Origin of the sequence: Halomonas sp. QHL1 (assembly GCF_001882345.1) — a bacterium.
GTDB lineage: Bacteria > Pseudomonadota > Gammaproteobacteria > Pseudomonadales > Halomonadaceae > Vreelandella.
Map to the genome: position 1 here is coordinate 3,809,229 of NZ_MINL01000001.1, position 56,122 is coordinate 3,865,350.

The 56,122-nt window shown below is 54.7% G+C and carries 52 protein-coding genes, 1 pseudogene and 1 riboswitch (1 of these 54 running past the window's edge); of the genes and pseudogenes, 29 read left to right on the top strand and 24 right to left on the bottom strand.

The genetic code is table 11. The features are described from left to right. The 5 genes from QHL1GM_RS17415 to QHL1GM_RS17435 all read right to left on the bottom strand — a co-directional run. Nucleotides 1-389, bottom strand: partial view of a phosphopentomutase gene (locus tag QHL1GM_RS17415; RefSeq protein WP_071695602.1) — the 5' end (the start) only. 856 nt of this gene lie to the left of the window's left edge; only the first 389 of its 1,245 coding nucleotides appear in the window; it begins with the start codon at nt 387-389; the stop codon falls past the left edge of the window. After that, nucleotides 386-1,741 (bottom strand): thymidine phosphorylase, encoded by a 1,356-nt coding sequence (gene deoA, locus QHL1GM_RS17420; protein ID WP_071695603.1) that lies wholly within the window; start codon nt 1,739-1,741, stop codon nt 386-388. Before deoA ends, QHL1GM_RS17415 begins: the two co-directional genes overlap by 4 nt. Then, nucleotides 1,741-2,535, bottom strand: a complete 795-nt coding sequence (gene deoC / locus QHL1GM_RS17425; protein ID WP_071695604.1) for a deoxyribose-phosphate aldolase — start codon at nt 2,533-2,535, stop codon at nt 1,741-1,743. Before deoC ends, deoA begins: the two co-directional genes overlap by 1 nt. Nucleotides 2,536-2,620: 85 nt before the next feature. Then, nucleotides 2,621-3,904, bottom strand: coding sequence for a NupC/NupG family nucleoside CNT transporter (locus QHL1GM_RS17430; RefSeq protein ID WP_071695605.1), 1,284 nt, complete (start codon nt 3,902-3,904; stop codon nt 2,621-2,623). A 36-nt stretch (nt 3,905-3,940) separates the two neighbouring features. Further along, entirely contained in the window at nt 3,941-4,789 is an 849-nt protein-coding gene (locus QHL1GM_RS17435; RefSeq protein ID WP_083571052.1) for an outer membrane protein OmpK, read from the bottom strand. A gap of 327 nt (nt 4,790-5,116) precedes the next feature. On the opposite strand from QHL1GM_RS17435, the gene QHL1GM_RS17440 reads away from it, so the two are divergent. The 6 genes from QHL1GM_RS17440 to cyoE all read left to right on the top strand — a co-directional run bounded on the left by QHL1GM_RS17440 (nt 5,117) and on the right by cyoE (nt 11,125). After that, complete coding sequence (locus QHL1GM_RS17440; protein WP_071695607.1) at nt 5,117-5,899, top strand: DeoR/GlpR family DNA-binding transcription regulator; 783 nt, start codon at nt 5,117-5,119, stop codon at nt 5,897-5,899. A 331-nt stretch (nt 5,900-6,230) separates the two neighbouring features. After that, entirely contained in the window at nt 6,231-7,256 is a 1,026-nt protein-coding gene (gene cyoA, locus QHL1GM_RS17445) for a ubiquinol oxidase subunit II (protein WP_071695608.1), read from the top strand. Between the two features lie 3 nt (nt 7,257-7,259). Then, nucleotides 7,260-9,302, top strand: a complete 2,043-nt coding sequence (gene cyoB, locus QHL1GM_RS17450) for a cytochrome o ubiquinol oxidase subunit I (protein WP_071695609.1) — start codon at nt 7,260-7,262, stop codon at nt 9,300-9,302. Continuing rightward, nucleotides 9,302-9,913 (top strand): cytochrome o ubiquinol oxidase subunit III, encoded by a 612-nt coding sequence (gene cyoC / locus QHL1GM_RS17455; RefSeq protein WP_071695610.1) that lies wholly within the window; start codon nt 9,302-9,304, stop codon nt 9,911-9,913. Before cyoB ends, cyoC begins: the two co-directional genes overlap by 1 nt. Nucleotide 9,914: 1 nt before the next feature. Then, entirely contained in the window at nt 9,915-10,244 is a 330-nt protein-coding gene (gene cyoD / locus QHL1GM_RS17460; RefSeq protein ID WP_071695611.1) for a cytochrome o ubiquinol oxidase subunit IV, read from the top strand. Beyond that, nucleotides 10,202-11,125, top strand: coding sequence for a heme o synthase (cyoE, locus tag QHL1GM_RS17465; RefSeq protein ID WP_071695612.1), 924 nt, complete (start codon nt 10,202-10,204; stop codon nt 11,123-11,125). The genes cyoD and cyoE overlap by 43 nt, the downstream gene beginning before the upstream one ends. Nucleotides 11,126-11,207: 82 nt before the next feature. On the opposite strand, the gene pta is transcribed toward cyoE, so the two are convergent. Beyond that, the gene (gene pta, locus QHL1GM_RS17470) at nt 11,208-13,388 is read right to left on the bottom strand and encodes a phosphate acetyltransferase (protein ID WP_071695613.1); all 2,181 of its coding nucleotides are present in this window, start codon (nt 13,386-13,388) and stop codon (nt 11,208-11,210) included. Further along, entirely contained in the window at nt 13,385-14,569 is a 1,185-nt protein-coding gene (locus QHL1GM_RS17475; RefSeq protein ID WP_071695614.1) for an acetate/propionate family kinase, read from the bottom strand. Before QHL1GM_RS17475 ends, pta begins: the two co-directional genes overlap by 4 nt. Nucleotides 14,570-14,757: 188 nt before the next feature. Between QHL1GM_RS17475 and QHL1GM_RS17480 the strand changes: the two genes are divergently transcribed. The 6 genes from QHL1GM_RS17480 to QHL1GM_RS17505 all read left to right on the top strand — a co-directional run bounded on the left by QHL1GM_RS17480 (nt 14,758) and on the right by QHL1GM_RS17505 (nt 20,301). Beyond that, on the top strand, nt 14,758-15,678 hold the full coding sequence (locus QHL1GM_RS17480) for an EamA family transporter (RefSeq protein WP_071695615.1): 921 nt from the start codon (nt 14,758-14,760) through the stop codon (nt 15,676-15,678). A 77-nt stretch (nt 15,679-15,755) separates the two neighbouring features. Then, nucleotides 15,756-16,265: a porin family protein gene (locus QHL1GM_RS17485; RefSeq protein WP_071695616.1), complete on the top strand. Its 510-nt coding sequence runs from the start codon at nt 15,756-15,758 to the stop codon at nt 16,263-16,265. A gap of 234 nt (nt 16,266-16,499) precedes the next feature. Continuing rightward, a complete protein-coding gene (locus QHL1GM_RS17490) occupies nt 16,500-17,561 on the top strand; it encodes an HlyD family secretion protein (protein WP_071695617.1) in 1,062 nt (353 codons plus the stop codon). A gap of 34 nt (nt 17,562-17,595) precedes the next feature. Next, nucleotides 17,596-18,660 carry a DUF2955 domain-containing protein gene (locus QHL1GM_RS17495; protein WP_071696041.1) on the top strand — a complete coding sequence of 355 codons (1,065 nt, stop codon included), beginning with the start codon at nt 17,596-17,598 and terminating at the stop codon, nt 18,658-18,660. 138 nt (nt 18,661-18,798) lie between these two features. Further along, nucleotides 18,799-18,984, top strand: coding sequence for a CsbD family protein (locus QHL1GM_RS17500; protein WP_071695618.1), 186 nt, complete (start codon nt 18,799-18,801; stop codon nt 18,982-18,984). A gap of 237 nt (nt 18,985-19,221) precedes the next feature. Continuing rightward, nucleotides 19,222-20,301, top strand: coding sequence for an NAD(P)-dependent alcohol dehydrogenase (locus QHL1GM_RS17505; protein WP_071695619.1), 1,080 nt, complete (start codon nt 19,222-19,224; stop codon nt 20,299-20,301). Nucleotides 20,302-20,420: 119 nt separating this feature from the next. On the opposite strand, the gene QHL1GM_RS17510 is transcribed toward QHL1GM_RS17505, so the two are convergent. The 3 genes from QHL1GM_RS17510 to tenA form a co-directional block, all read right to left on the bottom strand. Further along, complete coding sequence (locus tag QHL1GM_RS17510; protein ID WP_071695620.1) at nt 20,421-22,133, bottom strand: hypothetical protein; 1,713 nt, start codon at nt 22,131-22,133, stop codon at nt 20,421-20,423. Nucleotides 22,134-22,287: 154 nt separating this feature from the next. Continuing rightward, nucleotides 22,288-24,177, bottom strand: coding sequence for a phosphomethylpyrimidine synthase ThiC (gene thiC / locus QHL1GM_RS17515; protein ID WP_071695621.1), 1,890 nt, complete (start codon nt 24,175-24,177; stop codon nt 22,288-22,290). A 27-nt stretch (nt 24,178-24,204) separates the two neighbouring features. Then, complete coding sequence (tenA, locus tag QHL1GM_RS17520; protein WP_071695622.1) at nt 24,205-24,888, bottom strand: thiaminase II; 684 nt, start codon at nt 24,886-24,888, stop codon at nt 24,205-24,207. 79 nt (nt 24,889-24,967) lie between these two features. After that, nucleotides 24,968-25,122: riboswitch (TPP riboswitch) on the bottom strand. Nucleotides 25,123-25,362: 240 nt separating this feature from the next. Here tenA and QHL1GM_RS17525 point away from each other — a divergent pair. Together QHL1GM_RS17525 and QHL1GM_RS17530 are read left to right on the top strand one after the other, a co-directional pair. Then, entirely contained in the window at nt 25,363-26,292 is a 930-nt protein-coding gene (locus QHL1GM_RS17525; protein ID WP_071695623.1) for an STM4504/CBY_0614 family protein, read from the top strand. Between the two features lie 78 nt (nt 26,293-26,370). Then, nucleotides 26,371-26,781 (top strand): hypothetical protein, encoded by a 411-nt coding sequence (locus QHL1GM_RS17530; RefSeq protein ID WP_071695624.1) that lies wholly within the window; start codon nt 26,371-26,373, stop codon nt 26,779-26,781. 243 nt (nt 26,782-27,024) lie between these two features. On the opposite strand, the pseudogene QHL1GM_RS19765 reads toward QHL1GM_RS17530, so the two are convergent. Beyond that, nucleotides 27,025-27,176: pseudogene (locus QHL1GM_RS19765) on the bottom strand (Txe/YoeB family addiction module toxin); the annotation flags it as partial. Between the two features lie 350 nt (nt 27,177-27,526). Here QHL1GM_RS19765 and QHL1GM_RS17540 point away from each other — a divergent pair. After that, nucleotides 27,527-28,132 (top strand): outer membrane beta-barrel protein, encoded by a 606-nt coding sequence (locus tag QHL1GM_RS17540; protein WP_071695625.1) that lies wholly within the window; start codon nt 27,527-27,529, stop codon nt 28,130-28,132. Nucleotides 28,133-28,250: 118 nt separating this feature from the next. Here the strand turns inward: QHL1GM_RS17540 and QHL1GM_RS17545 are convergent, their stop codons facing one another. From QHL1GM_RS17545 to QHL1GM_RS17560, 4 genes are read right to left on the bottom strand one after another with little or no spacing between them, the layout of a single operon-like run. Further along, on the bottom strand, nt 28,251-28,922 hold the full coding sequence (locus tag QHL1GM_RS17545) for a DUF6064 family protein (protein ID WP_071695626.1): 672 nt from the start codon (nt 28,920-28,922) through the stop codon (nt 28,251-28,253). Further along, a complete protein-coding gene (locus QHL1GM_RS17550; RefSeq protein WP_071695627.1) occupies nt 28,919-29,878 on the bottom strand; it encodes an aldo/keto reductase in 960 nt (319 codons plus the stop codon). Before QHL1GM_RS17550 ends, QHL1GM_RS17545 begins: the two co-directional genes overlap by 4 nt. Further along, a complete protein-coding gene (locus QHL1GM_RS17555) occupies nt 29,875-30,288 on the bottom strand; it encodes a hypothetical protein (protein ID WP_071695628.1) in 414 nt (137 codons plus the stop codon). Before QHL1GM_RS17555 ends, QHL1GM_RS17550 begins: the two co-directional genes overlap by 4 nt. Nucleotides 30,289-30,339: 51 nt before the next feature. Then, a complete protein-coding gene (locus QHL1GM_RS17560) occupies nt 30,340-31,161 on the bottom strand; it encodes an aldo/keto reductase (RefSeq protein ID WP_071695629.1) in 822 nt (273 codons plus the stop codon). 277 nt (nt 31,162-31,438) lie between these two features. Between QHL1GM_RS17560 and QHL1GM_RS17565 the strand changes: the two genes are divergently transcribed. The 3 genes from QHL1GM_RS17565 to QHL1GM_RS19435 all read left to right on the top strand — a co-directional run bounded on the left by QHL1GM_RS17565 (nt 31,439) and on the right by QHL1GM_RS19435 (nt 32,724). Continuing rightward, nucleotides 31,439-31,843: an ester cyclase gene (locus tag QHL1GM_RS17565; RefSeq protein ID WP_071695630.1), complete on the top strand. Its 405-nt coding sequence runs from the start codon at nt 31,439-31,441 to the stop codon at nt 31,841-31,843. A gap of 138 nt (nt 31,844-31,981) precedes the next feature. Further along, nucleotides 31,982-32,386 carry a VOC family protein gene (locus QHL1GM_RS17570; RefSeq protein WP_071695631.1) on the top strand — a complete coding sequence of 135 codons (405 nt, stop codon included), beginning with the start codon at nt 31,982-31,984 and terminating at the stop codon, nt 32,384-32,386. 167 nt (nt 32,387-32,553) lie between these two features. Beyond that, complete coding sequence (locus QHL1GM_RS19435) at nt 32,554-32,724, top strand: hypothetical protein (RefSeq protein ID WP_175540398.1); 171 nt, start codon at nt 32,554-32,556, stop codon at nt 32,722-32,724. Between the two features lie 49 nt (nt 32,725-32,773). On the opposite strand, the gene modF is transcribed toward QHL1GM_RS19435, so the two are convergent. After that, on the bottom strand, nt 32,774-34,291 hold the full coding sequence (gene modF, locus QHL1GM_RS17575; RefSeq protein WP_071695632.1) for a molybdate ABC transporter ATP-binding protein ModF: 1,518 nt from the start codon (nt 34,289-34,291) through the stop codon (nt 32,774-32,776). A 104-nt stretch (nt 34,292-34,395) separates the two neighbouring features. After that, nucleotides 34,396-35,868, bottom strand: coding sequence for a ketol-acid reductoisomerase (ilvC, locus tag QHL1GM_RS17580; protein WP_071695633.1), 1,473 nt, complete (start codon nt 35,866-35,868; stop codon nt 34,396-34,398). Nucleotides 35,869-36,096: 228 nt separating this feature from the next. On the opposite strand from ilvC, the gene ilvY reads away from it, so the two are divergent. Next, the gene (gene ilvY, locus QHL1GM_RS17585) at nt 36,097-36,975 is read left to right on the top strand and encodes an HTH-type transcriptional activator IlvY (protein WP_071695634.1); all 879 of its coding nucleotides are present in this window, start codon (nt 36,097-36,099) and stop codon (nt 36,973-36,975) included. 69 nt (nt 36,976-37,044) lie between these two features. Here the strand turns inward: ilvY and QHL1GM_RS19580 are convergent, their stop codons facing one another. Beyond that, nucleotides 37,045-37,176 carry a putative transporter small subunit gene (locus tag QHL1GM_RS19580; protein ID WP_217648552.1) on the bottom strand — a complete coding sequence of 44 codons (132 nt, stop codon included), beginning with the start codon at nt 37,174-37,176 and terminating at the stop codon, nt 37,045-37,047. A gap of 58 nt (nt 37,177-37,234) precedes the next feature. Continuing rightward, entirely contained in the window at nt 37,235-38,887 is a 1,653-nt protein-coding gene (locus QHL1GM_RS17590; protein ID WP_071695635.1) for a sodium:solute symporter family protein, read from the bottom strand. Nucleotides 38,888-39,357: 470 nt separating this feature from the next. Here QHL1GM_RS17590 and QHL1GM_RS17595 point away from each other — a divergent pair, with 470 nt between their 5' ends. Beyond that, entirely contained in the window at nt 39,358-40,122 is a 765-nt protein-coding gene (locus tag QHL1GM_RS17595; protein WP_071695636.1) for an SDR family oxidoreductase, read from the top strand. 234 nt (nt 40,123-40,356) lie between these two features. On the opposite strand, the gene QHL1GM_RS17600 is transcribed toward QHL1GM_RS17595, so the two are convergent. Further along, nucleotides 40,357-41,256: a LysR family transcriptional regulator gene (locus tag QHL1GM_RS17600; RefSeq protein WP_071695637.1), complete on the bottom strand. Its 900-nt coding sequence runs from the start codon at nt 41,254-41,256 to the stop codon at nt 40,357-40,359. A gap of 133 nt (nt 41,257-41,389) precedes the next feature. Here QHL1GM_RS17600 and wrbA point away from each other — a divergent pair, with 133 nt between their 5' ends. From wrbA to QHL1GM_RS17625, 5 genes are all read left to right on the top strand, one after another. Further along, nucleotides 41,390-42,028, top strand: coding sequence for an NAD(P)H:quinone oxidoreductase (gene wrbA, locus QHL1GM_RS17605; protein WP_071695638.1), 639 nt, complete (start codon nt 41,390-41,392; stop codon nt 42,026-42,028). Beyond that, entirely contained in the window at nt 42,025-43,239 is a 1,215-nt protein-coding gene (locus QHL1GM_RS17610; protein WP_071695639.1) for a CynX/NimT family MFS transporter, read from the top strand. Before wrbA ends, QHL1GM_RS17610 begins: the two co-directional genes overlap by 4 nt. Nucleotides 43,240-43,498: 259 nt before the next feature. Continuing rightward, entirely contained in the window at nt 43,499-43,834 is a 336-nt protein-coding gene (locus QHL1GM_RS17615) for a carboxymuconolactone decarboxylase family protein (RefSeq protein ID WP_254795329.1), read from the top strand. 188 nt (nt 43,835-44,022) lie between these two features. Then, a complete protein-coding gene (locus QHL1GM_RS17620; protein ID WP_071696042.1) occupies nt 44,023-44,451 on the top strand; it encodes a RidA family protein in 429 nt (142 codons plus the stop codon). A 15-nt stretch (nt 44,452-44,466) separates the two neighbouring features. Further along, nucleotides 44,467-45,354 carry a sigma-70 family RNA polymerase sigma factor gene (locus QHL1GM_RS17625; RefSeq protein ID WP_071695640.1) on the top strand — a complete coding sequence of 296 codons (888 nt, stop codon included), beginning with the start codon at nt 44,467-44,469 and terminating at the stop codon, nt 45,352-45,354. A gap of 116 nt (nt 45,355-45,470) precedes the next feature. On the opposite strand, the gene QHL1GM_RS17630 is transcribed toward QHL1GM_RS17625, so the two are convergent. Next, nucleotides 45,471-46,037: a manganese efflux pump MntP family protein gene (locus QHL1GM_RS17630; protein WP_071695641.1), complete on the bottom strand. Its 567-nt coding sequence runs from the start codon at nt 46,035-46,037 to the stop codon at nt 45,471-45,473. Nucleotides 46,038-46,535: 498 nt separating this feature from the next. On the opposite strand from QHL1GM_RS17630, the gene QHL1GM_RS17635 reads away from it, so the two are divergent. Then, complete coding sequence (locus QHL1GM_RS17635; RefSeq protein WP_254795330.1) at nt 46,536-47,915, top strand: GGDEF domain-containing protein; 1,380 nt, start codon at nt 46,536-46,538, stop codon at nt 47,913-47,915. Nucleotides 47,916-47,931: 16 nt separating this feature from the next. On the opposite strand, the gene QHL1GM_RS17640 is transcribed toward QHL1GM_RS17635, so the two are convergent. After that, nucleotides 47,932-48,891 (bottom strand): AraC family transcriptional regulator, encoded by a 960-nt coding sequence (locus QHL1GM_RS17640; protein ID WP_071695643.1) that lies wholly within the window; start codon nt 48,889-48,891, stop codon nt 47,932-47,934. Nucleotides 48,892-49,334: 443 nt separating this feature from the next. Here QHL1GM_RS17640 and QHL1GM_RS17645 point away from each other — a divergent pair, with 443 nt between their 5' ends. Both QHL1GM_RS17645 and QHL1GM_RS17650 read left to right on the top strand, forming a co-directional pair. After that, nucleotides 49,335-50,537, top strand: coding sequence for an efflux RND transporter periplasmic adaptor subunit (locus QHL1GM_RS17645; protein ID WP_083571053.1), 1,203 nt, complete (start codon nt 49,335-49,337; stop codon nt 50,535-50,537). A 6-nt stretch (nt 50,538-50,543) separates the two neighbouring features. Then, nucleotides 50,544-53,747, top strand: coding sequence for an efflux RND transporter permease subunit (locus QHL1GM_RS17650; protein WP_071695644.1), 3,204 nt, complete (start codon nt 50,544-50,546; stop codon nt 53,745-53,747). 21 nt (nt 53,748-53,768) lie between these two features. Here QHL1GM_RS17650 and QHL1GM_RS17655 read toward each other — a convergent pair whose 3' ends face one another. Further along, entirely contained in the window at nt 53,769-54,446 is a 678-nt protein-coding gene (locus QHL1GM_RS17655; RefSeq protein WP_071695645.1) for a phosphoribosyltransferase, read from the bottom strand. Nucleotides 54,447-54,687: 241 nt separating this feature from the next. On the opposite strand from QHL1GM_RS17655, the gene QHL1GM_RS17660 reads away from it, so the two are divergent. Continuing rightward, the gene (locus QHL1GM_RS17660; RefSeq protein WP_071695646.1) at nt 54,688-55,158 is read left to right on the top strand and encodes a GFA family protein; all 471 of its coding nucleotides are present in this window, start codon (nt 54,688-54,690) and stop codon (nt 55,156-55,158) included. On the opposite strand, the gene QHL1GM_RS17665 is transcribed toward QHL1GM_RS17660, so the two are convergent. Further along, nucleotides 55,155-55,892 carry a CDP-alcohol phosphatidyltransferase family protein gene (locus QHL1GM_RS17665; protein WP_071695647.1) on the bottom strand — a complete coding sequence of 246 codons (738 nt, stop codon included), beginning with the start codon at nt 55,890-55,892 and terminating at the stop codon, nt 55,155-55,157. The genes QHL1GM_RS17660 and QHL1GM_RS17665 overlap by 4 nt on opposite strands. Nucleotides 55,893-56,122 lie beyond the last annotated feature (230 nt).

Below are 56,122 nucleotides of genomic sequence, written 5' to 3' on the forward strand. Positions count from 1 at the left end.
AGCAGCTCAAGAGGGAAGCTGTCGGTTTTATCCAGAAAGTAGCCCCAGTCAAAACGTACCGGCACACCGGCAATTTCCCAGTGGCCGGAGGGGGTATCTTTGCCGCTGGAAATCTCTCTGGCGTGGGCGTAAGCCCCTTCCAGACTTTCCGGCAGCGTGACGCCTTCGGCAACGCTGCCCGTGGCATCGCGGTGGGCGTGAAATAGCCCCAGCTTGGCCATGTTGGGCAGCTTGAGTGGCCCAGAACGATTGGCGTTATCCGCCTCGCCACGGGCGCAAGCGGCGGCTATATGACCCAAGGTGTCGGAGCCTTCATCGCCGAAGGTCGCGGCATCCGGGGCGGCGCCAATACCAAATGAATCGAGTACTAATACAATCGCGCGGCTCATAAGGCTTCTCCACGGAAAGTGTCTTGTAGCAAGGTGTCGGCGTTGGCCGCGCCTTCGCCAACCGTAAACGCCGCACGCAGTTGCTCGGCGGCACGGTCGGCGGCGGCGTCATTGCGGGCGTGCACCATGGCGATGGGGCGCTGGCTATCCACGCTTTCACCGATTTCGACGATGTCGGTGAAACCGACGCTATGATCGACGCTGGCGTCGTTGCGCAGGCGGCCACCGCCCAGCTCCACAACGCTCATACCTACGGCGCGGGTATCAATACGCTGGACCACACCTGATTGCTCGGCATATACCGGCTTAATCACTTCAGCTTTGACCAGGTAGTGCTCCGAGCGCTCCATAAAGTCGCTGGGGCCACCAAGTTCACGCACCATGCGGGCAAACACTTCAGCGGCCGCACCAGAGGTCAGCGCCTTCTCAAGCTGAGTCAGCGCTTCTTCACGTGAGCCAGCGAGTTTACCGGCAATCAGCATCTCCACTGCCAGCTCGCGGGTGACTTGCATCACGCGGCTGTTGGGGCGGTCACCACGCAGCAGGGCCAGGGTCTCGACGATTTCCACGGCGTTACCGGCGCAGGGGGCCAGCGGTTGGCTCATATCTGTAAGCAGAGCAGTCGTGGGCGTACCCGCTTGGGTCGCCACATTGGCGATGCTTTTAGCCAGTTCGCGGGATTTTTCAGGGGTGGGCATAAAGGCGCCGCTGCCGACCTTAACGTCCATTACCAGCGCATCCAGGCCTGAGGCCAGCTTTTTACCCAGGATAGAGGCGGTAATCAGCGGAATCGATTCCACGGTAGCGGTTACATCACGCACGCCGTAGATACGCTTGTCGGCGGGGGCGAGATCACCCGTTTGGCCAATAATCGCTACGCCGGTGGATTTCACCACCTCGCGGAAACGCTCTGGTGCGGGGTAGGGGTCATAGCCGGGGATCGATTCGAGCTTATCCAGGGTGCCGCCGGTGTGGCCCAGGCCACGACCAGAAATCATGGGTACAAAGGCGCCGCAGGCGGCGACCCAGGGGCCGAGCACCAGCGAGACCAAATCGCCTACGCCGCCGGTAGAGTGCTTATCGACAATCGGGCCGGGCAGGTTGAGGTCGCTCCACTGCATCACGTGGCCGGAGTCACGGGTAGCGGTGGTCAGCGCAACAACTTCTTCACGGCTCATGCCGTTGAGGAAGACTGCCATGGTGAAGGCGCCGATCTGTGCGTCGCTGATGCGATCATCGGCAATGCCCTGCACAAACGCTTTAATCTCTTCCGCGGGCAGCGGCTGGTTATCACGCTTTAGGCGAATCAGTTCCTGTGGGAGCAGGGAGTGTTTAGTCGCGTTGGCAGACATTAGTAACCTCCGTCAGTGGTGGCCGCGTTGGTGTTGCCGGTCAACGTAGCCAGCAGATTACCCAGCAGGCTAGAGGCACCAAAGCGGAAGTGCGCGGGGGTTACCCAGCCTTGGCCCATAATATCGTTGGCAAGGGCCAGATATTCCGCCGCGTCTTCAGCAGTTTTGACGCCACCTGCTGCTTTAAAACCAACGTCTTTACCACTGGCCTTGATGGCCTTGAGCATGATCTCGGCGGCTTCCAGCGTAGCGTTAACGGCTACTTTACCGGTGGATGTTTTAATAAAATCAGCGCCGCCTTCAATGGCGAGTTCGCTGGCGCGTTTGATCAGCGCAGGCTCTTTGAGTTCGCCGGACTCAATGATCACTTTGAGCAGCGCTTGGCCCGCGCAGGCGGCTTTGCACATTTCAACCAGCTCGAGGCCAGTCTCTTCATCGCCTGCCATTAGAGCGCGGTAGGGGAATACCACATCGACTTCATGGGCACCGGAGGCAACGGCGTCACGGGTTTCCCGAGCAGCGCCCATGATGTCGTCACCACCGTTGGGGAAATTGGTGACCGTGGCGATTTTCACCTGGTCATTGAGAGTGTGAGCAGTCAGCGCACGCTGGGCCGTGACAATAAACTGCGGATAGACGCAAACGGCAGCAGGGGTACCAAAGGGCGTTTTTACCTGCTGACACAGCGCTTCAATGGTGCTGTCGGTGTCGCTATCGTTCAGGCTCGTCAGATCCATGAGGGTGAGTGCTTGGCGGGCGGCTTGGACAATATGGGGGGAGGTTGTCGCAGTCATGGAGTTCTCACAAATCAGTAAAAGATAAAAACGGGCACTGCGGATAAAGCCGCAGTGCCCGTCACCTTCAGTAAACCCCGCTGCTTTAAGCAGTGGCGTTACTTAGGGCAATAAAGAAGCCAGCAATCGAAGCCGACATCAAGTTGGACAGTGTACCGGCCAATACGGCTTTGACACCAAAACGAGCAATCTCTTTACGACGGGTAGGTGCAATGCTGCCCAGGCCGCCAAGCAGAATCGCAATGGAGGATAGGTTAGCAAAGCCACACAGCGCGAAAGAGAGAATCGCCATGGTGTGCGGTGTCATCATCTGACCCGTCGCAGCCACCACCTGTTCCCCATCAATGTAAGGCGCTAGGTTGATGTAGGCGACAAATTCGTTGACCACTAATTTTTGGCCAATGAAGGAGCCAGCCAGAGTAGCCTCTTCCCAGGGTACACCCAATAGGAAGGCCAGCGGGGCAAACAGCCAGCCCAAGATCAGCTCCAGGCTCAGCGAGTCAAAGCCCACCCAGCCGCCAACGCCGCCTAGAATGCCATTGACCAGCGCAATTAGGGCGATAAAGGCCAGCAGCATGGCGCCCACGTTGGCGGCCAGCATTAGACCCGACGTAGCGCCCGATGCCGCGGCGTCCAGCACGTTGGCGGGCTTATCTTCCTGGGCCTCAATCTCTTCTTCCACTTTGGTAACGCTGTCGCTGTCGGTAACGTCTTGGGTTTCCGGCATGATCAGCTTGGCGAACAGCAACCCGCCCGGCGCCGCCATAAAGGAGGCGGCTACCAGGTACTCCATGGGAATACCCAGTGCGGCGTAACCCGCCAACACGGAGCCCGCGACGGATGCCAGACCACCACACATTACCGCAAACAGTTGCGACGGGGTCATGCGGGCGATAAACGGACGCACCACCAGCGGCGCTTCGGTTTGGCCGACGAAAATATTCGCCGTTGCGGAAAGTGATTCGGTCCGTGAGGTGCCCAGGGCTTTTTGCAGGGCACCACCTAAGATGCGAATCACCCACTGCATAATGCCGATGTAGTAGAGCACGGCGATCAGCGAGGAGAAGAAGATAATCACCGGCAGTACTTTAATCGCAAACACAAAGCCGACGTTATCCACATCCGCTAAGCCGCCGAACAGAAAGCCGATCCCGTCGTTGGCATACACCAAAATTTGGCTAACGCCGGAGGAGATGGCCTGAAGCACCGCCTGACCGAAGGGCACATAAAGTACAAAGGCACCGATACCGGCTTGGATAGCAAAAGCGCCCAGCACGGTACGTAGCCGGATAGACTTACGGTCGTAAGAGAATATCAGGGCGATGGCCACTAGAGTGACCATACCCACCAAGCTCATAAGGAGTGTCATATGGGGATCCTTCGAGTCCGCGCGTAAGTAACGCGTTTAAAGTAAGTTGAGCTTGACGGAGTAGATCATCGCATTCTGATAATCGTCGGGGGTGCCCAACTTGTTTTCAGAGTAGCGATACTGAATGCCGGTGGTGATCAAATCACTCGGATGCCACCACAGGCTCAGTGCACCGTTGGTGCCCACACTGCCTGCTTTCGCCTCGGGAGGCTGGTAGTTCTGGGTCAGGTACTCGTCATCACGGCCAAACGTTTGCTCATGCCAGTTGGTGACGCTGAAGTTCTGGTTGAGCGCCGAGAAATCATACCCCGCGACCCAGCCAGCCATAAAGCCGTTCATGCCGGTGTAGCCGTTACTTTGAACCCGCGCAGCGCCAATAAAGGGTTTAAACCATAGGCCGTTATCAAAAGTAGTGCGGTAGCCTAGACCCAGAATCTGATCCTGTTCGCGGCTTTCAAAACCGTAATCTCGGAAGTCATACAGGTGGGCATAAATCGACAGCGGGCTGTCGCCCAGATAAATGTGCGAAGTTATTTTGCCCGCAGTGCGGAAGTTGTCTTTACCACCGCTGGACTCATCGAACTGATCATTGGTGGGGTTCTCGAAATCAAAGAAGCCGTAAAATTCGCCCCAACTAAAGCCAGCGCCGCCTTCGATTTCGAGAAACATAAAGTCGCTTTTCGGCGCGTTAGACGAGGTGCGCGCTTCGGTGCCGTTTGACCAATCCAGGTAGTTAACCGAGACGTTGGCGAATGACCAAATCGGATCAAGAGGAGAGGATTGTGTGTCATCTGCCATTAGCGGCGTAGTGAGCATTGCCCCTAAAACGCCAGCGCCAAGCGCTATTTTAGACGAAGGGGTGCGAGAGTGTGTACGAGCAGTCATGAGAGCCTCAACAAGGGTTATCGCGGAGCCATATGAGTTTGGCTATCCGGGGTTATAGTCGTGCGGGCTGGCGTTAATGTTAAAATTATAACATTTAGTGTTATTTTTCTAACGTTGATTTGCAATAGTTGTCACATCAACGCTATTTAAATGTCATATGGCTATCACATGTTCAAATATGGTCGCTGGGCTCGTCAAAAGCCGTTTTGGCAGTGGTAATAAAGAAGTGGAAAGATAGCAGTGGAAATTCCGTCGTCGCTCGCGCAGCATAGAAATGAAAGCTGTCTATCAATACGATAAGAGAGGGTTTGCAAGGAGATGCCCACCATGAATGGCCGTAGCGCGCTGCGCCTTGCCAAACTTCAGGAAGCGCTTGCTAGTGGCGGCACCCTTCATCTGCGTGATGCCGCAGAGCTGTGCGATGTTTCTGAGATGACCATCCGCCGCGATTTGACTACCCAGCCCACCGCTATTAGCCTGCTGGGTGGGCGCCTAGTGATGGCAAATTACCCTGGCGTAACGCCTATTTATGACTTAACCGAACAGCAAGCCAGCCACTATCAGGCAAAATATCGCCTATGTCAGCGTGCGATAGCCTATATAGAAGAGGGTGATACGCTGTTTATTGACTGCGGCTCGACGCTGATGCCACTGCTGAGCCAGTTAAGTCATTTTCATGAGCTGACGGTCGTGACCTATGCGCTTAATGTTGCCAATGCCGTTGCCGCTCTCCCCAATGTGCGCTTAGTGCTACTGGGTGGGCTGTTTTATGCCGCCTCACAGTCGTTTGGTAGCGATAATATGGCCGCTGCTATCGAGCGGTTGGGCATTAATAAAGCGCTGATCTCCGCCGCTGGGGTAGATTTAGAGCGTGGAGTAAGCTGCTTTCACTTTCACGAAGTGGCGCCTAAACAGGCCGCCATTGCCACCGCTATGCAACGCCTGTTGGTGGTAGATGCCAGCAAGTTCGGCGTAGTACGGCCTGCCTACTTCGCCGCACTGGACGATTTTGATGTGGTGGTTACTGACGAAGAGGGCGCCCCGCAACTGCTTAAGAGCAATAGTCGCGTTGTACCAGAGATAGTTATCCCCTCAGTCACAGTGGCGTAAACGATTTTCCCATTATCCATATCAGTCAATACCTTGGGTGCGGCAATGCGCCACTTCTTTCATGATCTCGATCAATAGAAAATACTTTAGTCTTAGTTGATCCAACACTTTTGTGATTGGGCCAGCTGGGCTCGTCGCCAATTCCCATACGGCGACGCATATTTTTCCCGGAGCAATGACGCTCACTGCGATACGCACTGTTTTTAGCTGTGTGCTTACGAGCATGTTTTGGGAAAAGTATGAGGTGGTAGTTAGCCTGCTATGTTTTTAGCTGGCGTGGCTGGCTAGTTTCTAATCAACCTGTTTTTTTAAACCTGGACGAGATCACCCCATGCAACGACGCTCACTTTGGCGCAGGCGAGGCACCCTGGTGCTCCTTGCGCTGTGTCTGTTTCTAGCAGGCTGTAGTTCAGCGCTGCTAGACCCAAAAGGCCAGGTTGGCGCTGAGCAGCGCACGCTGATCCTGACCTCCTTTGGCCTAATGTTGATTGTGGTTATTCCTGTGATTGCCATGACGCTGCTGTTTGGTTGGCGCTATCGGCGCAGTAACAGCGTGGCTAAATACCTGCCCGACTGGGCGCACTCCAATGTGATTGAGGCAGTCGTTTGGCTCGTGCCCTGCGCGATTATTGCCGTGCTCGCCCTGTTGACCTGGAAAACCTCCCATAGCCTGGATCCCCATAAACCGCTGGAAAGCGACGTGGCACCAATCGAAATACAGGCTGTGGCGCTGGATTGGAAGTGGCTGTTTATCTACCCCGAGCAGGGTGTGGCCAGCGTTAATGAAGTGGCCTTTCCCGTCGATACCCCCGTGCGCTTTCGAGTGAGCTCCGGCTCGGTAATGAATGCCTTTTTTATCCCTCACCTTGGCAGCCAGATTTACGCCATGGCGGGCATGGATAACGATGTCCATCTCATCGCCGATAAAATCGGTAGCTACCCTGGCCGCTCCACCAACTACAGTGGCGCGGGCTTCTCCGGCATGACCTTTGAGGCCCAAGTAACCACTCCCGCCGATTTTGACGCCTGGGTGGAAACAGTACGCGGTGCTCCACAAACGCTGACCTACCCCGAAGGTTATGAAGCGCTGGCGGAACCCAGCGAATCGAACCCAGTGGAGTACTTCTCGGCCGTTTCGCCGTCGCTGTATGAAAGCATCTTGAAAAGCTTCCATACGGGTAGCGATCACCAGATGGGCGGCGACCACCAGGTGAACAGCGATCATGCTGACTCACACGATGGCGAAAGCGCTCACGCTACCGATCATGCGGCCAAATCAGGCCATGTCGCCAACAACCATGCTAGTCAGGATCATGCCATGCGCAGTCACTCCTCTAGCGTAGAAGCGGGAGGTTAAGCCGTGTTTGGAAAACTCACGTTAGAGTCAATTCCCTACCACGAACCGATCATCATGGTCGTCGCGGCCTTTATCGCCATTGGTGGGATCGCGCTGTTTGGTTTGATAACTTATTACCGTAAGTGGGGCTGGCTGTGGAACGAGTGGTTTACCTCCGTTGACCATAAAAAGCTCGGCATCATGTACTTCATCGTCGCCCTGGTCATGCTACTTCGTGGCTTCTCCGATGCGATAATGATGCGTACCCAGTTGGCTATGGCCGCCGGGGACGCAGCGGGCTACTTACCCCCTGAACACTACGACCAGATCTTTACCGCCCACGGCGTGATTATGATCTTCTTTGTCGCCATGCCCATGGTCATCGGCTTGATGAACCTGGTGGTGCCGCTGCAAATTGGCGCCCGCGACGTTGCCTTCCCTTTCCTGAATAACTTAAGTTTTTGGCTGTTTGCTGTAGCGGCAATATTAGTCAATATCTCGCTGGTGGTGGGCGAATTCGCCAAAACCGGCTGGCTTGCCTACGCGCCTTTATCGGGGATCGAGTTCAGTCCCGGGGTGGGGGTCGATTACTGGATATGGGCGTTACAGATATCCGGGATAGGTACCACGCTCACCGGTATCAACTTCTTCGTAACCATTTTAAAGATGCGCACCAAAGGCATGACGATGTTCCGCATGCCAATCTTCACCTGGACCTCGCTGTGCGCGAACGTGCTGATCATCGCCTCCTTCCCGATTTTAACCGCGACGATCGCGCTGCTGACCCTGGATCGCTATTTGGGTATGCACTTCTTTACCAATGATTTTGGCGGCAACATGATGATGTACGTCAATCTCATCTGGGCCTGGGGCCACCCGGAAGTCTATATCCTGATTCTGCCCGCCTTTGGCGTGTTCTCTGAAGTTATTTCGACCTTTGCCCGTAAGCGCCTGTTCGGCTACGCCACCATGGTGTGGGCGACCATTGCGATCACCTTGCTGTCTTTCATTGTTTGGCTACACCACTTCTTCACCATGGGGGCAGGGGCCAACGTCAACGCCTTCTTCGGCATTATGACGATGATCATCGCTATTCCTACCGGGGTGAAAGTCTTCAACTGGCTGTTCACCATGTTCCGCGGCAGCCTGGAACTCACTTCGCCGGTACTGTGGACGCTGGGCTTTATTATTACCTTTACCCTGGGCGGTATGACCGGTGTCATGCTGGCGGTGCCCGCAGCCAACTTTGTGCTGCATAACAGCCTGTTCGTTATCGCCCACTTCCATAACGTGATTATTGGCGGCGTGGTGTTCGGCATGATGGCGGGCCTGACCTTCTGGTTCCCCAAAGCGTTCGGTTTCACGTTAAGCGAGAAGTGGGGCAAGCGTTCATTCTGGTGCTGGTTTATCGGCTTCTACGTCGCCTTTATGCCGCTTTATGTGCTGGCCTTCTTTGGTGCCGTGCGCCGCATGCAGTCCTACGCCAACCCCGAATGGCAGCCGTGGATGATTCTGGCCTGGGTAGGCGCGGTGATCATTATGATGGGTATTGTCTGCACCGTTATTCAGTTCTGGGTCAGCATCCGTGACCGCAAGCAAAATGTGGATGTTACTGGCGACCCCTGGGATGGCCGTACCCTGGAGTGGTCCACCTCATCTCCCGCGCCGTTCTACAACTTCGCACGCTTGCCCGAAGTGGGCGATATCGACAGCTTCTGGTCGCAAAAACAGCGCGGCAACGAGCAGCTTGAAGACGCGCCCTACACCGATATTCATATGCCGCGTAACACGGTTGCAGGGCCAGTGATTAGCCTATTCGCGTTAGTGATTGGTTTCGCGCTGGTATGGCATATCTGGTGGTTAGCGGGTGTCGGCGCTGTGGGCGTCTTCGTGAGCTTTATGGCTCGGGTGTTTAACGACGATATCGACTACTACGTTCCCGCCGCTGAAGTTGAGCGCATCGAACGTGAGCATCAACAACGCGTTAAAAATTCCGATCCTTACAAACCCTCTGCTGAGGTTGAAGGACGCGAAGGTAAGCAACGCTACGTGGAGGTGAAAGCGTAATGGCAACGGATACGTTACATCACGAAGGATCGGCCGATCATCACGAGCATCATGATGCCGCCGGCACGAAACTGTTTGGCTTTTGGGTCTACTTAATGAGCGATTTGGTGATCTTCGGGTCACTCTTCGCTACCTACGCCGTGTTAATGAAGGGCACCGCAGGCGGGCCCACGGCGGCGGAAATTTTCGAGCTGCCCTTTGTGCTGGTCGAAACTTTCCTGCTGCTGTTCAGCAGCTTTACCTTCGGTATGGGCGTACTGGCGATGAACGCCGAGCGCCTTGGCCAGGTAAAAGCGTGGCTCGCCGTAACTTTCCTGCTGGGTGCAGCGTTCGTAGGTATGGAGATCTACGAATTTCAGCATCTGATTCATGAAGGCTATGGGCCGGATAAAAGCGCATTTTTGTCGTCGTTCTTCACCCTGGTGGGCACCCACGGCCTGCACGTGACCTTTGGTTTGATCTGGATTCTGGTGATGCTGGTTCAGCTCTCTACCAAAGGGTTGAACGCTATGACCCGGCCGAGGATTTTGTGCCTTAGTTTGTTTTGGCACTTCCTCGATATTGTATGGATCTGTGTCTTCTCATTCGTCTATCTGATGGGAGTGCTGTGAGATGAGTCATACTTCGTCTAGCTCCGCGAATGCCCATGGCAGCGTAAAGTCGTATGTGACAGGACTAGTGTTGTCGCTGATACTGACCATTATCCCTTTCGCGGTAGTGATGAGTGGCGCACTCAGCACATTGGCTACCGTCATCGTGGTAGTGTTGACCGCAGTGTTGCAGATATTGGTGCAACTGGTCATGTTTATGCATATGAATACCAAAGCCGACGAGGGTTGGAATTTGATGTCCTTCGTCTTCACACTGACGATTCTCGTCCTAGTGGTAGGAGGCTCGCTGTGGATCATGCAGCATCTGCATCTCAACATGATGATCGGCTGATTTCAGCGCCTAGCCGTTGGCGGGATCTGCTTGAGCTGACCAAACCGGGCATTATCGGGGGCAACCTGATTGCTACTCTAGGCGGCTATTTCCTGGCCGCCCAGGGGCAATTCGAGTGGCTCAGCTTTGTCTCTGTCATGGTGGGTATTGCGTTAATCATCGCGTCGGGCTGTGCGTGTAACAACGTCATTGACCGCGATATTGATGCATTGATGGCGCGTACGCGCCATCGCCCTCTGGTCAGAGGCAGCATTTCCATCACCCAAGCACTGGGCGTTTCGGCGCTATTGGGCGTGACCGGTGTGGTGTGTTTAGCGCTGGGCACCAACGGGTTAACCGTTGCTTTGGCGGTGATTGGCTGGGGCGTGTATGTGGGGCTGTATAGCCTTTATATGAAACGTCGCTCAGAGTACGGCACCTTGGTAGGCAGCCTTTCCGGCGCCATGCCGCCGGTGGTGGGCTACTGCGCAGTGACGGGGCAGTTCGACAGCGGCGCGATCATGCTGCTGGTGATCTTTTGCCTATGGCAGATGCCGCACTCCTACGCCATTGCGATCTTCCGCTACGCCGATTACCGCCGCGCCTCGATTCCCGTACTGCCGGTGGTGCGCGGGGTCAAAATGGCGAAACATCACATCCTTGGCTACATCGTGGCGTTTATTCCCGCCTCGCTGGCGCTAGGGTTAGCCAGCCAGGCGGGCACGGGGTATCTGTGTGTAGCGCTGACCATGGGCGGTTACTGGCTCTACTTGGCGCTGCGCGGCTACCGTTTAGACGACGACGTGCGCTGGGCCAAAAAGGTGTTTGGTGTCTCTATCCTTACCATTACCGCGATGAGTTTAGTCATGGTGTTGGAATCGATGGTGCCGATGTGGGTCTAGCCCTCACACCGTTAAGCCGTTAATAAAACGCCCAGAACAGTTATCTGTTCTGGGTGTTTTTTGTACAGGTGGCCGTTAGTGCTTAGACTTCCCGCTGGCTGGCCTGGATGGCGGTCAGTGCGATGGTGTAAACGATATCGTCTACCAGCGCGCCGCGGGAAAGGTCGTTCACTGGCTTGTTCAATCCTTGCAGCATGGGGCCAACGCTCACCACGCGGGCGCTACGCTGCACCGCTTTGTAGGTAGTGTTGCCGGTGTTGAGGTCGGGGAACACAAACACGGTGGCTTTTCCTGCCACTGGCGAGTCGGGGGCTTTCTGTTTACCCACGCTCTCGATGGCGGCGGCGTCGTACTGCAGCGGGCCGTCAATGGCCAAGTGCGGTGCGCGCTCTTTAGCAATACGGGTGGCTTCGCGGACTTTATCCACATCGGCGCCGGTACCGGAGTCGCCGGTTGAGTAGCTGATCATGGCGACGCGTGGCTCGATACCAAAAGCTTCAGCGGAGCGGGCGCTTTGCAGGGCGATCTCGGCGAGAGTTTCAGCATCCGGGTCGGGATTCACCGCGCAGTCGCCGTAGACCACCACCTGTTCGGGGAGCAGCATAAAGAAGATCGACGACACCTGGCTGTATTCCGGCGCGGTTTTAATCAGCTGAAACGCTGGTCGCACGGTGTTGGCGGTGGTGTGTATAGCGCCGGAAACCAGCCCGTCGACTTCATCCAGCTGCAGCATCATGGTGCCGAGCACCACGTTGTCTTGTAGCTGCGCTTCGGCGGTTAGTTCGTTGAGTTTGCCACGACGACGCTCGACCATCGGGCCAATATAGCGCGCGCGACTGCTTTCGGGATCAATGATCGTCAGCCCTTTGGGCAGCGTCAGCCCGCGGTTACGCGCTACGTTTTCGATATCGTCGCGCTTACCCAGCAGTACGCAGTCGGCAATGCCCCGGCGTTGGCAGATTATTGCCGCTTCAATGGTGCGCGGTTCATCACCTTCCGGCAGTACGACGCGCTTTTTAGCCAGTTGGGCAAGTTTAACCAACTGATGGCGAAACGCCGAAGGCGAAAGGCGGCGGGTATAGCCGCTGCTCAGGTGGGCTTTCAGCCACTCAAGATCTATATGGGCTGCGACGTAACGGGCCACCTGTTCAGCGCGCTCGAAATCGTCCATAGGGATTTCGCTGCTTAACTGGCTGAGGTGCTGCGCCGTGGTCAGGCTGTCGGTTTCAACTGCCAAGACAGGCAGACCCGTTTTGAGCGCAGGACGGCACATCTCAATCATGCTGTCGTTGGGCATAAAACCGTTGGTCAACAGTACGCCCGCTAGCTGAATACCGTTCATGGTGGCCAGTGCCGAGGCCAACACTACATCGTCGCGGTCACCGGAAGCTACTACCAGGCTGCCAGGAGTGAAAATGTGCAGCGCATTCGCAGCACTGCGGGCGCAAAGGCTTGTGGAAAGCACTCGGCGGCTAGAGGCTTCGCCTTCGTTCAACAATTTTGCATTCAGCGCCCGCGCCACATCCAGGGTGCGCGGGGCGCTGAGCGTTTTGCTGTAAGGCACCACGCCGATCAGGTGGAACTTATCGGTTGCCAGGGCCGGGGAGTACTGGCGCAGCTCAGCCAGTAGCGTCTCTTCAAGCTGCGGTTTGAAGGTGCCCGGCGCGGCAGAAAGATCGTCTTCCTGAGCGTAGGGCAGGTTCTTCATGCGCATTAAAATGCCGCCCAGGGTACGACTGGAGCTAACCCCACCAAAGCTGCGGGCGTGCATATCCAGCTGTTCGGCCAGCGCCTGGGGCTCGTTTAAGTCGCCGGTACCGACAAGAATAATCCGCGCATTCAGCGCGTTGGCGAGTTGGGCGTTGGTTTGAGTCGCGTAGGTAGTGTGCTGGGTGGGCACCACGCCCTCTACTACGACGAGGTCTAAGGTGCTGCCATCGCGGTGGGCCTGCTGGACAACCTGCTCATAGAGCTCAACGGCGTTTTCCATTAGCTCATCGGTTTGGTCGTCGCGCAGCAAGCGCTCCAGCCGTGCCTGGGAAATCGGCGAAGGAGGGCGCTGATTAAGTGCCCGTGAGACAAGTGCGGTAGAGCGATCCAGACCAGGGCCGTTTAGCTCGTTCTGCATAAACGGCTTTAAAAAACCGGCTTTCAGGCCGATGGTATCCAGCGCCTGAATTAATCCCAGGCAGGCGGAGGTAAGCCCGGCGCCCTGGCTGGTGGGTACCAACAGAATTACTTGTGGCTGATCGGGATGAGTCATACACGTGTCTCTAAGCAGTGGCGGGTTTCCATGGCAATGCGGCCCTCTTCATCGGTGGGGATTACCCACACTTGCGGGCCTTGATGACCAGCGCTATCCAGCGTGCCCTCTTTGCCCCGAATAGTCGCTTCGTTAGCGTCGTTATCCAGCGCAAAGCCGAAGTGGGGGAGCAGGGCGAGCACACGGCGGCGAACAACCGGCGAGTTTTCGCCGATGCCACCGGTAAAAATAACCCCGTCTAATTGGGGTAGAGCGCAGGAGAGCGCCGCTAGCGATTTGGCGATCCGGTAGCAGAATACCTCTACCGCCAGCTGTGCGGAGGCGTGCCCTTGTTCAGCGGCGTCTTCGATTTCACGCATGTCATTGGTTAAGCCTGAAAGCCCTAGTAGGCCGCTCTCTTTATTAAGCACGTTATCGATTTTGTCTAACGACCAGCCCAGTTGGCGGTGTAGATGGGCGTGCAGGCCGGGGTCAACATCGCCACTGCGGGTGCCCATCACCAAGCCTTCCAGCGGCGTAAGGCCCATACTGGTATCCTGGCTTTGATTATTCCACACCGCGCTGGTGGAGCAGCCATTGCCCAGGTGGGCGGTCAGCCAGCCGCCTGCTCCCCGGTCACTCAACTCGCTTGCACGCTGGCTAACAAAGGCGTGGCTGGTGCCATGAAAGCCATAGCGACGAATGCCATGTTCAGCATAGAGGCTTTCAGGCAGGGCGTAACGGTAAGCGCGGGGCAGCATGGTTTGATGGAAGGCGGTGTCAAACACTGCCACTTGAGGCAGCTCCGGAAAGACGTTTTGGGTCGCCGCAATACCCGCTAAATTCGCTGGGTTATGAAGGGGGGCTAGCGCTGCGGTGGTTTGGATAGCCGCGATGACGCTATCGTCGATGAGTGCGGCTTGGGTGAAATGCTCGCCGCCATGCACGATGCGATGGCCCACCGCCGCTGGCAGGCGGCCCTCCATGCGCTCAAGAATAGCGTTAAGTGCCTGGGTGTGGTCAGCACCTGGAAGAGGCTGAGTGAAACGTTCACCGGTGCTGCTTTTGCCCTTTAAACGCGCCTCCTCGCTACCCAAGCGTTCCGCTATGCCCTCAAGTCGCGGTGCCTGAGGATCTGAATCAATCAACGCGTATTTAATAGACGAAGAGCCACAGTTAATAACCAGCACCGGTGCGTTCATAAAAACCTTTTCGCTAGGAGGTTAGTGAGCAAAGGGGTAGACTTTAGTTTAACATGCTGCGATGCGGAAAAGCAGCGCCTGGAACTCATTAGCCTTATAAGTAAAAGCTAGGCATGCTAGGCCACTGTTAGCTATACGCCGATATTCACCTTACACCCTCTACTCCTTTGATGAGCCGTTCTGTTCTTATGTCAGCGTCCCCTTTGCCGAAACTACTGCCGCGCCATTTGGCCATTCTGCTAATGATGACCGTGGCCACCATGTTCGCCGCCAATCACGTCTCGGCGCGGCTGGCGTTTGATAATGGCACCGGACTTTTGCTGGCGGTATTAACCCGCTCGGGGGTTGCCTGCCTCATTTTAGTGGCGCTAGTCATCGTACAGAGAAAGCGACTGTGGCTGCCCGCAGGCTCCTGGCCGTGGCAACTCGGCGTGGGGCTACTGATCGCGATCCAAAGCGTCAGCCTCTACTCGGCGGTGGCTAGGCTGCCAGTGGTGATTGCGCTGCTATTGGTCAATACTTTTCCGATTCAACTGGCGCTGCTCAGTTGGGCGCTGGGTGGTCCGCGCCCAACGCTGCGTAGCTGTTTGATTATGGGCACTATTTTAATCGGCTTACTGGTGGTGCTGGATATCCCTTCGTGGCTTGCCAGTGCCGACGGCATGGGGCCGGGCTGGATAGCCGGCATTGGGTTTGGGCTATTGGCGGCCTTCGTATTTGCCTGCGCGCTGTGGGTAACAGAGCACCGCCTGGCCGGAGTCGGCAGCACACTGCGTAGCCTGCTGACCATGCAAACGGTGTTTATCGTGATGATCATTGGCGGTATCGCCGGTGTGGTGCCAGGCGGAATGAGCCTGCCTGATAACAGTACCGGCTGGCTGGGTCTGACGCTTCTCGGTCTACTGTATGGTTCGGCGTTTTCGACACTATTTATTTTTGTGCCGCGACTCGATATGGCGCGCAACGCGCCGGTGATGAACATCGAGCCGGTGGCCTCTCTGGTGCTTGGTTACTTTGTGTTGGGGCAAATGCTTAGCCCCGGCCAGTTGGTAGGTGGGGCAGTCGTCGTAGGCGGTATTGTTGTGCTCAGTTTGTCCAAGGGAAGGTAATCATTTGCGTTCTTCATCGTTATGGACCACAATGCAGTTGAGTAAGGAAACACTGTTTTTTAACTGAGGTACAACCTATGAAGATGTCCCTATTATCACTTACATCGGCGGCTCTCCTGGTTGGCGCAGGCGCATTTGCAACGTCTGCTCAAGCACAGCAATCCTTCACCTACCCACAAGGATATGTAGGCGGTGACGCAATGTTCTGGAGCCTGGATCCAGAAAGAGGCTCTTCCAATGATGACGTAGGCTTACGTCTACGCGGTGGTGCTCAATTTAATGACTACTTTGCGCTTGAAGGGCATTTAGGCACTGGCGGTTCCGATGGCGGCGCTGATCTAGACTATCTCGCTGGTGCTTACGCAAAAGGGATTTTTCCAGTGGCGCCAGAAGTACGGTTTTACGGTTTAGCGGGCTTCACAGAAGTTGAGGTCAGTGACAACCGGGAGAGCGGGTTCTCCTACGGCGGCGGTGCCGAAATGGACATAGCACCTAATTTGTCAGTAGGTGCAGATTACATGCGCTACCTTGATAAATCTGACTACACCTTTGATGCTGCCAGCGTTGGCCTAAGCTACCGGTTCTAAATAGGTAGCGTTAAAGCGAAGCAAATTACTCAGCCCCATGGCCTTTATGCCATGGGGTTTTTGTTTTTATAAACCTGCCAAGAGCGTTTATGTAAGAGTAGAAAGGCATATACATATTGTTAGCACGCTAATTAATTGTTAGACTAAAGTCTCCTATGATATTCCCTATACGATACGTGCCCGTTGAGAGGCGCAGGCCAGGTGGTTACCTGGTGGCTAACAAGTGAGCTCTGCATGACCCCCGATCAAACATTTGCCCGCTGGGTAAAGGTAGCCCTTGCTGCCTTTTTACTGCTTTTTATCTATTTTCTGGTGGCCGATAGCTTTATGCCCATTACACCGGAGGCGAGGGTGATGCGGCCGGTTACACGCATAGCGCCCGAGCTCAGTGGCCCAGTGAGCGAAGTGTTGGTGAGCAATCACCAGCATGTAGCCAAAGGCGATGTGCTGTTTCAGATCGACCCGGCGCCGTTTCGATTGGCCGTTGAGCAGGCGCAGCTTAATCGCGAGCAGGCCGAACGGGAGAATGCCCAGCTGGAAGCAGAGCTAACCTCTGCACAAGCGGAGCTGGAATCCGCAGAGGCCACGGCCGCCGAGCGGCAGGGTGAACTTCGCCGTGCCGAAACCCTAGTGGCGCAACAGAGCGTATCCCGTCAACAGTACGAACAGCAGGTGGCTGCTGAGCGCACCGCACAGGCCAGCGTAGCGGCAGCCAGGGCTAAAATTGTCAGCCTGGAAGTGCAGTTGGGTGATGCTGGTGAGACAAACCTGCGTTTGCGCCAAGCAGTCAATGCGCTCTCCCAGGCACAGTTGGATCTTGCCCATACTCAGGTGCGCGCCGCGCAAGCCGGGCGTGTTGCCAACCTGCAGCTAAGCGTAGGTGACTACGTTCAGGCGGGGCAGCCAGCGGTAGCGGTAGTAGCGGATGGGATAGATATCATTGCCGATTTTCGTGAAAAAAGCCTGCGCCATGTAGCTCCCAGCGATGTAGCAAAAGTGGTGTTTGACGCCTGGCCAGGTCAGGTATTTGATGCGCAAGTGCTTGCCATGGATGCCGGTGTTCGCGAAGGTCAGCTGGCTGCCGATGGTCAGCTTGCCGATATTCCCACCACCGACCGCTGGGTACGCGACGCCCAGCGTATGCGCGTACACTTAGCACTTACCCAGCCAATTGCAAATCTATTACCCAGCGGTGCCCGCGCCACGGTGCAGCTTCAGCCCGGTGATGCTGCCTTAGCGAAGCCATTTGTGTGGTTACAGGCGCATCTCATCAGTTGGCTGCACTATGTATATTAAGGGCCTGTTTACTAAAGGCATATTTACTAAAAGCATGAATAAAAAGGGTGTGTCGCCTGAGCTCACAGCTCGCCCGGTGTTAAGCCAAAACGGCTTGCGTCAGTGCCTGCGGGTAGCCGGGGGTGGCACGCTGGGGTTTGTGGTCAGCCAGCTGATGGGCTGGAACTACGGGGTTTTTTTTACCGTTTTCCCAATGTTCTTGCTGGGCATGGTGCCGATTCTTAACGGCCATATTATTCGCCAGTTTTTAGCCAACGTGTCGCTTAACGTGCTTGAAGTTAGCCTGGTGGTGGGGTTGCTCAAACATATGCCGGTAGTGATGACCCTCGTAGTGATGGGCATTTTTCTGTTCCGGTTTAACCTCATGGCGAAAGGCCCGCTGTTTCTGTTTGGCGCCAATGGCGTGCTGACGCTCAGTATTTTGCTTCACTTTGCCAGCTACCCCAATGTGGACTTGAGCGATTTACTCGCCTGTAATCTTGTCGCCAGTGGTCTGGCGGTGTTTATTGCCATGCTGATGCATACGTTGTTTCCCGACGTGGAAGCACGTAAGCCATCGCCCAGGGTTACCAAAACATCCTCGCAAATTCGCCATGAAACCTTAATCGGTGGATTAACCGCCACACTCTCGTTTGTGGTATTTCAGGTGTTCGATTTGCAGGGGTCGCTATCAGCACAGATGGCCACCATCCTGGTGCTGTTTACGCTGGGTTACTCAGGGGCGAAAGTATCAGCCGCCAAGCGAGCCGTAGGAACGCTGCTGGGGTGTAATTTAGCGCTCTTGATGCAGCTACTTCTGTATACCCAGAGCCACCATCTTCTGCTGGTGGTGTTGCTCTACTGGCTGGGGCTAATGCTTTTCGCTCGGGAGCACATTCATGAAGGTGGCGGTTCGGGGATTGGCTTCGGCGGGCTGACCACCCTGGGGATTCTGTTTGGCCAGTCGCTAGGCCCGCAGCAAGATCTAGTGTACAGCGCACTCTATCGGTTCTCTTCAATGAGTGTCGCACTGGTACTTACGCTACTAATGATGGCATGCCTGCACGTTGTGTTGAACCGCTGGGCGCCAACGCGTTTACCGCCAAGCAACCCGGCATAAATAAGCCTGCTATAAATAAATTGGCGCAACTTTTTTAATAAGGGCTACTCTGATGAGAGTGTCGACGTGTGATCAGCAGTGCTATTCGCACCTTTCATACACGGCGCTTTCCCTACTAACGGATTAGAGGTGTTCGTCATGACAACTGGTAAAGATGATAAAGCTAAAGGCGCAGGCAACAAAGCAGCAGGCAAAGTGAAAGAAGCCGCGGGCAAGGCGACTGGTAGCACCAAAACAGAAGCCAAAGGTAAGGCTCAGCAGGCGAAAGGCGAACTGCAAAAAGGCAAAGGCGATGCCAAGGATAGCCAAAAGAAACAGCGCTAATATTTACGTAACAGCGATTCTAACAGGGGGCTTCGGCCCCCTGTTTGCGCCCAAGGGCTTAACTAAAACCAATGGCTAGCCCCCCGTACTACTCCCACCACAACGTTTTTCTTGAAAATGGCTAGCCTCATCGCGGCGTCTTAACATCGCGAAGCCATGATCTAGCGCAATCATTCCCGCTGTCAGCTATGACTTAATGGTGAAGTGCCATGAATCCCCTCACTGAGGAAGCGACCCATGCCTACCATGATGAAAGCGGCGATCTTCGTTGAACCCGGCCGCATCGAAATAGACGACAAACCCATTCCCGAGATCGGCCCCAACGACGCACTGATGCGCGTGACCACGACGACGATCTGCGGCACCGATATCCATATCTTAAAAGGCGAATACCCGGTTGAGCGCGGCTTAACCATTGGCCACGAGCCGGTAGGCGTTATCGAAAAGCTGGGTGCCAACGTTAAGGGATACCAAGAGGGACAGCGGGTAATCGCGGGTGCGATCTGCCCCAGCTTCACCTCCTACGCCTGCCAGGATGACTGCTGCTCACAGGATGGCGGCCACCATAGCCACGGTTACAAACCGATGGGCGGCTGGCGCTTTGGGAATACCATCGACGGTGCCCAGGCCGAATACCTGCTGGTACCCGACGCCCAAGCCAACCTCTCGCCGGTGCCCGATGGCCTGACTGATGAACAGGTGCTGATGTGCCCGGACATTATGTCTACTGGTTTTGCCGGTGCTGAAGCTGCCGGAATTAAAATTGGCGACACAGTGGTGGTGTTTGCTCAAGGCCCGATTGGGCTGTGCGCGACCGCCGGTGCGCGGCTGCGTGGGGCGGGGATGATCATTGCCGTAGACGGCGTTGATGAGCGCCTGGCAATGGCCAAGCAGATGGGCGCAGACGTGACGTTGGACTTCCGCAAGGTCGATGTAGTCGAGGAGGTTCTCAAACTCACCGGCGGGCGCGGGGTAGATTCCGCTATTGAAGCACTCGGTTTGCAGCAAACTTTCGAGTCCGCTTTGCGCGTACTCAAACCCGGCGGAACGCTATCAAGCCTTGGCGTTTACTCCCAAGACCTGACGATTCCGCTGGGCGCTTTCTGTGCCGGCCTCGGCGACCACAAGATCATTACTTCGCTATGCCCCGGCGGCAAGGAACGCATGCGCAGGCTGATGAGCATCATCGCTGCCGGTCGGTTGGATCTTGGGCCCATGGTCACCCACCGCTATGCGCTGGAGAATATCGTCGACGCCTACGATCTCTTCTCCCACCAGCGCGACGGCGTATTGAAAGTGGCGCTTGAGGTCTCCTAAGACTCAAGCGCCACATTCAGCGGTGAGGCTGCCAACGAAAAACCCGCTAACGAGCGCTTATACAGCGATAATTTATACACTCAACAGCGGGTTTTTCGAACTGCGGGAACAGTCTCGACTCAGTTCAATTCCAGCGAGAAACTCATTTCAACGCCAGCATCATCGACTCTGAGCCAGTACTCCATGCTCTCGTAGATGTCGCCGTACTGCCTGAACATTTCAATATCAGACTCGGTCAGTTCCTCCGTTGGTACTTGCTCCAGTACATCAGCCAGCGAATGATAAAACTCGTCCGTCATGTGGCTATGTAGCAGCAGGTCGCGCTCTGATACTGGGGCGTCCAGCTCTTCTTGTAGTGTCTCTGAATCGCTGATGCCCGCGCCCAAAACAATGGCTGTGTCAGACATAGCGGCATAGAGCGTTGGCATGTCTGGTGGTAGCAGCATGCTTTTGATTTTCTTGGTCTCTCCGCCGGGTTCAAGGCCAAGAGCCCCCAGTTCAGGCAAGAAGGCGCTTGCTGTGGACAGCAGGCTCACAGGGTTTTGTGAGGCGAGGGCCATGACGCCGGTGGCGATGGGGTCGCCGTTTTTCATTGCCAGGCTGTCAATACGCGCATTGAAGCCAGACAGCGATGAACCAATCATCTGGGTGATCGGATTGTTGACCGCCATGTTGATCTCGTTCCAAGAGCTGTTCAAATCCTGTAGCTCATCACAGCTAAAGGGATTCTCACGCACTTCCCGAGCATACTTCTGAATGGTCTGCGTCAATACAGGTAGGTCCAGGCCCAATCCAAAGCTGGCCATTCCCCCTGCGCTGCCAAAGCCCGGAACTTTGGTGGTCAGGGCACGCAGATCGCTGACGATATCCTCATCGGTTTCCAGGATGAGGTTCATCTCCATGCCGTCGAGATTGTACTCACGCATACCCATTACAAGACCGGGGAGGCGGCTGGTGAGGCGGTCGATATCTGCCTGGCAGGTGGATAGATCCAGCGGCTCAGCATCAACTGCTTCCATGAGTGCTTGAGTACCTGAATGCGTGGGCGTGCTCAGCTCATTAAACAGGCGTGAGGAGAATATCTGCCCGGCGCCGTAAGGCGTGAAGTCATGACGCTGTTCAAGCTCTGCCAATGCGCCGGTATCTCCGATGCTGCTCTCGGGCAGGGTTTTACCCAGCACCTGCGCTAGCAGATCGTCGCTGGCATCCTGCGGTACCATAGAAACCAGCAGCTGCTGACCGTCAATGGCCAGGATCGCTTTGATAGGACCCTCTGCCGTCAGCACCCAGTATTCGGTGCCGTTGGTGGTGGCGGTGCTCGGGTTGAGGTCTGCCTTGGTCAGGATACGCTGTAGCGTTTCGCGAAAGGCATCTTCATCGTGCAGCTCAAGGCGCAAAACGGGCAAGATACCCAGCCCATAGAGGGCAGCCTGGGGGCTCATCTTCAGGCCCAGCGCGTGGGCGCCTTCCAGTGATTCAATACCCTCCAGCTCTTCACCCATGGCGATCAAGAGGGTCATCAACGAATGCAGCACTTCATCGTCTTCTATATCGGGCAGTGTCTCGCGCAGTTCATCCAGATCAGCATCAAGGCCAGCCATAGGCTGCATGCGTTGATAAAGATCAAAGGCATCTTGCTCAGCCATGGTTTCACGTGTGGCCATGAAGTAAGGCGATTCAGCCGGGATAAATTTCAGCATGGGGGCTGCGGTATTTTTTGGCGCTTCTTCTTGTGTGGCGGCGGCCGTTGGTTCTTTATCATCGCTGCAGCCGGTCAGCATGCCAGCGCTGAGCAGGGCAAGGGATACCGCCAGGGAAAGTTTGGTTTTCATCTGGAACCAGTTCCTTGAAAGGTGTTGGCTTTAAATAAGCCGTTTTGAGCAGAGCACTCTCTAAAGGCTAACTATACATAATCGATATAAGATGATCTTCTGCTTAAGTGTAAAATCTTTTTACTACTCGCAGAGCTGTTAGTAGGTCGCTACTTCAAACTTCCTGATACAGCTCGCTGCCTTTATTGCGAAACTTCTCCGCCTGCTCTTCCATACCTTTCATCACCGCTTCCTGATCACCGTTTAGCCCGTGCTCATTTGCATAATCACGTACTTCCTGGCTGATTTTCATAGAGCAGAACTTCGGCCCGCACATGGAGCAGAAGTGCGCCACCTTGGCGGAGTCTTTAGGCAGGGTTTCGTCGTGGTATTCCCGGGCGGTGTCCGGGTCAAGCCCCAGGTTGAACTGGTCTTCCCAGCGGAACTCGAATCGCGCCTTGGAAAGGGCGTTGTCGCGCCGCTGTGCCGCCGGGTGGCCCTTCGCCAAATCCGCCGCGTGGGCAGCAATCTTGTAGGTGATAATGCCGGTTTTGACGTCGTCTTTATTGGGCAGGCCCAGGTGCTCCTTGGGCGTGACGTAGCAGAGCATCGCGCAGCCAAACCAACCGATCATGGCAGCGCCGATGCCGGAGGTAATGTGGTCGTAGCCGGGGGCGATATCGGTAACCAGTGGGCCAAGCGTATAGAAGGGCGCTTCGTCGCAGTACTCCAGCTGCTTGTCCATGTTCTCTTTGACTAGATGCATGGGCACATGGCCGGGGCCTTCGATCATCACCTGCACATCGTGCTTCCAAGCGATATGGGTCAGTTCGCCCAGGGTCTTGAGCTCCGCCATTTGCGCTTCGTCGTTGGCATCGGCCACTGAGCCGGGGCGCAGGCCATCGCCGAGGGAGAACGCCACATCGTACTGCTTACAGATCTCGCAGATCTGCTCGAAGTGGGTGTACAGGAAGCTCTCCTGGTGATGATACAAACACCACTTGGCCATAATCGAGCCGCCGCGGCTGACAATGCCGGTGACCCGCTTGGCGGTGAGCGGCACATAGCGCAGCAGCACGCCCGCGTGAATGGTGAAGTAGTCCACGCCCTGTTCGGCCTGCTCAATCAGCGTATCGCGGAAGACTTCCCAGGTGAGGTCTTCGGCCACGCCGTTAACCTTCTCCAGCGCCTGATAGATAGGCACCGTGCCAATCGGCACCGGCGAGTTACGCAGTATCCACTCGCGGGTTTCGTGGATGTTCTGCCCGGTGGAGAGATCCATGATGGTGTCCGCGCCCCAGCGGATGCCCCAGGTCATCTTATCCACCTCTTCCTCAATAGAAGACGTCACCGCCGAGTTACCCAGGTTGCCATTAATCTTCACCAGGAAGTTACGGCCAATAATCATTGGCTCGCTTTCCGGGTGGTTGATGTTATTGGGAATAATTGCCCGCCCTCTGGCCACTTCGTCGCGTACAAACTCTGGGGTGATCTCTTCCGGCAAGCTGGCGCCAAAGCTCTGGCCCGCATGCTGGTGGCCAAGAATGCGCTCGACCTCCGCCGTACCCAGCGCTTGGCGACGCTGATTCTCCCGCAGGGCGATAAACTCCATTTCCGGCGTGATAATGCCCTGGCGGGCGTAGTGCAGTTGGGTCACGTTCTTGCCTGCTTTTGCCCGACGTGGCGTGCGGGTTAAATCAAAACGTAGCTGGGCAAGCGTCGGGTCGTTGGCGCGTCGGTTGCCGTACTCAGACGTAAGGCCTGATAGAAATTCGGTGTCGTCCCGCGCTTCGATCCAGGCGCGGCGTAGCTCCGGGAGGCCACGACGTAGATCGATCTGGGCATCGGGGTCGGTGTAAGGACCGGAGGTGTCGTACACCAGCAGTGGCGGGTTCTCTTCATCAATGCCGGTGGTTTTCGTCGGCGACAGGGTGATCTCTCGAAATGGCACGCGAATATCCGGCTGGGAGCCTTCGATATACACCTTGCGGGAGCCGGGCAGCGGCTGAATGGCGGCGGCATCCACCTGGGCGGTTTCGGCTAGAAAATGGCTCGTTTTGCTCATGGGTAGGTTCCTTTTAGTTGTTAGTCATTAATGAGTGAGGTCTTCGTCTATCAGCTCTAGGCCCATCTGCCAGAAGTCGATTTCCAGGCGGGTGGCATCGCGGAAGATTTTGCTCAGTTCGGAAAAACGGGCCGGGGTTACATCGGCAAGGCGGGCATTGAGCCATTCAAGCTCCGCCTGCATGGCGGCCTGAAACTCCTCGCCTTCGTACATGGAAATCCAGGCGTCATAGGGGTTTTGCGCGCCGCGCAGAGTAGAAGGTTGGGCGTTCAGCCAGTTGGCGATTTCGCCATAGCCCACCAGGCAGGGGGCTAGCGCCACGTGCAGATCCAGCAGATCACCGCGGTTGCCGGTCTCCAATACATACCGGGTATAGGCCAGAGTCGCTCTGGCTTCGGGAAGCTCCGCCAGTTCTTGCTCGGAAATCCCCCACTCCTGACAAAAGCCCACGTGCAGGCCCAACTCCACATCCAAAATGGCTTTTAAGCCTTCATGGGCTTGGCGAAGATCGGCGAGGGTGGGGCTTTTATAAGCCGCCAGCGCGTAGGCGCGAGCGAAGTGAATCAAAAACAGGTAATCCTGCTTTAGGTAGTGGCGAAACGATGCCTCAGGCAGCGTGGCCGCGCCCAGCTGGCGCACAAAATCGTGCTCAATATAGGCGCGCCAATCTTGCTGGCAGGCGGTGGTGAGATCGGTAAAGCGGTAGCCCATGATGCCTCCGGTAGTAATGATCCGGAGGGCAGGCGAAAAAGATCGAGGTAATGGCACAGAAAAGTGGCGAGAAGGTGCGCCGCGGCCATCGCTTGATCCCTACGCCGGTACCCGCGCGCTCATTATATAAGCAGCGCATTAGCCGGATCAGGTTCAGCGGGACCAGCGCTTAGTAGCAAAAAAGCCACCCTGCGCCATCTCAGCCGGATATCACCGGCACCCCGTCAAGCTGTTCGTTGGTGGAGTGTAGGAGGCGGGTGGGGGGAGATGCAAGGGGGATGATATTTTTGGAGATGGTAAATCACGCAAGCACGTGAATTTCGGATATACCGCCGAAATTTGCTTTGCTACCAAGAGAATCAATGGGGTAGAGTTAATTTCGGTGGCTGTATAACCCCAATTAACGCGCCATCAGGTTCATTGAGGTTATACAGCGCGGCGTATCACAGTTAGCTTTAAGGGGCTCCATATTTTATGGCAATTTCTGAACTATTCTCAAAAAGACAAAAAAAACTTAGAGGTGAAGTCCCGGACGTATATCAATATGAAAACCTTGAGCAGAGTTTTCGAGTTCAGGTTGTCCATATCATTCGTGACACTATTGGCGTTGAGCAACGATATAATAATGTTACTAACGGTGTCTACAAAGAAATTCATAAGGTACTTTGTAAAGAGTATGGCGTTTTTTCTTTGAAAGAATACTCAAACTCAGATTTCGAAGCAGTGTTTGAATACTTTATGAATGAAAAAAATCATGAAAAATGTCTCGATATTATTGAGCTTGCGTTTAGAATAATTGACACATATGTACGTGAGCGAGAGTGGGACTTTCGTAATGCAGCAGGTGTATCTCAGAATCCAAATGATGCAATTGATGAGTTGAATTCCAGGTTCAAAGAGTCAGGAGTAGGCTATCAGTTTGAGTCTGGAGAATTAATCAGGGTTGACTCCCAATATGTACACTCTGAGGTTGTTAAGCCGGTACTGCGCTTGCTAGGTAAAAACAGAAAGTATGCGGGCGCAAATGATGAGTTCTTATCTGCGCATGAACACTATCGCCATAAACGATATAAAGAATGCCTAAATGACTGCCTCAAGTCATTTGAAAGTTTGATGAAAGCTATACACGAGCAGCATTCGTGGCCCTTTAATAAAAATGATACTGCGAAGAAATTAATTAACAGCTGCCTTACTAATGGTTTGGTGCCCGAATATCTACAAAATCAGTTTTCATCTGTTCGAACGTTGCTGGAAAGCGGCATTCCAACGGTCAGGAACAAAGAGGGCGGTCATGGGCAGGGAGCTGAAGTAACGTCAGTTCCAGAGCATTTGGCCAGTTATACCCTACACCTTACAGCTACTAACCTATTGTTTTTAGCTAAGTGTGAAGAAAAGTACCGCTAACAAGGCGTTGCTAACGGACAAATTTTGCGCTGCGCTCAATTTGCCCACTGAGTTAGGCGTTATGAGTTTCAATAAACAATGAGCAATCTTTTAGCCCGTATACATCAAGGTCAATATGATTCTGGAAGGCAACTCTTAAATCTTAGAAAAAACGCGATTAATAGAGGTAGTTCCGAAGTTGTTGATGCTGTTAATATGAGACTCAAAAAAGTCAACCCAAAGATATACCAACGTTTGGTTGGGCCATTATCCGATCGAGTAAGAGATAAGCGCTTTAAATGCTATTGCAACCACCCCAAAAGCCTTTATGGGATTTATTTAGAAATAATGGAGGGTGGCGTAGATAAAGACGCATTAATTTGTGATGCTTGCTGGGAGGAAGATCTAGCAAAAACTTGGGGTTATTATGGCTGGGCTAGCAAAAAGATACCGGTATCAGTTTGGGAGCGCCTTTGTGATCGAAGAGCGGATTTAAAGTTTGTGGGGTAAAAAAAACTCATAACAAGCGCAAGTAGTCGGAAAATTTACTCGCTAGCGCTCCTGAATTTCCGCTGTTGCAAGCGTTATGTTTAGAAGGTATTGAATGAAGCTTCAGGATCTTGTTGCCATCGCAAAAATAATAGCGCTAGTCGTTTCTCTGATGCTCGCTAGGATTTTCCGACAAACGCTACTGCGAATGAGGTGAATTCGGGCAATAACCAAAGCGATCACCGTATCGGTGTAACACCTTAGATTTTCTTCGTTGATTCGGCGAGACCAATAACCGCGAGGCAGTGTTTAATAGGCTCGGGTTTGCCGACACCTTCAAACGGCTCTCGCTTGGTCTCTTTTATTAGCTTGTTGATTCGGTTAAGAACCTTCTTGTGGGTTTTCTGCCAGTGCAGAGCGTCTTCCCAAGCGCTATCTGAAAAGAAGCTTCATGTAAGAAGTTCCTTTTCCTTTCCACTACCTTGCCCCAGTTCGGTAACACTGCAATGCTCGCAATATTGATGAACCGTTTTCGGCTCTGAGTCGATGACCGAAGCGCCTCTACCTTCCCGGTAGATGCGCTTCTTTGTAACAAAAACTTACCTACCGTAACATAATCTTCCTTGTTGTCGAACAGTGTTCTGCTTATGTTTGATAGGTGTGAATCAAACGACTGTCACATTGCGTGAATCACGGCAGGATAGCCTTTCAATACCATGACGATTCATAGAATCGTTCATAGCAAGTCGTCACAAGGAGAATACACGTGAAACTCAGAACCCTACTTACCGCCTCGTTTGCCTCTACCGCTCTGCTCGCCGCGGCACCGTCGGCATTCGCCGCACCCAATGCTGATGGACTCTATCTGGGTATCGGTACCGGTTTCAGCTCGCTGGAGAACGACGACGATGATGTCGGCGATTTCATCTCCGATGGCGCTGAAGACTTTGATCTGGATGATGACGAAGACAACGTCTTTAAAGGTTTCGTCGGCTACGAATTCAATCCTTACTTCGCTACCGAAATCTTCTATGCCGATCTTGGTCGTACGCGTCTAGAGGGTAGCAGTGGCGCCAATACCGATTTGGAATCCAACGCCTACGGGGTGAGTCTGGTCGGTCAATTGCCCATAACCTCTTGGTTTACCGCCTTCGCTAAGGCCGGTGTGGCCAAGTGGGAAACCGACGTCGACGGTAACCTTGGCGGTGCTAGCGTTGATCTTGAAGATCAGGACGGTACCGATCCTGTCTACGGTGTAGGCGCGCAGTTCAACTTCGATCCCTTCCTGGTCCGTACCGAATACGAGCGCTACGACTTCGACAGCGACTATCAGATCGACACCTTTACCGTATCAGCCGGTTTCCGCTTCTAACCGTCAATTTGTTTTGCCATGTGTGATATCAGCGCCGGGGCTCGCCCCGGCGCTGCCGTTTTATCTCGCGCAACCCTCGCATACTTCCAGGTGGTGCGCCGCCAGCGTTGCTAAGGCGTTATCGCCTAGACTCGATGCTTTTCCAGACTAGCCCAACCAGCGCAATCGCCAGTACGGCGAACAATACCGTGGCGCCTGACGAATCCAGCACCTGCAGGGTTAGGCCTGAAACGACCAGCCATAGCGCTGGAATAATGACGGCGATCCAGAGAGCGAACCCCCGGAGCATGATAAGCACCAGGCCCAGCGTGGTAACCGCCGTGGGGTTGGCATGAATACCGAACACTTCTGCCTGATACCAGGAGCCGCCACTTAGGGGCGCCATCAGCGGCATTATTATCAGGCCAAAGAGGGTGATGGCTGTGCCCATAACGACGGGCAGGCTTGTGCGGCGCGAGGCTTTATCTATTCCCCATCCCGTTAGCGCCATCACTACAAGCAGCATGGCCTGGGCGATGAAGGCGTAGCCGACATAGCCCCCGGCCCAGTTGAGTTCTGCATAGCGCTGAATGAAAAACGCGACGGCGACGAAGGCCCAGAGTGGGGCGGGTAGCAGGCAGGCAATTCGCGTGCGGTGTCTCAGCGCCAATACCAGGGTCGCGACGCCCAGAGCGAGGGTCAGCAGATGCAGCGGCCAGAAGGTTTCGCTCATGCGCTCCAGCAGGCGAAAGTAAACCTCCGCCGTGAAGGGAATAAAGTCCTGCAACTGGTAGCTCGTCCACTCGTTCATAGCGACTCGATATAAGCGGCCATCCGCTGCCGGGCATTGGGCGAGGGCATGGGGGTGTGGCCGGCGCGCATATTCTCGCGCAGGTGCTCGACCTGGGTGGTGGCGGGTATCGCGCAGGTTATCGCCGGGTGGCTGACGATAAACTTCAGCAGGAAGTCCGCCCAGGTGTCGCAGCCGCATTCAGCTTTTGCCCACTCGGGCAATGGCGCGTCTCGGCGCTTGAGGTTCTTGATCAGGCTGCCGCCGTCATAAGGCCGGTTGGCGATCACGCCGATGCCCCGTTCTTCAGCCAGGGGCAGAAGTCGGTTTTCGGCCTCGCGGTGGGTGATGTTGTAGGTGAGCTGAACGAAGTCGATATCCTCTGACGTCATGATCTGCTCAATCTCGCTGTGGCGGCGGCCGTGCGAGGTGGTGATGCCGACATGGCGGAGGGTGCCTTCGGCTTTCATCTCCTGCAGCGTTGACAGGTGCTCGCGCCAGTCTGTCAGGTTGTGTACCTGTACCAGATCGAAATGCTCCACCTTCCAGCGCTCTTTAAGCTCGGTCACCTGCTCACGAGCGGAACCACCGGCGGGGCTCCAGACCTTCTCTGCGGCAAACAGGCTCTCGGGCGTGCCGAGCGCTTGCAAGGCATAGCCCATCACATCCGGCGCCGAGCCATACATGGGCGAAGAGTCGACCAGGCCACCGCCATGTTCGAAGAATGCCTTTACCACCTCGGTACGTGCATCGAGCAACGTCGAGTCTCTGCCAACGTTGAAGGTGCGCCATGTGCCCATGCCGATAACGGGCAGCTTTTTGTCCGTGCCCGCAAAGGTCTTCTGGCGCATCCCGCCCGTGTTGGCAAGAAGTGGCGCGGTTGGGAGCATCATGGCTGCGAGCGTGGCGCCGATGAGCGTAAGGCTTTGTCTGCGTGTGATGCGATGCTTGGTGCGGTGCTTGATGAGAGGGCTCATAGCGGTCGCTCCTTCAGGTTCTTTTGAATCGGCACCGTGGCAGCCAACACCAGAACAAAGCATGTCAGCACAAATACCTTATTCACAAACCAGTTGGTGCGCCAGATCGACCACTCAGGGTCGGCGAGAAAACGGGCGAACAGGGTACAGATGATGAGGATTTCAATGACGGACATGCTTACCGCCAATGCACGCGTATAGCGAGGCCGTTCGAGCAGCGCCCAGCCCAGCCAGACGTGCGCCAGTGGCCATAGATCCCAATAGATATAGCGTGCCCAGGGCTCGCCGTATGCCAGCGCGTAACCCACCGGAAACAGGTATTTGATGAACAGCGTCCACGCCGCGAGGATAAACAGCAGGTGGGCGAGGAAGCTGATCCAGGCATTGAGTTGTGGGGCGGGCGGTGACATGACATCGCTCCTGTCCTGGGCCGTTAATCCTAGTCCGTTAAGGGCTCGTCCTCACACCATCTGCAATGACTGCTTGCGCGTTGGTGGAGGGTAGGCGGCGTCGATCTGTGCCAGATCATCTTTATCGAGTCTGACTTTTTCGGCCTCGGCGTTCTGTTTGAGGTGCTCCAGGTTCACGGCTTTAGGAATAGCGATTACGCCGGGGTGGCGTAGTGCCCAGGCGAGGGCGACTTGCGCGGTGGTGGCGCTGTGTTTGTCGGCGATGCGTTGCAGGGTGGCGTCATGCAGTAGCGCGCCACCTTGCCCGATCGGGCAGTAGGCCATGAGCGGCATGTTGTGTTGTGCTTGCCAGGGCAGCAGGTCGTATTCAATGCCGCGTGATTCGGGGTTGTATAGCACCTGATTGGTGGCGCAAGCGGGCGCGTCGAGCTCGGCTAGGTCGTCAATGTCAAAGTTCGACACGCCCCAGCGCAGAATCTTGCCCTGTTCGCGCAGCCGCTCAAAAGCTTCCACTGTTTCGCTCAGCGGGTATTGGCCGCGCCAGTGCAGCAGGTATAGATCGATAGTATCGGTGCCCAATCGCCGCAGGCTTCGCTCGCAGGCGTCTTGAACTCCCTTGGTGCTAGCGTTGTGTGGGTAGACCTTGCTGACCAGATACACCTCATCGCGCCGGTCATGGATTGCTTGGCCAACGACTTCTTCAGCGCCGCCCTCGGCATACATCTCTGCGGTATCGATTAGCGTCATGCCCAGATCGATCCCTTCACGCAGTGCCCTGACTTCAGCCTTCCGCTGCCCGGCATTCTCGCCCATATGCCAAGTGCCCTGGCCTATACGGGGTACGCTGTCTCCGCCTAGTTCGATCGTCTGCATATTTCTCTCTCCTACTGTATTTCCTGCTGTGATGCTGTTCTGACTGCCCAAGGCAATTGCCGTTCATGGACCAAGCGTAGACGATCCGTATCGAAAGCCGCCCCATTTGAGAAGCACATCGGTGATCTTGCTGGCGCTATTACGTGTCGTAGATCTCCAGCGGTATTATCGAAACGGGCCGCTATACTGCCAAATACCAATATTAAACGTTGGCGAACGACCCGTTGAAGGCGTGAAAGAGGGCGCATAGCCCACTGATCCTCAAAAGGAGGCTCACGTGTCTGAACAAAATAAAGCCCACATTGCAGAGTTTCTCGACCGCGTTCTCTCATCAGGTGAAATTTCCGCCACTGGTGAATACTTCCATGACGATATGGTGGAAGAGGTTCCGTTTCCGGGCCAGGGGCCAGGCCTTGCAGGGCTCATGGAAACGTTAGCCGGGCTGCGAACAGCTTTTCCAGATATGCGCTGGAGCGTCCAAGAGCAGATTGCAGAAGATAACCGCGTCTTAACACGCTTCGTTTGGGAAGGAACTCAGCGAGGGGATTTTCTTGGAATACCACCGACTCACCGCGCCGTCAGCGTGTGGGGCATGGTCATTGATCAGTTTGAGGGGGAGAAGGTTAAGTCCACTCGCATCCTTATGGATACGATGGGCCTATTGCAGCAGCTTGGCGCATAGACCAGCGTGACAGGTTTTCGCGGCGCCCCAAACTGGCCTGTATTGCAGACGTTAGGCGTTATCGCTGACCTATTATTTAACTGTACTGTTGAGGCCGGTGGACGGCACGCAGCGTCGAACAGATCGTGGAGGGTGTTTATGCAATTCATCGTAAACATTGATGTAAAGGAGATTGAGAACGCTGTTTCCTTCTACGAGAGCGGGCTCGGTTTGCAGCTCATTCGACGGCTATTTGGCGGTACGGTTGCCGAGATGGGCGGAGGGCCTGCACTCGTTTACTTGATTGAGCAGCCTGATGCGAGCGCTACTGCCCCCGGCACCTCTATACAACGTGACTACAAGCGACACTGGACGCCAGTACATCTGGATTTCATTGTCGAAGATATTGACGCAGCCGTAAAACAGGCAGTTTCGGCGGGGGCTGTCCAGGAAGGAGAAACCAAGTCTTTTCCCTGGGGGATACTCGCGACAATGAGCGATCCCTTTGGTAATGGGTTCTGCCTACTAGCGTTTGCTGAAGGAGGTTACGATCATGCTGAGTAATCTCCTAATAGGGACAGCCACAGATTCTACCTGTAAATTTGCCAGCGCATTGTGGCGTTACGCTCCAAGGTCATGCTATGGATGAGTTCGAGACCAGGGAAACCTAACAAGCTTGCTGAGCGGCATTAGCCGCCCAGGTTTTAATCATTAGTTATCGGGTACATTTCATGTCGAAAAAAGTAGTTAAGTTTGAATACGAGAAAGAAACTAAAAACAGCGTTCGCTATAAGGAAGTGCCTGATGAAGGCACGGCGCCTATCGTGGGCACTCTGTATGTACAGAAATGGTTTGCTGGCGATAGCAAATCTATTGAGGTAACGATAGACAAAAAAGACTAGCTGGCTGGCCATTTTTCAGTATCGTTACTTCTCTTAACTATTTGAAAAATTAGTTATTTTTCTTGAGCGCTAAATAATGCTCTATGCCTGAGATCTGGTCTTCGGCGTGGTGGTTGACGTAGAGCACGGTGGTTTCTGAGCCTTGGCAGATTTTTTCGATCAGAGCGAGAACGAGTTGGCGGTTGATGTCGTCCAGGCCAAGGCAAGGTTCGTCTAGAATCAGCAGGGGCGGTTGTTTGACCATGGCGCGGGCAATGAGCAGCAGGCGCTGGTCGCCGTAAGAGAGCTTGTTAAACGGCTGGTCGGCGCGCTCTTTCATGCCCAGTAGTTCGAGCCACTGGTCGGCAATTTTTTTCTGGCTGTCGGTGGACTTGGTGTACATGCCGATGCTGTCGTAGAAACCGGAAATAATCACGTTTTTGCAGCTGGTGCTAACCCGGTATTCCCACTGCAGGTTAGTGGAGACATAGCCGATAAACTGTTTAATCTGCCAGATGCTTTCGCCGTTACCGCGCTGGAAACCAAACACAAAAATATCGTTGGTATAGCACTGCGGATGATCGCCGGTGATTAACGATAAAACGCAGGTTTTGCCGCTACCGTTAGGCCCACTTAGCTGCCAATGCTGGCCTTGTTCTATCGTCCAATCGAGCTTATCGACAATCACGGTGTCGCCGTACTGGATGGTCGCTTGGGTTAGTTTTACCAATGGCTGGCCCGGGTCGAGAGCGGGTAGTTTATTGGTGGGGTCGGCCTCCGGCACGCTTAGGTCGGTGGTTTTTAAATGCAGTAATTGGTAGAGCTCATTGAAGGCGGCGTCGTCCTGACGGTCTACCGTGAGCGTTAAGCGCCCCTTATCGCCACTCTTTTGATTTCCTCTCTTTTTCTCCGAACGGTCTTTATCCCCCCGTTCTTTATCTAAGTAGGCCACATGGGTAATGAAGTCCGGCATTTCATCAAAGCGATTCAGCACCATGACCATGGGAACGGTGTCGATGAGTGAGGCTAGGTGTGCTTGCAGCATGGCGAGGGTGTCTACATCCAAACCATCGAACGGTTCGTCTAAAATAAGTAAATCAGGCTTGTTGGCCAGTGCGCGAATCAGCATGACTTTACGGGTTTCACCGGTGGAAAGTTTGCGGAACGCGCGATCGAGCAGTGTACTTAGGCCAAACTTTTCGACCAAGGATTGGGCAAGTTCAGTGTCTTGGCAATGATAGAAAATCATCTCACTGACAGGGGTGCCGAGTGAAATGACGTCCATAATGTCGGCGTCGTCTTTCTTCAACTCTTGGGCGATGAGTTCCGCCTGGACTTCAAAAGAGACAATTTCCACGTTGTTGGGAATGCCTTGAATGCTGCCGCTCTGAATGTCACCAATGCCCGCAAGCGCAGCCGCTAGGGCGGATTTGCCCGCGCCGTTGGGGCCAGTGATAACCCAGTGTTGTTCTGGCGTAATGGTCCAATCAATCTCGCTTAGCGTGAAACGATCATCAAAGCTGACCGTCGCTTTTGTTAGGCGGATACGGTTTTGGTGAATATCGTCTAGGCGGGTTAACGAATCCATTACTCTCTTCCTTACGCTGTTCGAGGAAACAAAAAAGCCGAGCATATCGTGATGATATCTCGGCTTTTTTTAACGGCTTAAACGTCTATCGGTTAATCAGACGATTAAACGATTTTTTTCATGTCAGCCATGTAGCCACGAAGAACCGAACCAACGGCTTCTACTGGGTGTGAACGAAGGGCGGTGTTAACTTCGATCAGGCGTGCGTTATCAACGCCGTTGTCGTCTAGCGAAAGCCCTTTACCGATCACATCGGATTTGATGCCTTTCATAAAGTCTGCCAACAGCGGTACGCAGGCGTGGTTGTAGAGGTAGCAACCGTATTCCGCGGTATCCGAGATAGTCGCGTTCATTTCGTACAACTTCTTACGCGCGATGGTGTTCGCGATGAGCGGCGTTTCGTGCAGCGACTCGTAGTAAGCCGATTCAGCGATGATGCCCGCTGCTGTCATGGTTTCGAAAGCAAGCTCAACGCCGGCTTTCACCATCGCCACCATCAAAATGCCGTTGTCGAAGAACTCTTGTTCAGAGATTTCTACATCGCTAGCGGGGGTTTTCTCGAAGTTGGTTTCAGCGGTTTCGGCGCGCCATTTTAGCAGGTTCGCGTCATCGTTTGCCCAGTCTTCCATCATGGTTTTAGAGAAGTGGCCACTCATGATGTCGTCCTGGTGCTTGTTGTACAGCGGACGCATGATCTCTTTTAACTCTTCAGAAAGATCGAACGCTTTGATCTTCGCTGGGTTAGAAAGACGGTCTAGCATGTTCGTTACGCCGCCGTACTTCAGCGCTTCGGTGACGGTTTCCCAGCCGTATTGAATCAAGCGTGAGGCGTAGCCCGGGTCAATACCTTCTTCGATCATCTTGTCGAAGCACAGCAGTGAGCCCGTTTGCAGCATGCCGCACAGGATCGTTTGCTCACCCATCAGGTCGGATTTCACTTCCGCGATGAAAGAGGACATCAGCACGCCCGCTTTGTGGCCGCCAGTACCCACCGCGTAGGCTTTTGCCAGCGCAAGGCCTTCGCCTTTGGGGTCGTTGTCTTCGTGAACAGCGATCAAGGTGGGAACACCGAAACCGCGCACGTATTCAGCGCGAACTTCAGAGCCTGGGCACTTCGGTGCCACCATGATGACGGTTAAGTCGTCGCGAACTTTCATGCCTTCTTCTACGATGTTGAAACCGTGAGAGTAAGACAGGCAGGCGCCTTCCTTCATCAGCGGCATCACCGTGTTCACTACCGAGGTGTGCTGCTTATCGGGGGTGAGGTTCAACACAACGTCTGCAGTGGGGATCAGTTCTTCGTAAGTACCTACCACAAAACCGTTTTCAGAAGCATTTTTCCAGGACTGGCGCTTTTGCTCAATGGCTTCCGGGCGCAGTGCGTAGGAAACGTCCAGGCCGCTGTCGCGTAGGTTCAAACCTTGGTTAAGGCCTTGTGCACCACAGCCGATCACTACCATCTTTTTGCCTTTTAGCGCTTCAACGCCATCAGCAAATTCAGCGGTGTGCATGAAGCGGCATTGCGCAAGCTGAGCCAATTGCTCGCGTAGCGGTAACGTATTGAAATAATTAGCCATCGTTAGCTTCCTGATTTTATGATCAATGTGTCGGTGTAAGGTACACCGATATTAAAAAGGTGACACCGTTGCTAGTGGTGAGCGCTAGCGCATGTGAGTAGGGGTAATGTATACAAGTACGACTCTTTCTTAAATTGATATATTTGCAATAACACGTCCCATTTTTCGCAACGGTCGGTTAGTATTCGGATATTGCCATGAGCGCAGTCGCGGAGCGCCGATTTTATTATGAATATTAAACTGTTAAAGCAATTCCTCGCCCTGGCAGAAACGCTGCATTTCGGGCGCGCCAGCGATGAGTGCCATATCAGCATTTCTGCGCTGTCGCGCAACATTCGTCATTTAGAAGACGAGCTGGGTGTGCCGCTGTTTAATCGTGACAATCGGACCGTGGCGCTGACCCAGGAAGGCCAGAAGTTTCTTAAATACGCGCGCGATACCAGCAGCCAGTGGAACTTGATCCGCCATGAATTAACTGACAACTCTGATCAATTAAGCGGTGAAATCAGCTTGTACGGTTCTGTCACCGCTAGCTACAGTTTTCTGTACGAGCTGCTGCGCCGCTTTCGTATTGCCTACCCAGCGATTGAAATAAAGCTACGCACGGGGGATCCCGAACACGCGATTGCGCATGTGCTGGATGGTAAGGAAGACCTCAGCATCGCGGCACGCCCCGCCAACTTACCTCGCGGATTAGCCTTTAAGCCCATTGCTACGTCGCCTTTGTTATTTATTGCACCGCTTGAGCAGCAAGTGCCAAATGTTCCCACGACCTCGCCAACCGCGTCGGAAGAGTGGGCGAATATCCCGATGATTTTATCTGAGAGCGGTGTCTCAAGAGCGCGTGTGGACGAATGGTTTCGCCAACGCGATATCGCCCCGCGCATTTATGCACAGGTGACGGGCAATGAGGCAATTGTGAGTATGGTGAGCTTGGGCTTCGGCATAGGCGTGGTGCCAAAAATTGTGCTCGATAACAGCCCATTGAAAGATCGTATTCGGGTGCTCGACGTGACGCCGGAGCTGGAACCCTACGATATTGGCTTGTTTACGTTGAAGAAAAACTTAAAAAATCCGCTGGTCGATGCCTTTTGGAGCTTGATGTAGGCCTATAAGCCACGGCACTCCTTTGCCGCACTTATTTCCCTTACCACTGTTCATCTATGAATAGCTACTTCACACCAGCTCACGCTTCTCGCGCTTAGCAACACGAATGTCTTTTACGGTGGCTACGCCGATAATCGCAAATATGGCGAGCGATATTAACGGCCAGATCAGGACATATAACGCCAAGATAAAGGTTTGCATGTTCTTTCCTCTTGTCTGGCTGGTGCGCTACTGCGCACCAGTGGATTTAATAATTCGCTTAGCTCTGGCTAGCTGTCTTAGCCGGATCGTAGTTGATCACTTTCTGATCGATCTGCGAGAAGTCGAACTTGCTGGAGCTCATTAGGCTGACAGCGATGCAGACGATCGTGCTGACGCCGTAGGCCATTAAGGAAGCCATCAGCACCGTGTAATCGCGCAGGAATCCGACGAAGAAAAAGGCCAGCACGATGGCGCAGAGTGTGCCGAATACCAAGCCTACACGGCGTCCGCAGAATCCGAAGGCCATCAGGCCGAGCACTACACCACCGCCTACGGCGGCGAGTAACTCGAACAGCCCGCCGACTACGCCGACCATGGGCAGCAGCTCAAAGCGTGCGACGCAGAACATCACTAGGCCCGCGATCACCGCCGAGGTGAAGGCCGCATTAGTAACGCGGTCCCAGAAACAGCTGGCGATAACCGGGAACACAATTGCGCCCCAGAGTGCGCCGACGAAGACCAGCATGATCAAAATATCCATGGAGAAGCTGGCGAGAATCACCCCGATCAGCGTCGCGACGACCATGGTCAGCCTGCCGATAAACAGCATCTTGGTGGGATTAGGTTTGTTTTTAGCGATGTTCTTGCCGTAGACATCGGCCATCACAATTGCGGACATGGCGGAGAGGTCCGAGTCGGCAGTAGAGGAGAGCGAACCAATCACCAAGATAAAGAACAGCGCGATAAACACCGGCGAGAGGTACATCGAAACCATCTGCGGGATCAGGTTGTTCATGTCGCCATCGATGGGCTCCATGCCGGTCATCAGCGCCATCAAACCAATCATGCCTAGGCCGATAACGATCGCACCGTAACCAATGGTCGCGGTGATAAAGGTCGGCTTGATGTGGTCTTCACGCACGGCGAATAGCCGCTGGGAAATGGTCTGGTTACCAATGGCGTAGGCCAGCACCGCCACAAAGAAGGGCGCACCTTGGTTGAGGATAGCGTCCATCGAGAACAGATTCGCCTGTTCTGGCGTCAGTAGACTCATGCCGTCCGACAGCGTTTGCGGGCCGCCGAGGGCGAACATCACCGCTGGAATAATCAGAATGGCCACGGCCATCATTGCCATTAGCTGGGCAAAATCAGTCAGCACCGAGGCGCGGAAGCCCGACCACAGCGTGTAGCCAAGTACCCCGACCCCAGCGATGATTACCCCGGCCTGGAAGGAGAGTGGCGAGAGTACCGAGACCAGTGCGCCAGAAGCGGTGAAGTTGACCATCAGGCTGATGATGCTGCCCAGGATGTTGGAGGAGGCAAGAATCAGCTGGCTGGAAGAGCCATGGCGGGCATGGATAAGCTCACCCAGGGTATGCGCATTGGGCGCCAGTTTGCGAAAGCGTCGGCCAAAGGGGTAGATGAATAGGATCATCAGCGCGCCCCAGAGCCCGTAATGCAAAGGGCCGGAAATGCCGTAGGTATAACCCGAGGTGGCGGCGCCGTAAAACGAGGCTGCCCAGATCCAGGTGGCGGTCATGCTGGCGGCGCCGAGCCCAAAGCCGATCTGGTGATTGGACACCATAAAAGCGTCGGTATTTTCCTTTTTCTTCTTGATCAGCAAGGTCAGCAGGTAAGTGCCGCCGTAAAAAAACGCCAATAAGGCGAGCACAGTCACGGTCGAGAATTGATAGAAACTTTCTTCGTTCATTGAATACCCATAGGCTTTGCAGCCTTAGCATCCTAAATAGCAACCAGCATTCCATTACAGAGTGGCCACCAGAGGACGTAAGCAAAAAACAGATCAACTTCCTGTTATGTCTGTAGCGAGATGAGATCGCGGTTGGCGATCAGGTCGTGCAAGTGTCAGGCGTTGGAAACGCCTTAAATAGGGAGGCAGATGAACTTCCACAGTGAATCACAACAAAGCGCTGGGGGAGTCGATCCGGATGGCTACCCTACTCCCTTAAGCTCGAACAGTACAGGTTGAAGCCCGGCACGCCGGGAATCAGTAGGCGGGTCAGATACGCCGTGCCCTGAAAAGGCCGTAGGTATTCTTAGCATTAGCGCACCAGCGAAATGTAGCAAGTTTCGGGTCGGCGCCAGGTAAACGGCTTCTTATGATCTTCGCTGTTGGTGGGGGAATTCCCCTTTTTCTGAACAGTGATGGAGGTCATAAAGATGAGTGCACTCGAAAATAAAGTCGCCATTGTTACTGGTGCCAGCGCAGGTATTGGCAGAGCGACTGCTCGGCTTTTCGCTAGGGAGGGGGCTACTGTAGTGGTAGCGGCCAGAAGAGAGTCAGAGTTGGAGGCGTTGGTCGAGGCTATAAAAGAAGAGGGTGGTCAAGCGTTAGCGGTTGCTGGAGATGTAGGCGATGAGCATTTCGCCAGAAAGCTCGTTGACGAGACACTCGCGCGGTTTGGTCGACTGGATGTGGCGTTTAACAACGCAGGCATTTTAGGTGCGATGGGGCCGGTACCTGAGATGACATTGGCTGATTGGAATCAAGTAATCACGACGAATTTAACAAGCGCATTTCTGGCTGCTAAGTATCAACTGCCTGCTATGCGGTCAGCAGGCGGTGGCTCGTTAATTTTCACTTCGACATTTGTTGGTTATAGCGCTGGAATGCCTGGTATGGCGGCTTATGCGGCCAGTAAAGCGGGTCTAATTGGGCTGACGCAAGTGCTCGCTTGCGAGTATGGCCCTGCTAACATTCGGGTGAATGCGTTATTGCCGGGAGGAACGGATACCGCTGCTGCCAGGGAGTTTGCCAACACCCCCGAAGCGTTAGCGTTCGTAGCCAACCTGCATGCAGTGAAGCGGACAGCAAAGCCTGAAGAAATTGCTCAATCCGCACTCTATTTAGCTTCTGATGCATCCAGCTTTACGACCGGGTCTGCGATGTTGGTAGATGGCGGGGTATCAATAAATCGTGTTTGAGAAGCCCTACGTTAACAACCAGTTGAGCATTGGCTAGTCGCTAACGATTATATTGGTTCTCCACTACACGTATGTGTAGAGCTGTGATGATCTATAGGCTATCTAGCGCTTCATGGAGAACATGACAATCGACTGCATGGTGACTGATTTTCCGTCGCTGCTCCATTCCCAACAGGAGCGTGAGTCGGGAAATAGTCGCCATGTACTTGAAGCATAGAAATACCTGGTATCAGCTTACCCACGAAGTAGGGCCTTCCTTAGCGTTTTGGCAGCCGGCCCAAGCTGCTCGTCGGAGCGGTGCATCAGCCACATTCGGACAACTGTCTCGCCATTCGGTCCAAACTCGGCAGCGGGTATGCGTACCAGTCGGCCTTCCTCTAAATCACGCTCAATTAGCCATAGCGGAAGGTTGCCCCAGCCAATTCCCGCGCATATCAGCGAGTGTTTTGTTGCGTTATCGCTTACCCGCCAAGTACCGGGAGACAGCACATCGTATTCGCGACCGCGAGTGAGAGTTGATGGGTCTTCTACGACGATTTGAACATGGTCGGCCAGCTCAGCCGAAGCGATGGCTTCTCCATTCGCGACGCGTTTGGCCAACGGATGGCTCGCCGACACCACCGCAGCACGTGGCACGAGTGCAACTGCTTCACGCTCTATCCGTGGATCGGGGATGTCGATACCACTGATGACAAGGGTGCAGTGACGCTCTTGAAGTAACCTAATGGCCTCTCCCAAGGGCGCAGATAGCAGTCGCAACGTTACAAGTGGATATGCCTCCTGCAACTCTTTGAAGGCCCGCGCAGCAAGGTCTAGTGGAAATTGCGGGTCAAGCGCGACCTCCAATCCAAGCTCTACTCCCTCACCGAAGCCGCGTGCACGTGCGCGCAGCGTGTCGACTTTCAGGAGAATGGCGCGTGCGTCCGCCAGCAGCATCCTACCCTCGGGCGTCAAAACAGGGCGGTAACCCGAACGGTCAAAAAGAGTAACGCCCAACTGCGACTCAAGATTCCCAATTGCATAACTGACCGCTGATTGGGCCCGACCCAGGCGGTCCGCACCACCACTGAAGCTTCCTGCTTCGTTGACGGCAATCAACACACGCATTTGGTCAAGAGTCAGTGCATCTAACATGATCGATTAAATAGATAGTTAAAGACCAAATTTTGTCATTTTTTTAGTTTGTTGGCGAGTGTAGTTTTCCCTGAAGCATGAGAGGCAGGCGTGACCGAATGGCCGCGTTTTATCAACAGAAGGAGACCTACACATGAGTAACGTTCTTGTACTTTACTATTCCAGCTACGGCCATATCGAAGCTATGGCGGAGGCGGTGGCTGAAGGTGTCAGAGAAGCGGGTGCCAATGTCGCTATCAAGCGAGTGCCGGAGCTGGTGCCTGAAAACGTCGCTAGTGGTTCAGGCTACAAGCTTGATCAAAAGGCGCCGGTTGCCGCGGTCGCCGAGCTCGCGGATTTCGACGCCATAATCATTGGCACTCCGACTCGCTTTGGCAATATGGCGAGCCAGGTAAAGAATTTCCTAGACCAGGCAGGGGGGCTGTGGTTTGAGGATCGCCTAGTGGGCAAAGTCGGCAGTGTCTTCACTTCCACTGGCAGCCAGCATGGTGGTCAGGAATCAACGATTCTCACCACGCAGGTTGTGCTGATGCATCTCGGCATGGTGATCGTCGGGTTGCCTTATACCTTCAAGGGACAGATGCGTATGGACGAGATTACCGGTTGTTCGCCCTATGGCGCCTCCACGCTGGCCGAAGACGACAAGCATGGCAACCGCCAGCCGAGTGACAATGAACTTGACGGGGCTAGCTTTCAAGGCCGGCACGTTGCTGAAATTGCCACCGCCCTGGCGGTCGGTCGGGAGCAAAGAACACAGGCCGCTTCAAGATGAACTCTGATCCCTCAGCTCAAACTGGTGTGGCCTGGCCCGTAGTCGCACTCATCATTGGAGCAGGTGTTATTTCGGCCTGTCAGCTTGGCAAAGCCCCGCTGGCGCTCAAGGTTGTGCAAGAGGAACTGCAACTGGGTCTCGGTACCGCATCGTGGTTAATTTCAGCGTTCGCGGTCATCGGTGCAGTCGCAGGCGCGCCCCTTGGTTTGGCCGTTGATCGTATTGGCCCACGACGAATGGCCGTCCTTAGCCTGCTGATGATGGGGGCGGGCTCTGCATTAGGAGCCTTCTCGAACGACGCCAAAATTCTTCTCGCAACACGAGTGCTTGAAGGCCTCGGCTTTCTCGGTCTTATCGTAGCGGCCCCCACGCTCATTGCCGCAGTGGCATCGGATCGTATTCGTGATCGGGCCATGGCGCTGTGGGCGATTTTCATGCCAACAGGCTTGATGCTGGTATTACTGGCGGCACCCCTGATGCAGACGATTACCTGGCGAGGCTTCTGGTTGCTTAACGCAGCAATCCTGATCACTTATGCGGCATTACTGGGATGGGCAGTGCCTTTGGCTCGACGCGCGAGCCAAAGGCATAGCTCCATCCATAGAGACATCAAACAAGCGCTTGCTGCGCCAGGGCCCTGGGTTCTTGGCGGGGTATTCGCACTATTCTCAATCATTTTCTTCGCCGTATTCGGATTCCTCCCATCGTTGCTTACCGACCGGCTCGGGGTTAGTGATGAGGCGGCGAGTATGTTGAGCGCCATGGCAGTTGCTGCAAGCGGCGTTGGCAACATCGTCTGTGCTCAGCTATTGGCGCGCGGGGCACAGTCAATCCGCCTCCTTTATGTAAGCTTTGGCACCATGATGGTCTGCAGTATCGGTGTATTCAGCGCGCCCTTGGCAGGATCAGCGATTTACGCACTATGCCTGGTTTTTACCTTTGCCAGTGGATTCGTGCCAGTGGTGATCTTTAAGAATGCTCCGCTCTATGCGCCACACAACGCATTGGTCGGCGCCACGCTCGGCTTCGCCATGCAGGGAAACAATATCGGCTTGCTGATCGGACCAGCCGTTGCGGGAGGGGTGGCCGCGGCTTACGGCTGGTCAGCCGTGTCGCTGCTGATTGTCGCGTGCTTCCCTGTTGTCGCGCTTTTACTTGTCGCTTTTCAGAAGCTGAGCGTGCAGAAGGAAAGGTCTGCGCTTTTCAGCTAGACACTCCAGTTAGAGTGATTTCTTGCGTAGGAATATGACTAAGTTAGCTTCCTTTAGTTATTAACCGTTCTTACTTTGTGCTAAGTATGAGGGCGTTAGCGTTTCGTTCTCTAAATTATTTCTCAACATGTCACAAACATTCAGGCTGTACCGTCTCTCTCTGTAGAACTACCGGTGGATATCTTTCCATGCCGTAAAAAGCTAGTTCTTTTAAAACTCGGCATTTTAAAACCCATTCTTTTAAAACAGGAGCAAGACAATGGAAACACGCCTGAACGCCTATAAAGCCTCTCCGGAGGGCATTGCCGCGATGACCAAGCTAGAGGAGTACGTTCGCCACTGCGGGTTGGAACATAGTTTGGCTATGCTGGTTAAAACACGCGCCTCTCAGATTAATGGCTGTGCTTTTTGCCTGCATATGCACACCAGCGATGCCCGCGCGGCGGGTGAAAGCGAGGCACGCCTCTACCTGTTGTCTGCCTGGCGCGAGTCTACCCTTTATACACCGCGGGAACGGGCTGCGTTGGCCTGGACCGAGGCGTTACAATGCTACCTGACACTGGCGCTCCAACGAAGGATTATGAGCAGGGGCTAGCGAATTTTACCGAGAAAGAGTTCGTTGACCTTACATTATTGATTGGGGCGATTAACGTCTGGAACCGCCTTAGTGTGGGGTTTCGTTCGGTTCACCCGCACGAAACCAAAAACCGTCACTGATCAGCGTCGAGAGCTAGTGATATGTTTTGCTTCATCATCAAACGCTTTAAATGGGGAGTTATCGCTATGGCGCTGAATACGGCTCACGCAGGTGAAGTGACAACGACTATCGTTAATCCTGCGGAACCTTATGATCCTGCACCTAACGGGTATAGCCACGCGGTGGTGGCCAGCGGTGGCAGCCGGGTTGCCTACGTTGCCGGCCAGGGGGGCGAAAATGCCCAGGGAGTATTGCCAGAATCGTTTGCGGATCAGGTTGCCCAAGCCTATCGCAACCTGCGAATTGTGCTGGGCGAACTGGATGCGAGTCCTCGACAGGTTACCCGCATCAACACCTATGTCGTCAATTATGACCCTTCCATGTTGGCGGTTATGACTCACTATGTGAAGGAGACCTTTGGCGACGCGCTGCCTGCGCAAACGCTTGTTCCGGTACCGCGGTTAGCGCTGGATGGCATGCTGTTTGAAGTGGACGCGACCGCCGTTCTTGAATAGCAGGAGCTAGTCACCATGACGGAGCAGCCCTCGCACCAGTTTAATCACTGGCGCCGTTATCTGACCGGCATCGCCTATCGAATGCTGGGGTCGGTGAGCGAAGCGGAAGATGTGGTACAGGATGCTTACCTGCGCTGGCATGAGGCTGACCACCTTGCGGTAAACGATGTGCGTGCCTATCTGACCACCGTTACCAGCCGACTCTGTCTTGATCGCCTTAGGCTTGCTCGTCGGCAACGGGAAGTTTATGTGGGCCCCTGGTTGCCTGAACCGCTGGTGGAAACGCTGGATACTCCGGTAGACCCCGAGGCGCTAGCCAGCGATGTCTCTTTCGCCCTAATGCTGGCGCTGGAGCGGCTGTCGCCTTTAGAGCGGGCTGCGTTTCTATTGCACGATGTGTTCGGACTGGATTTTGGGCAAGTCTCCATCAGCCTGGAGCGAAGTGAAACAAGCTGTCGCCAACTTGCCAGTCGGGCTCGAAAAAAGGTGCAGGCCGCACGCCCGCGCTATCAGGTAGCGGCTGGCGAGCACAGCCATCTGACCCAGCGCTTCTTTGAAGCCGCCCGCAGTGGCGACGTCACCGAATTGAAGGCGTTGTTGAGCGATAGCGCTACTCTACATACAGATGGAGGCGGCAAGAGGGTTGCTGCGCGTAGGCTCATTGTCGGCGCAGCTAAAATAAGCCGGTTCTTTGCAGGCTTGGCCCACAAGTCGAGGTTACCTAACCCTTGCTGGGTAAACCCTGTGATCGTCAATGGGCTTCCAGGCTGGTTAACTATAGAACACGATGGGCTGCCTCAGATCATGACGCTGGAGGTCGTGGATAGTCGTATCCAGGCACTCTACGTCGTGCGTAACCCGGATAAATTATGCCACTTGGCTGACCAGCTACCGCAACCTTAGTTACGTAAATAACTTCTTATCAAGCTCCTCCTTTACGGCGGTTTCGTGTGTAAAAGCGCAATCGCTTAAGAAGGAGGACTTCCAGATTTGAAAGGGTCCAAGATATAAATAGATGGTTAAGCATTAAAAAAAGCCGTGTGATCTGCCAATACTGCTAATCCAATGCCGATAAGCACAACCCCGCCGATAAGCTCTGCCCAGTGGCCAACAAACTTGCCAAGTTTATTGCCCAGCAATGTGCCTATAGAGGCCATTACCGTAGTTGCGAGGCCGATAGCCAAGCTGGTGGCGATAATACTGACATCGATAAACGCAAGGCTGGCGCCGACGGCCATGGCATCAATGCTGGTGGCGGTGGCGGTGAGGATTAACAGCCAGAGGGTTTGCTTGCGGTGCTCTATCTTGTCCTCTTTTTTAAGCCCGGCGTAGATCATATGCAGCCCAATCATCGACAAGAGGGTAAAGGCCACCCAGTGGTCCCAGGCCTGCACATACTGTTGCGACGCCTTGCCAGCCGCCCAGCCGAGTAGAGGCGTAATGGCTTCGATTACGCCAAATACCAAGCCAATACCCAGAGCATGGCGGAATCGGGGCTTTTGCAGCTCTGCACCTTTGCTGATAGAGGCGGCGAAGGCATCCGCTGACATGGAAACAGCCAGGAATAGCAGAGTGATGGGTGTCATGAAATATGAACTCTCTCGCTGAAAAGTACCGTGCATATAAACCCGTGGGAATGGCGATAAAAAACCATGCCAGAGTGTAAAAGTAGGAGGGTTAATGGCGATGAATACTAACATGCTTTAATGCTTAAGAGAGCTAGGTTTTTTAGAGATAAAGTTTGTGGTAGTGAACTAGTTTAGCCTTGGTTAACAATGTGTGTTTTGGCTTATTTTTTGAGTTTTAATATTTTAATAGTTCTTTAGAGGATTCTTTGTCTATTTAAAAGAGCATGGTTGATTGCGTTAAAGGCTAAGCGTTAATAGCGCCAATGCTTTAGGGTGACCATTTTGGCGGCTGGATTGAACGCGTTGGGGTGACGAATTTATGCTTGGGCATTCTGAACCCGTGCTAAGGTGTGCACGCTCTAAATGTTCGCCGTTTTTCGTCAGCATGATGAGCAAAGTTGCAACAGTGACACAAAGAGAGGAGTCGCGTGAGGCGGGCATTTCCCTTGCTTTTTTATGCTGTTATTTTGTACAAAATACATTGAGACTCATATGCGATTAGCGGCATTTATTCGAGCTGAAATAGAGCCGATTCTTCGGGACTGGGAGGCATTTTCCAAAACCCTCTTTCACGCCCAGAATATGGATAAGAGCGGGCTGCGCGACCACGCACGGGAAATGCTTCTGGAGATCGCTACTGATCTTGATTCACATCAGGATGATTCTGAACAGGCCGCTAAATCAAAAGGTTGTGCGCCGAAGGGCGACGAGGAAACCTGGGCAGAGGTGCACGGTGAGGATCGCCAGAACAGCGGCTTCAGCGTCGTTGAGACTGTGTCTGAGTTTCGAGCTTTGCGTGCAAGCGTGGTGTCGCACTGGAGTAAAGCGCAACCAACCCTTGCTGGCCAATCGCTTGAAGACCTCACTCGATTCCATGAGGCGATTGATCAGGCCGTTGCCGAATCGCTGGAGCAGTATGCCGCCGTAAAGGAGATGGAGACTCGTCTGTTTGGCGCTATTCTGCTCGCTTCGCCGGATCCGATTTATGTGCTGGATCTCGAAGGCCGGTTTATTTATGCCAACAAGGCCACCGCTGATCTTTTTGCTCTGGAACCCAAAGCGATTATTGGCAAAACTACTTTCGATCTTGGGTTTTCTTTTGCTTCAGACTTCCAGCGCAATTTAGATAAGGTAATTGCTGAGCAGTCCACATACCGAGGCAAGTTTGTTCAATCATTTGCTTCCGGCCAGGGTGAGCGGTTCGAGTATGTGCTTGCGCCCGTACTGGACGAGCAGCAGGAAACTGAAGCAACCGTCTGCATTTCCCGAGATATTACCGAACAGGCGCTCGCCGAAGAAGAAATATGGCATAACGCCCACCATGACCTTCTGACCGGTCTGCCCAACCGGCGTCTTTTCCTGGATCGCTTGGAGCAAGAGGTCAAACATGCAAAGCGGCGTAGCCTGCCCCTATACCTACTTTTCATGGATCTTGATGGCTTCAAGGAGGTCAATGATTCGCTCGGGCATGAAGTAGGGGACCGATTACTTGCTGATGTCGCAGAGCGCCTTACGGGATGTGTCCGTGAGAACGATACGGTGGCTCGTTTAGGTGGGGATGAATTTACCGTGATTCTGACCGGTGCTGAGCAACGCAACGATGTTGAATTTATCGCTCAGACAATTATTGGCGCCCTCGCGTTGCCCTTTTATATCGGGCAGCAGTGCATCCAAATTTCCATCAGCATTGGGATCTCGTTATACCCGGAAGCCGCCTCTACACCGGAAACGTTGCTAGAAACCGCTGATCGGGCGATGTATAAAGCCAAAAAAGCCGGTTCTAATCAGATATGCTTTTACAGCACATTCGATAGCACGGACACATCGTTGGCCTAAGTTTATCGTCTGGTGATTAGGCGGGCTGCGGAACCGAGTGTGCTCCCCGCAGCTGGCTAACGTCAGCACGAGGTGGCGCGCCGAACATGCGGCTATATTCGCGGCTGAAGTGGGAAGGGCTTTCGTAACCCACACGATAGCTGGCGGTGGCCGCTTCCAGTCCTTCGGCCAGCATTAGCCGCCGGGCTTCGTGCAAGCGAAGCTTCTTCTGGTACTGCAGGGGCGACATGCGAGTGACTTGACGGAAACTGTGATAAAGCGTCGATTCGCTCATATTGGCTGCATCTGCCAGCTCACGGATCTTAAGCGGTTGGGCGTAACGCTCTCTAAGGGCGTAGATTACCCGCGCAATCCGGCTAGCTTGGGAATCGGTGGCGGTAAACCGGCGCATGTGAGGCCCCATTTCTCCCATCAGTGCCCGGTAAATTAACTCCCGTCGGGCCAAGGGTGAAAGCACCGGAATATCTTCCGGTGAGTCGAGTAAGCTCAGTAGCCGATAAAGTGCGCCCTGCATTCGCGCATCCATGGTCGCAGAACGAAGCCCGCAGTCCATCTCGGGACAGATAGCATCGTGGCCTTCTGACGGTGCCTTGTCGCCTAGTTCCAGTATCAGCCCGGCTACTTCTTGGGGATCCACCGATACCTTTACCGCTAGGTAGGGTTGCTCTGGGGTGGCATGATCTATCCTGCCGCCCACCGGTAGGTGAACGGCGCTTGCCATGTAGCTTGGGCCGCTGTATACGATCTCCTTGTCACCCAATTGGACGGTCTTGCTGCCCTGAACGACAAAGCATAGGCACGGCTCATACACGGCACAGTGAAAGCTAGTGGCGGCATCTGCGCGTATCAATTGAACCTCGGCAATCGCCGTGTCCTGCAGCCCTTCCACGAGTGCCCAACGGCGGGCGACTTTGCTCAACTGTTGCGGCAGGCTATCGCTCAAATGAGTGACCTGCTCAGGCACGATATCGTTCACTGGCTCTCCTCCCTAACAGCTCGCAGTATATGTCTTCCCTCCGTGAAGCGGAGGCTTTTTCAGTCCGTTTTGCAGGATCAGGCAAGCACCGCGCAGAAACCGGCAATCCGAGCCGGAGGGCGCCCACCGCTCATTGCGCCTAGGCTCGTAAACTGTCGACCTATCACTAAAACCACCTGATAAAGCCTTCAATACTCGGTGGCAGAATTAGGCAATCATCCCGCAGGAACCCGATACCCCCATCACCCTGACGCAGCCTATTGTTAGCAGCGTCTGGTAGGCGGTCGGTCATGCCAGTCTCTTCAGCCCTCCTTAATTACCAAGCTTCTATTGTCGATTTTGACGCTGCTTAACCGACTAGTTAAAGGCCAGCCGCCAACGCGGTACGACATTACATAACCAACGCTGCTATCGGTTTCCGGTAGCCATTGGAGCAAGTCATCATGGGAAGTCTGACTCAAAGAATACACTCTGCAAGAAGGCTCTTGGCAAGCCGCTGGGCGATGATCCTGTTGCTGCTGATAACGTTTCTGCTTACCGGATGCGAGGCCAAGAGTGAAGAGTCCGCGGCACCTTCTGCGCCTCCGCCTCCCCCAGAGGTAGATGTGGTTGAATTGGTGGCGCGGCCAGTGGTGTTGAGTGAATCTTTCACCGGGCGCGTGGAAGCCGCAGAAACGGTTGAATTAAGACCCAGGGTCAGCGGCTATATCCAAGAGGTGGCGTTCGAGGAGGGTGAACTGGTCGAGCAGGGAGACCTATTGTTCCAGATCGACCCACGGCCTTACCAAGCGCGTGTCGGCGCCGCCCAGGCTGAATTAGCCCAGGCCAGGAGTCAGAATTCACAAGCCGGTAGTGAAGCCGAGCGTGCCCGGGTGCTGCTGGGGCGCCAGGCCATATCCCAGGAGGTGCATGACCAGCGGCAGGCGGCTTTGAATAGTGCGCGGGCCATGGTAGATGCCGCTGAAGCAGCATTGGATACCGCTGAGCTTGACCTTGAATATACCCGTATCACTGCGCCGGTCAGTGGCCGCGCCGGACGGGCAATGGTGACCCGAGGCAATCTGGCCAATGCTGACCAAAGCCTGCTGACCACCCTTGTGACCATCGATCCGATCCATGTCTACTTCGAAGCGGACGAACAGGCTGCCTTTGCCAGCCACGCACTCTTAGCCGATGGAGAGAGCAGCCTGAAGATTGAGCTGGGCGGCGACCAACAGCGCCAGTACACAGGCACGCTGGACTTCATCGACAACCGTTTGAACCCCAGCACGGGCACCCTGCAGTTCCGGGCATTGCTGGCCAACGCCGATGGCCGCATTCGCCCTGGGGAGTTTGCGCGCGTCGAAATGCCAGTCTCCAGTTTGGAGCAGGCGCTGCTGGTGGATCGAAAGGCGATCCTGACCGATCAGGACCGTCGCTACGTTTATGTCGTTGATGGTGATAACCGTGCAGACCGTCGGCAAATAGCTACCGGACGTCAGATGGGGGAACAGATGGTGATTACCGAGGGGCTCAGCCCCGGTGATCGAATCATCGTTAACGGCGTGCAAAAAGTGTTCTTCCCTGGAATGGAAGTGAGCCCGCAAAGCGTAGCAGCCGCCCCGGCGGCTGATACCCAACCCACCATTGCGGCCAGGGAGGAGTAGACCACCATGAATTTCTCCCGTTTCTTCGTCGACCGACCGATTTTCGCGGCGGTGCTGTCGATTATCATCCTGGCGATCGGGCTGATCTCTATCCCCAACCTGCCGATCAGCGAGTATCCGGACGTGGTGCCGCCCTCGGTGGTGGTGCGTACGGTCTATCCAGGTGCCAACCCGAAGGAGATCGCCGAGACGGTGGCGACGCCTTTGGAGGAAGCTATCAATGGCGTCGAGGACTTGATGTACTTCAAGTCCGTCGCGGGCTCTGATGGCGTACTGCAGATGACCGTCACCTTCCGCCCCGGTACTGATGCGGAGGAGGCCGCTGTAAGGGTGCAGAACCGCGTTAGCCAGGCCGAGGCGCGGTTGCCGGAAGCCGTGCGCCGCCAGGGCGTGACCACTCAGAAGCAGTCACCCACATTCCTGATGGTCGTACACCTGACCTCACCTGGGGGCGAATACGACACTCTTTACCTGCGCAATTACGTGCGGCTGCATGTCAGGGATCGCTTGGCCCGTCTTGAAGGGGTCGGGGACGCCCAAATATTTGGTGGCGGTGACTACGCCATGCGGGCCTGGCTTGATCCCGAACGGGTGGCGGCGCGTGATCTCACCGCCAGCGATGTGGTGGCTGCCATGCGCGAGCAAAATGTCCAGGTATCCGCCGGGCAGTTGGGGGCCGAGCCTATCGAAGAGAGTGATTTCCTCACCCTGATCAACGCCCGGGGACGGCTGGAAACGGTGGAGGAGTTTGGCGACATCGTGCTGAAACGCGGTGACAGTGGCGATATCTTGAGGCTATCAGATGTGGCCCGGCTGGAGATGGGCGCCGGGGACTACACTCTGCGCTCGCAGTTGGATGGCAACGAAGCGGTCGCCATCGGTATTTTCCAGGCACCGGGCGCCAATGCGCTGGCGATCCGTGAGCAGGTGGTCGCCACCATGGATGAGCTGTCCGCGCAGTTCCCTGCGGGGGTCGAGTATGAGGCGGTCTACGACACCACCATCTTCGTTAGCGATTCGATCAAGGCAGTAGTAAAAACCCTATTGGAAGCCGTGCTGCTGGTGGTGCTGGTGGTTACTCTGTTTCTACAAACCTGGCGCGCCTCCATCATTCCGCTGCTGGCGGTGCCGGTGTCGGTGATCGGCACCTTCGGGGCGCTCTATCTGCTGGGATACTCCATCAATACGCTGACCCTGTTTGGCCTGGTGTTGGCCATCGGCATTGTGGTCGACGACGCCATCGTGGTGGTGGAGAACGTGGAGCGCAATATCAGCGAGGGGCTCAACCCCCAGGCCGCGGCCCACCAGGCGATGAAAGAAGTCTCTGGCCCGATCATCGCCATTGGCTTGGTGCTTTGTGCGGTGTTTATACCTATGGCCTTCCTTTCCGGGGTGACCGGGCAGTTTTACCGCCAGTTTGCGGTAACCATTGCCATCTCGACCGTTATCTCCACGATTAACTCTCTGACCCTATCGCCCGCTCTGGCGGCAATGCTGCTCAAACCCCATGATGCGCCTAAGGATCGGCTCACTCGTGTGATTGACTGGCTATTCGGCTGGCTATTCCGGCCCTTTAATCGCTTCTTTAACGCCAGTGCTGACAAGTACCAGGGCGGCGTGGCACGTTCATTAAAGCGACGGGGCGCCGTATTTATGATCTACGCCCTGTTGCTAACTGGTACTGGGCTGATGTTCAAAGTGGTGCCGCCTGGGTTTATTCCGGTTCAGGACAAGCTGTACCTGATTGCCGGTGTAATCCTGCCGGAAGGGTCGTCCCTGGAGAGAACCGACCAGATGCTCCAGGAGGTGGTGGGTATTGCCATGGAGACCGAAGGCGTCGAGCACGCCATTGCCTTTCCTGGCCTCAACGCGCTGCAGTTCACTAACACCTCCAACACGGGAGTGGTGTTTCTCACCCTTAGCCCCTTTGGCGAGCGCAGCCTCACCGCCGCAGAGATAAACGCCAGGATCAACCAGGGCATTGGCGGCCTGAAGGAGGGCTTTGCGTTTGCGTTTATGCCACCCCCGATTCTTGGTCTCGGCAATGGTTCTGGTTACCAGATGTTCATCGAGGATCGCGGCAACCTGGGTTACGGGGCGCTGCAGGGGGCGGTTAACCAGTTCCAGGGGGCTATCGCTCAAACGCCGGGGATGGGCTTTCCGATTAGCAGCTATCAGTCCAACGTGCCGCAGTTAGATGCCGAGGTGGATCGGTTGAGGGCCAAAGCCCAGGGAGTGCCGCTAACCGAACTGTTCGACACCCTGCAGATCTATCTTGGCTCGACCTATGTGAATGACTTCAATCGCTTTGGCCGAACCTGGCAGGTGATTGCCCAGGCGGATGCCCCCTATCGGGCCAGCGTAGAAGACATTGCCCGCCTGCGTACCCGCAACGACCAGGGTGAAATGGTGCCTATCGGCACAATGGTCAATATCAGGCAAACCTTCGGCCCCGATCCGGTGTTGCGCTACAACGGCTACCCGGCGGCAGACTTGGCCGGCGAGGCTGACCCAAGGTTGCTCTCCTCTGCACAGGCGATGGATGCAATCAACGCTCTGTCTTTAGAGGTGCTGCCGCCGGGAATGGCATTCGAGTGGACTGACTTGAGCTATCAGCAGTCTACTCAGGGGAATGCTGCACTGGTGGTCTTCCCACTGTCGATCCTGCTGGTGTTTCTGGTTCTGGCGGCACTCTACGAAAGCTGGACGTTGCCCTTGGCGGTAATCCTGATTGTGCCCATGTGTATGCTCTCGGCCCTGATTGGCGTCTGGTTTGGTGGCGGCGATAACAATATCTTTGTGCAAGTAGGGCTGGTAGTGCTGATTGGCTTGGCGTGTAAGAACGCCATCCTGATCGTGGAGTTCGCCCGCGAGCTGGAACTGCAGGGCAAAAGTGTGGTGGACGCTGCCCTTGAAGCCTGCCGCTTGCGGCTGCGCCCCATCATCATGACCTCCATTACCTTCACCGCTGCTGTGCTACCGCTGGTGATCGCCACCGGGGCTGGCGCCGAAGTGCGAGCGGCACTGGGTACCGCGGTGTTTGCGGGCATGATCGGGGTCACCCTGTTTGGGCTGTTCCTCACCCCGGTGTTCTACGTAGCACTGCGCAAACTCTCGGGCTCACGCCCGCTTATCAGCCATCACAGCTCTACGCTCGGCACCGATGAGGACGCCAACCAGGGTGAGTTACCAAGAGGAAGTCATGTTTAGGGCCGTGTGTGGTCGGATATCTTACTCACTCTGTGCATCACGATTAGCCTTCAGCAGCCCGATTACTTCGTTGTCGCTGGTTTGGGTAAAGTCTTGGTAATGCATACCGACGGCGATAAAGGGCTCTGGCGTCGCCAAGCAAATCACCTCGTCTACCTCGCTAGCCAACTCTTCAAGGGCGGGCTGCGGGGCGACGGGGACTGCCAGGGTAATAGTGGCAGCTCTCGCTTGCTGTAATGCTCTGGCAGCCGCCTTGGCGGTGCTGCCGGTCGCAATGCCGTCATCTACCAGCAACACGCGGCGTCCGCTAACGTTAATGGGTGGGCGCTCGCCGATGTAAACTTGGCGGCGACGGGTGATCTCCCGTAGCTGGCGCTCTATTTCCGCTTCAATATAACGTTCCGAGGGCTGGATTATCTGCACTATCTCCGGTGTCATCACTACCTGTGGCCGGACACCATCGACGACGGCCCCAAGCCCAAACTCGGGTTGCCCAGGGGCGCCAATTTTGCGCACGATGATTACATCAAGTGGGAGCTTAAGGCGGCAGGCTACCTCGAAGGCAACCGGTACACCCCCACGCGGAAGCGCCAAGACTAGGTCGAAACGTGCAGGGGCATCACTGGAGCCAGATAATGCTTGAGCAAGTTGGCGTCCGGCTTGACGACGATTTTCGAACAGCTCGCGGTGCTTGAACATGAGCAGCTCCTACGCATTAAACCAATACGCGTTGGGTATACTCCCAGGGCCTTCTGCCAAGCCTAAATGCCGCTGTTGTGGGTGTTGATAGTTTGGCTGACACAGGTGTGGGAAAAGTACGTTGCCCGGATAAACTATGGATTAACGCTAGTTTGACTATAGTAAGGGAGTATCGGCTTATCCAAGCCCATGCGATTTGTTAGTTAATGGTCGTTAGCAACAGTCGCGAAAGGAGGCAACTATGCTGCTGGAAGGATCATGCCACTGTCAGGCAGTAACGTTCAGAGTGAAGTCTCACCACCCCTATCCCTTCAATCGCTGTTACTGCTCTATCTGTCGCAAAACGGCGGGTGGTGGTGGCTACGCCATCAACCTCAGTGGAGAAAGCAAAACGCTCAGCGTGAGTGGAGATGAGCACATCTCAATCTATCGCGCGGTCATCAATGGCGTGCAAAGCACGGGAGAACGGCATTTCTGCAAGCATTGCGCGACGTCACTGTGGGTTTACGATCCCGACTGGCCCGAGCTTGTGCATCCCTTCGCCTCGGCGATTGATACACCCTTGCCGACGCCCCCAAAACGGACGCACATGATGTTGGGAAGTAGAGCGGATTGGGTCGAGATAAATGCGCAGTTCCAAGATAAATGCTTCGATCAATACCCGGATGAAAGCCTGGCCGAGTGGCACCAGCGGTTGGGGTTAGAGTGCTAGCTCAGCGAATTTCTTTTTGCTTTTCGGTATAGCCACCAAACATCATACCCGAACGAATACGCTAACGATACCAGCGCACTAATGGCGAGCAGGCTGGCCATAAAGTGAGAGGTGAGCGGCGTTAATGCCAGCAACAAAGCAACTACCTGAAAGACACAAACGGCCTTGCGGCGAAAACTATCAAATAAGGGTTTTGAGAGCCACGGGAACTGCCAACTGGCAGCGATAAAGCAGTAGCGCATTCCGCCAATCATTAGCACCCAAAGGCCCAGTGACTCCAGTCGCAGCAGTCCCGCACACAGCAGTAAAATCAGCAGGGCATCCAATTCCATATCAAACCGCGCACCGAACCGGGTGTGGCTTTTGGTGCGCCTGGCAATCCAGCCATCGACGCCATCCAGCAGTAGGGCGATTACCGCGATAGCCAGCCACTGCCATATTGCCCCTACAAAGATATTGGCGGCGAGCGCGCCCGCCACTAGCGCTACCAATACCGCTCGGGCCAGGGTAACCCGGTTGGCCCAACCCAATGAGCCGAAAGGCCAGAAGATGGTCACCAGGGTGGATATAAACGTGTAGAAGCCTATGGCCACCCACCAGTTAGCGGGGGTCGCCATTAAAAGCGGCAGTGCCTTTCCCACCGCTATAAGCAGTAAGCCGCCCAGCAGTACCTCTGCGGCGCTGTAAAGCCGTTTGGGCAGGGTAAACGAAGACGTGTTGGAAAAAAGCGGCATGGGTGCTCACGAAGCGGCGTCGCTGTCCGCAGTTGAAATAAATGATGCAACTATTTTTATATGTACCATTCTTGTAGAAGAAGGTAGGGTTGTCCATATGATCAAGAAAATAGATGGGTTAGTTTCATCTGTTACAAATGGTTAATCGAATATTTTCTTTTCACCCGCTACGCTGAAGGAGGTGAGCCATTGAAAACTGTTCTGCATGGAGTCACCCGGTATGTGGCCCT

Excerpts from the sequence above, each read along its gene's own strand:
- deoA (WP_071695603.1), bottom strand. The coding sequence starts at position 1,741 with ATGTCTGCCAACGCGACTAAACACTCCCTGCTCCCACAGGAACTGATT.
- deoC (WP_071695604.1), bottom strand. The coding sequence starts at position 2,535 with ATGACTGCGACAACCTCCCCCCATATTGTCCAAGCCGCCCGCCAAGCA.
- QHL1GM_RS17430 (WP_071695605.1), bottom strand. The coding sequence starts at position 3,904 with ATGACACTCCTTATGAGCTTGGTGGGTATGGTCACTCTAGTGGCCATC.
- QHL1GM_RS17435 (WP_083571052.1), bottom strand. The coding sequence starts at position 4,789 with ATGACTGCTCGTACACACTCTCGCACCCCTTCGTCTAAAATAGCGCTT.
- QHL1GM_RS17440 (WP_071695607.1), top strand. The coding sequence starts at position 5,117 with ATGAATGGCCGTAGCGCGCTGCGCCTTGCCAAACTTCAGGAAGCGCTT.
- cyoA (WP_071695608.1), top strand. The coding sequence starts at position 6,231 with ATGCAACGACGCTCACTTTGGCGCAGGCGAGGCACCCTGGTGCTCCTT.
- cyoC (WP_071695610.1), top strand. The coding sequence starts at position 9,302 with ATGGCAACGGATACGTTACATCACGAAGGATCGGCCGATCATCACGAG.
- cyoD (WP_071695611.1), top strand. The coding sequence starts at position 9,915 with ATGAGTCATACTTCGTCTAGCTCCGCGAATGCCCATGGCAGCGTAAAG.
- pta (WP_071695613.1), bottom strand. The coding sequence starts at position 13,388 with ATGACTCATCCCGATCAGCCACAAGTAATTCTGTTGGTACCCACCAGC.
- QHL1GM_RS17475 (WP_071695614.1), bottom strand. The coding sequence starts at position 14,569 with ATGAACGCACCGGTGCTGGTTATTAACTGTGGCTCTTCGTCTATTAAA.
- QHL1GM_RS17480 (WP_071695615.1), top strand. The coding sequence starts at position 14,758 with ATGTCAGCGTCCCCTTTGCCGAAACTACTGCCGCGCCATTTGGCCATT.
- QHL1GM_RS17485 (WP_071695616.1), top strand. The coding sequence starts at position 15,756 with ATGAAGATGTCCCTATTATCACTTACATCGGCGGCTCTCCTGGTTGGC.
- QHL1GM_RS17490 (WP_071695617.1), top strand. The coding sequence starts at position 16,500 with ATGACCCCCGATCAAACATTTGCCCGCTGGGTAAAGGTAGCCCTTGCT.
- QHL1GM_RS17495 (WP_071696041.1), top strand. The coding sequence starts at position 17,596 with ATGAATAAAAAGGGTGTGTCGCCTGAGCTCACAGCTCGCCCGGTGTTA.
- QHL1GM_RS17500 (WP_071695618.1), top strand. The coding sequence starts at position 18,799 with ATGACAACTGGTAAAGATGATAAAGCTAAAGGCGCAGGCAACAAAGCA.
- QHL1GM_RS17505 (WP_071695619.1), top strand. The coding sequence starts at position 19,222 with ATGCCTACCATGATGAAAGCGGCGATCTTCGTTGAACCCGGCCGCATC.
- QHL1GM_RS17510 (WP_071695620.1), bottom strand. The coding sequence starts at position 22,133 with ATGAAAACCAAACTTTCCCTGGCGGTATCCCTTGCCCTGCTCAGCGCT.
- thiC (WP_071695621.1), bottom strand. The coding sequence starts at position 24,177 with ATGAGCAAAACGAGCCATTTTCTAGCCGAAACCGCCCAGGTGGATGCC.
- tenA (WP_071695622.1), bottom strand. The coding sequence starts at position 24,888 with ATGGGCTACCGCTTTACCGATCTCACCACCGCCTGCCAGCAAGATTGG.
- QHL1GM_RS17525 (WP_071695623.1), top strand. The coding sequence starts at position 25,363 with ATGGCAATTTCTGAACTATTCTCAAAAAGACAAAAAAAACTTAGAGGT.
- QHL1GM_RS17530 (WP_071695624.1), top strand. The coding sequence starts at position 26,371 with ATGAGCAATCTTTTAGCCCGTATACATCAAGGTCAATATGATTCTGGA.
- QHL1GM_RS17545 (WP_071695626.1), bottom strand. The coding sequence starts at position 28,922 with ATGAACGAGTGGACGAGCTACCAGTTGCAGGACTTTATTCCCTTCACG.
- QHL1GM_RS17550 (WP_071695627.1), bottom strand. The coding sequence starts at position 29,878 with ATGAGCCCTCTCATCAAGCACCGCACCAAGCATCGCATCACACGCAGA.
- QHL1GM_RS17555 (WP_071695628.1), bottom strand. The coding sequence starts at position 30,288 with ATGTCACCGCCCGCCCCACAACTCAATGCCTGGATCAGCTTCCTCGCC.
- QHL1GM_RS17560 (WP_071695629.1), bottom strand. The coding sequence starts at position 31,161 with ATGCAGACGATCGAACTAGGCGGAGACAGCGTACCCCGTATAGGCCAG.
- QHL1GM_RS17570 (WP_071695631.1), top strand. The coding sequence starts at position 31,982 with ATGCAATTCATCGTAAACATTGATGTAAAGGAGATTGAGAACGCTGTT.
- QHL1GM_RS19435 (WP_175540398.1), top strand. The coding sequence starts at position 32,554 with ATGTCGAAAAAAGTAGTTAAGTTTGAATACGAGAAAGAAACTAAAAAC.
- modF (WP_071695632.1), bottom strand. The coding sequence starts at position 34,291 with ATGGATTCGTTAACCCGCCTAGACGATATTCACCAAAACCGTATCCGC.
- ilvC (WP_071695633.1), bottom strand. The coding sequence starts at position 35,868 with ATGGCTAATTATTTCAATACGTTACCGCTACGCGAGCAATTGGCTCAG.
- ilvY (WP_071695634.1), top strand. The coding sequence starts at position 36,097 with ATGAATATTAAACTGTTAAAGCAATTCCTCGCCCTGGCAGAAACGCTG.
- QHL1GM_RS19580 (WP_217648552.1), bottom strand. The coding sequence starts at position 37,176 with ATGCAAACCTTTATCTTGGCGTTATATGTCCTGATCTGGCCGTTAATA.
- QHL1GM_RS17590 (WP_071695635.1), bottom strand. The coding sequence starts at position 38,887 with ATGAACGAAGAAAGTTTCTATCAATTCTCGACCGTGACTGTGCTCGCC.
- QHL1GM_RS17595 (WP_071695636.1), top strand. The coding sequence starts at position 39,358 with ATGAGTGCACTCGAAAATAAAGTCGCCATTGTTACTGGTGCCAGCGCA.
- QHL1GM_RS17600 (WP_071695637.1), bottom strand. The coding sequence starts at position 41,256 with ATGTTAGATGCACTGACTCTTGACCAAATGCGTGTGTTGATTGCCGTC.
- wrbA (WP_071695638.1), top strand. The coding sequence starts at position 41,390 with ATGAGTAACGTTCTTGTACTTTACTATTCCAGCTACGGCCATATCGAA.
- QHL1GM_RS17610 (WP_071695639.1), top strand. The coding sequence starts at position 42,025 with ATGAACTCTGATCCCTCAGCTCAAACTGGTGTGGCCTGGCCCGTAGTC.
- QHL1GM_RS17615 (WP_254795329.1), top strand. The coding sequence starts at position 43,499 with ATGGAAACACGCCTGAACGCCTATAAAGCCTCTCCGGAGGGCATTGCC.
- QHL1GM_RS17620 (WP_071696042.1), top strand. The coding sequence starts at position 44,023 with ATGGCGCTGAATACGGCTCACGCAGGTGAAGTGACAACGACTATCGTT.
- QHL1GM_RS17625 (WP_071695640.1), top strand. The coding sequence starts at position 44,467 with ATGACGGAGCAGCCCTCGCACCAGTTTAATCACTGGCGCCGTTATCTG.
- QHL1GM_RS17630 (WP_071695641.1), bottom strand. The coding sequence starts at position 46,037 with ATGACACCCATCACTCTGCTATTCCTGGCTGTTTCCATGTCAGCGGAT.
- QHL1GM_RS17635 (WP_254795330.1), top strand. The coding sequence starts at position 46,536 with ATGCTGTTATTTTGTACAAAATACATTGAGACTCATATGCGATTAGCG.
- QHL1GM_RS17645 (WP_083571053.1), top strand. The coding sequence starts at position 49,335 with ATGGGAAGTCTGACTCAAAGAATACACTCTGCAAGAAGGCTCTTGGCA.
- QHL1GM_RS17650 (WP_071695644.1), top strand. The coding sequence starts at position 50,544 with ATGAATTTCTCCCGTTTCTTCGTCGACCGACCGATTTTCGCGGCGGTG.
- QHL1GM_RS17655 (WP_071695645.1), bottom strand. The coding sequence starts at position 54,446 with ATGTTCAAGCACCGCGAGCTGTTCGAAAATCGTCGTCAAGCCGGACGC.
- QHL1GM_RS17660 (WP_071695646.1), top strand. The coding sequence starts at position 54,688 with ATGCTGCTGGAAGGATCATGCCACTGTCAGGCAGTAACGTTCAGAGTG.
- QHL1GM_RS17665 (WP_071695647.1), bottom strand. The coding sequence starts at position 55,892 with ATGCCGCTTTTTTCCAACACGTCTTCGTTTACCCTGCCCAAACGGCTT.